Source organism: Capnocytophaga sp. oral taxon 336 str. F0502, from assembly GCF_000411575.1.
Lineage (GTDB): Bacteria > Bacteroidota > Bacteroidia > Flavobacteriales > Flavobacteriaceae > Capnocytophaga > Capnocytophaga ochracea.
The window spans coordinates 247,524-305,194 of the sequence record NZ_KE150489.1; the positions used below are offsets into that span (position 1 = coordinate 247,524).

The 57,671-nt window shown below is 37.9% G+C and carries 59 protein-coding genes (2 of these 59 cut by a window edge); 37 read left to right on the plus strand and 22 right to left on the minus strand.

The window, feature by feature from the left end:
• Nucleotides 1-233, plus strand: the end of a protein-coding gene (locus HMPREF1528_RS04505; protein WP_009418361.1) for a malate dehydrogenase. The gene continues 700 nt to the left of window position 1, outside the view; the window shows 233 of its 933 coding nt (coding positions 701-933); its start codon lies beyond the left edge, outside the window; it ends in the stop codon at nucleotides 231-233.
• 117 nt (nucleotides 234-350) lie between these two features.
• Here HMPREF1528_RS04505 and HMPREF1528_RS04510 read toward each other — a convergent pair whose 3' ends face one another.
• The 4 genes from HMPREF1528_RS04510 to HMPREF1528_RS04525 all read right to left on the minus strand — a co-directional run bounded on the left by HMPREF1528_RS04510 (nucleotide 351) and on the right by HMPREF1528_RS04525 (nucleotide 6,639).
• A complete protein-coding gene (locus HMPREF1528_RS04510; protein WP_009411884.1) occupies nucleotides 351-2,075 on the minus strand; it encodes an MBOAT family O-acyltransferase in 1,725 nt (574 codons plus the stop codon).
• The gene (locus tag HMPREF1528_RS04515) at nucleotides 2,072-3,622 is read right to left on the minus strand and encodes a LysM peptidoglycan-binding domain-containing protein (RefSeq protein WP_016478813.1); all 1,551 of its coding nucleotides are present in this window, start codon (nucleotides 3,620-3,622) and stop codon (nucleotides 2,072-2,074) included. The genes HMPREF1528_RS04510 and HMPREF1528_RS04515 overlap by 4 nt, the downstream gene beginning before the upstream one ends.
• Nucleotides 3,623-3,660: 38 nt before the next feature.
• Nucleotides 3,661-5,430, minus strand: a complete 1,770-nt coding sequence (locus tag HMPREF1528_RS04520; RefSeq protein ID WP_016478814.1) for a GDSL-type esterase/lipase family protein — start codon at nucleotides 5,428-5,430, stop codon at nucleotides 3,661-3,663.
• 72 nt (nucleotides 5,431-5,502) lie between these two features.
• Nucleotides 5,503-6,639 (minus strand): trans-sulfuration enzyme family protein, encoded by a 1,137-nt coding sequence (locus HMPREF1528_RS04525; protein ID WP_016478815.1) that lies wholly within the window; start codon nucleotides 6,637-6,639, stop codon nucleotides 5,503-5,505.
• A 522-nt stretch (nucleotides 6,640-7,161) separates the two neighbouring features.
• Between HMPREF1528_RS04525 and HMPREF1528_RS04530 the strand changes: the two genes are divergently transcribed.
• The 12 genes from HMPREF1528_RS04530 (at nucleotide 7,162) to HMPREF1528_RS04585 (ending at nucleotide 20,129) form a co-directional block, all read left to right on the plus strand.
• A complete protein-coding gene (locus tag HMPREF1528_RS04530) occupies nucleotides 7,162-8,163 on the plus strand; it encodes an AAA family ATPase (protein WP_009411880.1) in 1,002 nt (333 codons plus the stop codon).
• A 51-nt stretch (nucleotides 8,164-8,214) separates the two neighbouring features.
• Nucleotides 8,215-9,393: an aspartyl protease family protein gene (locus HMPREF1528_RS04535; RefSeq protein WP_016478816.1), complete on the plus strand. Its 1,179-nt coding sequence runs from the start codon at nucleotides 8,215-8,217 to the stop codon at nucleotides 9,391-9,393.
• A 126-nt stretch (nucleotides 9,394-9,519) separates the two neighbouring features.
• Complete coding sequence (locus tag HMPREF1528_RS04540; RefSeq protein WP_016478817.1) at nucleotides 9,520-10,383, plus strand: DUF58 domain-containing protein; 864 nt, start codon at nucleotides 9,520-9,522, stop codon at nucleotides 10,381-10,383.
• 197 nt (nucleotides 10,384-10,580) lie between these two features.
• Nucleotides 10,581-12,221, plus strand: coding sequence for a hypothetical protein (locus HMPREF1528_RS04545; RefSeq protein ID WP_016478818.1), 1,641 nt, complete (start codon nucleotides 10,581-10,583; stop codon nucleotides 12,219-12,221).
• A gap of 1 nt (nucleotide 12,222) precedes the next feature.
• Nucleotides 12,223-13,224, plus strand: coding sequence for a vWA domain-containing protein (locus tag HMPREF1528_RS04550; RefSeq protein WP_009422293.1), 1,002 nt, complete (start codon nucleotides 12,223-12,225; stop codon nucleotides 13,222-13,224).
• Nucleotides 13,225-13,250: 26 nt separating this feature from the next.
• Nucleotides 13,251-13,703: an HYC_CC_PP family protein gene (locus HMPREF1528_RS04555; RefSeq protein ID WP_016478819.1), complete on the plus strand. Its 453-nt coding sequence runs from the start codon at nucleotides 13,251-13,253 to the stop codon at nucleotides 13,701-13,703.
• Nucleotides 13,704-13,782: 79 nt separating this feature from the next.
• Complete coding sequence (locus HMPREF1528_RS04560; RefSeq protein WP_016478820.1) at nucleotides 13,783-16,038, plus strand: TonB-dependent receptor; 2,256 nt, start codon at nucleotides 13,783-13,785, stop codon at nucleotides 16,036-16,038.
• A 76-nt stretch (nucleotides 16,039-16,114) separates the two neighbouring features.
• On the plus strand, nucleotides 16,115-16,465 hold the full coding sequence (locus HMPREF1528_RS04565; RefSeq protein ID WP_002671387.1) for a heavy-metal-associated domain-containing protein: 351 nt from the start codon (nucleotides 16,115-16,117) through the stop codon (nucleotides 16,463-16,465).
• 119 nt (nucleotides 16,466-16,584) lie between these two features.
• Entirely contained in the window at nucleotides 16,585-17,484 is a 900-nt protein-coding gene (locus HMPREF1528_RS04570; protein WP_009422336.1) for a DnaJ C-terminal domain-containing protein, read from the plus strand.
• 2 nt (nucleotides 17,485-17,486) lie between these two features.
• Entirely contained in the window at nucleotides 17,487-17,750 is a 264-nt protein-coding gene (locus tag HMPREF1528_RS04575) for a chaperone modulator CbpM (protein WP_016478821.1), read from the plus strand.
• A 333-nt stretch (nucleotides 17,751-18,083) separates the two neighbouring features.
• A complete protein-coding gene (locus HMPREF1528_RS04580; protein ID WP_016478822.1) occupies nucleotides 18,084-18,911 on the plus strand; it encodes an S-adenosyl-l-methionine hydroxide adenosyltransferase family protein in 828 nt (275 codons plus the stop codon).
• A 138-nt stretch (nucleotides 18,912-19,049) separates the two neighbouring features.
• Complete coding sequence (locus HMPREF1528_RS04585) at nucleotides 19,050-20,129, plus strand: efflux RND transporter periplasmic adaptor subunit (protein WP_016478823.1); 1,080 nt, start codon at nucleotides 19,050-19,052, stop codon at nucleotides 20,127-20,129.
• 8 nt (nucleotides 20,130-20,137) lie between these two features.
• On the opposite strand, the gene HMPREF1528_RS04590 is transcribed toward HMPREF1528_RS04585, so the two are convergent.
• Nucleotides 20,138-20,695 (minus strand): L-threonylcarbamoyladenylate synthase, encoded by a 558-nt coding sequence (locus HMPREF1528_RS04590; RefSeq protein ID WP_015782738.1) that lies wholly within the window; start codon nucleotides 20,693-20,695, stop codon nucleotides 20,138-20,140.
• Between the two features lie 36 nt (nucleotides 20,696-20,731).
• On the opposite strand from HMPREF1528_RS04590, the gene HMPREF1528_RS04595 reads away from it, so the two are divergent.
• Nucleotides 20,732-22,924 carry an FUSC family protein gene (locus tag HMPREF1528_RS04595; protein ID WP_016478824.1) on the plus strand — a complete coding sequence of 731 codons (2,193 nt, stop codon included), beginning with the start codon at nucleotides 20,732-20,734 and terminating at the stop codon, nucleotides 22,922-22,924.
• A 173-nt stretch (nucleotides 22,925-23,097) separates the two neighbouring features.
• Here HMPREF1528_RS04595 and HMPREF1528_RS04600 read toward each other — a convergent pair whose 3' ends face one another.
• From HMPREF1528_RS04600 to HMPREF1528_RS04650, 11 genes are all read right to left on the minus strand, one after another.
• Nucleotides 23,098-25,851 (minus strand): hypothetical protein, encoded by a 2,754-nt coding sequence (locus HMPREF1528_RS04600; RefSeq protein WP_016478825.1) that lies wholly within the window; start codon nucleotides 25,849-25,851, stop codon nucleotides 23,098-23,100.
• Nucleotides 25,852-26,007: 156 nt separating this feature from the next.
• A complete protein-coding gene (gene rplI / locus HMPREF1528_RS04605; RefSeq protein ID WP_016478826.1) occupies nucleotides 26,008-26,535 on the minus strand; it encodes a 50S ribosomal protein L9 in 528 nt (175 codons plus the stop codon).
• A 17-nt stretch (nucleotides 26,536-26,552) separates the two neighbouring features.
• Complete coding sequence (gene rpsR / locus HMPREF1528_RS04610) at nucleotides 26,553-26,831, minus strand: 30S ribosomal protein S18 (RefSeq protein WP_002671374.1); 279 nt, start codon at nucleotides 26,829-26,831, stop codon at nucleotides 26,553-26,555.
• Nucleotides 26,832-26,835: 4 nt separating this feature from the next.
• Complete coding sequence (gene rpsF / locus HMPREF1528_RS04615) at nucleotides 26,836-27,177, minus strand: 30S ribosomal protein S6 (RefSeq protein ID WP_002671370.1); 342 nt, start codon at nucleotides 27,175-27,177, stop codon at nucleotides 26,836-26,838.
• A 144-nt stretch (nucleotides 27,178-27,321) separates the two neighbouring features.
• Nucleotides 27,322-28,284, minus strand: coding sequence for an SIS domain-containing protein (locus HMPREF1528_RS04620; RefSeq protein WP_009410800.1), 963 nt, complete (start codon nucleotides 28,282-28,284; stop codon nucleotides 27,322-27,324).
• Between the two features lie 764 nt (nucleotides 28,285-29,048).
• Nucleotides 29,049-29,957 (minus strand): hypothetical protein, encoded by a 909-nt coding sequence (locus tag HMPREF1528_RS04625; protein ID WP_034567849.1) that lies wholly within the window; start codon nucleotides 29,955-29,957, stop codon nucleotides 29,049-29,051.
• Nucleotides 29,954-30,805 carry a hypothetical protein gene (locus tag HMPREF1528_RS04630; protein ID WP_016478828.1) on the minus strand — a complete coding sequence of 284 codons (852 nt, stop codon included), beginning with the start codon at nucleotides 30,803-30,805 and terminating at the stop codon, nucleotides 29,954-29,956. The genes HMPREF1528_RS04625 and HMPREF1528_RS04630 overlap by 4 nt, the downstream gene beginning before the upstream one ends.
• 41 nt (nucleotides 30,806-30,846) lie before the next feature.
• Nucleotides 30,847-31,755: a hypothetical protein gene (locus tag HMPREF1528_RS04635; RefSeq protein WP_016478829.1), complete on the minus strand. Its 909-nt coding sequence runs from the start codon at nucleotides 31,753-31,755 to the stop codon at nucleotides 30,847-30,849.
• Nucleotides 31,756-31,787: 32 nt separating this feature from the next.
• Nucleotides 31,788-32,633, minus strand: coding sequence for a hypothetical protein (locus tag HMPREF1528_RS04640; RefSeq protein WP_016478830.1), 846 nt, complete (start codon nucleotides 32,631-32,633; stop codon nucleotides 31,788-31,790).
• Nucleotides 32,630-33,529: a hypothetical protein gene (locus HMPREF1528_RS04645; RefSeq protein WP_009410203.1), complete on the minus strand. Its 900-nt coding sequence runs from the start codon at nucleotides 33,527-33,529 to the stop codon at nucleotides 32,630-32,632. The genes HMPREF1528_RS04640 and HMPREF1528_RS04645 overlap by 4 nt, the downstream gene beginning before the upstream one ends.
• Nucleotides 33,530-33,542: 13 nt before the next feature.
• Nucleotides 33,543-35,066 (minus strand): hypothetical protein, encoded by a 1,524-nt coding sequence (locus HMPREF1528_RS04650; RefSeq protein ID WP_016478831.1) that lies wholly within the window; start codon nucleotides 35,064-35,066, stop codon nucleotides 33,543-33,545.
• Nucleotides 35,067-35,726: 660 nt separating this feature from the next.
• On the opposite strand from HMPREF1528_RS04650, the gene HMPREF1528_RS04655 reads away from it, so the two are divergent.
• The 7 genes from HMPREF1528_RS04655 (at nucleotide 35,727) to ftsH (ending at nucleotide 42,765) form a co-directional block, all read left to right on the plus strand.
• Nucleotides 35,727-36,410, plus strand: a complete 684-nt coding sequence (locus tag HMPREF1528_RS04655) for a cell division ATP-binding protein FtsE (protein WP_002671339.1) — start codon at nucleotides 35,727-35,729, stop codon at nucleotides 36,408-36,410.
• 50 nt (nucleotides 36,411-36,460) lie between these two features.
• The gene (locus HMPREF1528_RS04660) at nucleotides 36,461-37,420 is read left to right on the plus strand and encodes a D-2-hydroxyacid dehydrogenase (RefSeq protein ID WP_016478832.1); all 960 of its coding nucleotides are present in this window, start codon (nucleotides 36,461-36,463) and stop codon (nucleotides 37,418-37,420) included.
• A gap of 7 nt (nucleotides 37,421-37,427) precedes the next feature.
• Nucleotides 37,428-37,823, plus strand: a complete 396-nt coding sequence (locus HMPREF1528_RS04665) for a DUF937 domain-containing protein (RefSeq protein WP_009409989.1) — start codon at nucleotides 37,428-37,430, stop codon at nucleotides 37,821-37,823.
• 72 nt (nucleotides 37,824-37,895) lie between these two features.
• On the plus strand, nucleotides 37,896-38,330 hold the full coding sequence (locus HMPREF1528_RS04670) for a nucleoside deaminase (RefSeq protein WP_016478833.1): 435 nt from the start codon (nucleotides 37,896-37,898) through the stop codon (nucleotides 38,328-38,330).
• The gene (locus HMPREF1528_RS04675) at nucleotides 38,327-40,192 is read left to right on the plus strand and encodes a hypothetical protein (RefSeq protein ID WP_016478834.1); all 1,866 of its coding nucleotides are present in this window, start codon (nucleotides 38,327-38,329) and stop codon (nucleotides 40,190-40,192) included. Before HMPREF1528_RS04670 ends, HMPREF1528_RS04675 begins: the two co-directional genes overlap by 4 nt.
• 235 nt (nucleotides 40,193-40,427) lie before the next feature.
• Entirely contained in the window at nucleotides 40,428-40,799 is a 372-nt protein-coding gene (gene rsfS / locus HMPREF1528_RS04680) for a ribosome silencing factor (protein WP_002671325.1), read from the plus strand.
• Nucleotides 40,800-40,803: 4 nt separating this feature from the next.
• Nucleotides 40,804-42,765, plus strand: a complete 1,962-nt coding sequence (gene ftsH, locus HMPREF1528_RS04685) for an ATP-dependent zinc metalloprotease FtsH (RefSeq protein WP_009409994.1) — start codon at nucleotides 40,804-40,806, stop codon at nucleotides 42,763-42,765.
• Nucleotides 42,766-42,816: 51 nt separating this feature from the next.
• Here the strand turns inward: ftsH and HMPREF1528_RS04690 are convergent, their stop codons facing one another.
• Nucleotides 42,817-43,536, minus strand: coding sequence for a carboxypeptidase-like regulatory domain-containing protein (locus HMPREF1528_RS04690; protein ID WP_016478835.1), 720 nt, complete (start codon nucleotides 43,534-43,536; stop codon nucleotides 42,817-42,819).
• 18 nt (nucleotides 43,537-43,554) lie between these two features.
• Nucleotides 43,555-44,196 carry an orotate phosphoribosyltransferase gene (gene pyrE / locus HMPREF1528_RS04695; protein WP_016478836.1) on the minus strand — a complete coding sequence of 214 codons (642 nt, stop codon included), beginning with the start codon at nucleotides 44,194-44,196 and terminating at the stop codon, nucleotides 43,555-43,557.
• 5 nt (nucleotides 44,197-44,201) lie between these two features.
• Between pyrE and HMPREF1528_RS04700 the strand changes: the two genes are divergently transcribed.
• From HMPREF1528_RS04700 to HMPREF1528_RS04755, 14 genes are all read left to right on the plus strand, one after another.
• Nucleotides 44,202-44,786, plus strand: a complete 585-nt coding sequence (locus HMPREF1528_RS04700; RefSeq protein WP_016478837.1) for an NUDIX hydrolase — start codon at nucleotides 44,202-44,204, stop codon at nucleotides 44,784-44,786.
• Nucleotides 44,787-45,245: 459 nt separating this feature from the next.
• The gene (locus tag HMPREF1528_RS12595) at nucleotides 45,246-45,389 is read left to right on the plus strand and encodes a hypothetical protein (RefSeq protein WP_016478838.1); all 144 of its coding nucleotides are present in this window, start codon (nucleotides 45,246-45,248) and stop codon (nucleotides 45,387-45,389) included.
• On the plus strand, nucleotides 45,352-45,942 hold the full coding sequence (locus HMPREF1528_RS04705; protein ID WP_016478839.1) for a Crp/Fnr family transcriptional regulator: 591 nt from the start codon (nucleotides 45,352-45,354) through the stop codon (nucleotides 45,940-45,942). The genes HMPREF1528_RS12595 and HMPREF1528_RS04705 overlap by 38 nt, the downstream gene beginning before the upstream one ends.
• Nucleotides 45,943-46,057: 115 nt before the next feature.
• A complete protein-coding gene (locus tag HMPREF1528_RS04710; protein ID WP_016478840.1) occupies nucleotides 46,058-46,705 on the plus strand; it encodes an NADPH-dependent F420 reductase in 648 nt (215 codons plus the stop codon).
• 245 nt (nucleotides 46,706-46,950) lie between these two features.
• On the plus strand, nucleotides 46,951-47,730 hold the full coding sequence (locus HMPREF1528_RS04715; protein ID WP_016478841.1) for a nuclear transport factor 2 family protein: 780 nt from the start codon (nucleotides 46,951-46,953) through the stop codon (nucleotides 47,728-47,730).
• 151 nt (nucleotides 47,731-47,881) lie between these two features.
• Nucleotides 47,882-48,046, plus strand: a complete 165-nt coding sequence (locus tag HMPREF1528_RS12710; protein WP_016478842.1) for a hypothetical protein — start codon at nucleotides 47,882-47,884, stop codon at nucleotides 48,044-48,046.
• A 207-nt stretch (nucleotides 48,047-48,253) separates the two neighbouring features.
• Nucleotides 48,254-49,195 carry a DUF6268 family outer membrane beta-barrel protein gene (locus tag HMPREF1528_RS04720; protein ID WP_016478843.1) on the plus strand — a complete coding sequence of 314 codons (942 nt, stop codon included), beginning with the start codon at nucleotides 48,254-48,256 and terminating at the stop codon, nucleotides 49,193-49,195.
• Between the two features lie 49 nt (nucleotides 49,196-49,244).
• Nucleotides 49,245-50,324, plus strand: coding sequence for a sensor histidine kinase (locus HMPREF1528_RS04725; RefSeq protein WP_016478844.1), 1,080 nt, complete (start codon nucleotides 49,245-49,247; stop codon nucleotides 50,322-50,324).
• Nucleotides 50,321-51,013: a LytR/AlgR family response regulator transcription factor gene (locus HMPREF1528_RS04730; protein WP_016478845.1), complete on the plus strand. Its 693-nt coding sequence runs from the start codon at nucleotides 50,321-50,323 to the stop codon at nucleotides 51,011-51,013. The genes HMPREF1528_RS04725 and HMPREF1528_RS04730 overlap by 4 nt, the downstream gene beginning before the upstream one ends.
• A 66-nt stretch (nucleotides 51,014-51,079) precedes the next feature.
• Complete coding sequence (locus tag HMPREF1528_RS04735; RefSeq protein ID WP_016478846.1) at nucleotides 51,080-51,646, plus strand: sugar O-acetyltransferase; 567 nt, start codon at nucleotides 51,080-51,082, stop codon at nucleotides 51,644-51,646.
• 48 nt (nucleotides 51,647-51,694) lie between these two features.
• A complete protein-coding gene (locus HMPREF1528_RS04740; RefSeq protein WP_016478847.1) occupies nucleotides 51,695-52,507 on the plus strand; it encodes an alpha/beta hydrolase in 813 nt (270 codons plus the stop codon).
• A 455-nt stretch (nucleotides 52,508-52,962) separates the two neighbouring features.
• Complete coding sequence (locus HMPREF1528_RS04745; RefSeq protein WP_016478848.1) at nucleotides 52,963-53,517, plus strand: NAD(P)H-dependent oxidoreductase; 555 nt, start codon at nucleotides 52,963-52,965, stop codon at nucleotides 53,515-53,517.
• 62 nt (nucleotides 53,518-53,579) lie between these two features.
• On the plus strand, nucleotides 53,580-54,032 hold the full coding sequence (locus HMPREF1528_RS04750; protein WP_016478849.1) for an EVE domain-containing protein: 453 nt from the start codon (nucleotides 53,580-53,582) through the stop codon (nucleotides 54,030-54,032).
• On the plus strand, nucleotides 54,007-54,456 hold the full coding sequence (locus HMPREF1528_RS04755; RefSeq protein ID WP_016478850.1) for a MarR family winged helix-turn-helix transcriptional regulator: 450 nt from the start codon (nucleotides 54,007-54,009) through the stop codon (nucleotides 54,454-54,456). The genes HMPREF1528_RS04750 and HMPREF1528_RS04755 overlap by 26 nt, the downstream gene beginning before the upstream one ends.
• A 136-nt stretch (nucleotides 54,457-54,592) precedes the next feature.
• Here HMPREF1528_RS04755 and HMPREF1528_RS04760 read toward each other — a convergent pair whose 3' ends face one another.
• Complete coding sequence (locus HMPREF1528_RS04760) at nucleotides 54,593-54,970, minus strand: winged helix-turn-helix transcriptional regulator (protein ID WP_016478851.1); 378 nt, start codon at nucleotides 54,968-54,970, stop codon at nucleotides 54,593-54,595.
• A gap of 94 nt (nucleotides 54,971-55,064) precedes the next feature.
• Between HMPREF1528_RS04760 and HMPREF1528_RS04765 the strand changes: the two genes are divergently transcribed.
• Nucleotides 55,065-55,610 carry an NAD(P)H-dependent oxidoreductase gene (locus tag HMPREF1528_RS04765; protein WP_016478852.1) on the plus strand — a complete coding sequence of 182 codons (546 nt, stop codon included), beginning with the start codon at nucleotides 55,065-55,067 and terminating at the stop codon, nucleotides 55,608-55,610.
• 68 nt (nucleotides 55,611-55,678) lie between these two features.
• Here the strand turns inward: HMPREF1528_RS04765 and HMPREF1528_RS04770 are convergent, their stop codons facing one another.
• Complete coding sequence (locus HMPREF1528_RS04770; protein ID WP_016478853.1) at nucleotides 55,679-56,002, minus strand: winged helix-turn-helix transcriptional regulator; 324 nt, start codon at nucleotides 56,000-56,002, stop codon at nucleotides 55,679-55,681.
• A 134-nt stretch (nucleotides 56,003-56,136) separates the two neighbouring features.
• On the opposite strand from HMPREF1528_RS04770, the gene HMPREF1528_RS04775 reads away from it, so the two are divergent.
• Nucleotides 56,137-56,553 carry a nuclear transport factor 2 family protein gene (locus HMPREF1528_RS04775; RefSeq protein WP_016478854.1) on the plus strand — a complete coding sequence of 139 codons (417 nt, stop codon included), beginning with the start codon at nucleotides 56,137-56,139 and terminating at the stop codon, nucleotides 56,551-56,553.
• Between the two features lie 56 nt (nucleotides 56,554-56,609).
• Here HMPREF1528_RS04775 and HMPREF1528_RS04780 read toward each other — a convergent pair whose 3' ends face one another.
• Together HMPREF1528_RS04780 and HMPREF1528_RS04785 are read right to left on the minus strand one after the other, a co-directional pair.
• Complete coding sequence (locus tag HMPREF1528_RS04780; protein ID WP_016478855.1) at nucleotides 56,610-56,966, minus strand: hypothetical protein; 357 nt, start codon at nucleotides 56,964-56,966, stop codon at nucleotides 56,610-56,612.
• Nucleotides 56,963-57,671: the 3' portion of a hypothetical protein gene (locus tag HMPREF1528_RS04785; RefSeq protein ID WP_016478856.1), read on the minus strand. Its footprint extends 158 nt past the window's final position; 709 of the gene's 867 nt are visible here — the last part of the coding sequence; its start codon lies off the right edge, out of view; the stop codon is at nucleotides 56,963-56,965. The genes HMPREF1528_RS04780 and HMPREF1528_RS04785 overlap by 4 nt, the downstream gene beginning before the upstream one ends.

Below are 57,671 nucleotides of genomic sequence, written 5' to 3' on the forward strand. Positions count from 1 at the left end.
CAGCTTTAGTACAAGCAATCGCTTGCGACCAAAAGAAACTCTTCCCTTGCTCAGTATTGCTCGAAGGAGAATACGGACAAAAGGATGTGTGTGTAGGAGTGCCTGTAATCATCGGTAAAAATGGTGTAGAAAAAATTGTAGAGGTAAAACTCAACGATGCTGAAAAAGCCAAATTTGCTGAAAGTACCGGAGCAGTACGCGAAGTAAACAAAGCGTTAGCAAGCGTATTATAGTTGGGATAGAACAACTATATAAACACTAAAAAAGTGATTATTTTCAAGAGAAAGTAATCACTTTTTTATTTGTTCTATTTGAGTAAAAAACTAAGTTTTTACTTAGATGTATATCGTCTAAAACTGGAAGTAAATAAAGGGTTGTGCTCCACTTGAAGCAGTGGCATATACCACCCAAAAAGTAAGTGCCAAAATAATTGCTTTAAAGAGAATAGGCATTGCACCAAATACCTTTTTAAGCCATTCGTTTAAACTGGTAGGGAAAAAGTGCCAAACAAAGCCTATTGCCATTAACAAAAATACATTTTGATAGCCTTTGGCAATAACTTGAAATTGATGAAGATCATAAGTTATAGACTGGATATTGTAGATTACACTTAAAGCGATATCGAAATCTTTGGCTCTAAAAAATATCCAGCAAAAAGCTACAAAGTGGAAAGTAATCACTACAAAAATGATATTAGCGATACCTTTAAAAAAAGTTCTTTTCTCAGGATTCTTATTAGGGAAGAACTCCGTAAAGGTTTTATGAACAGCCAAAGCTAACCCGTGTAATGCTCCCCAAATAATGAAACGCAAATTAGCTCCGTGCCATAAACCACCTAGGAGCATTGTCGTCATCTGGTTGAAATGACTACGCACTGATTTTTGTCGGTTTTTAGAGATAAGTATAGCCAATACAAACACAACGATTGCTCCTAAGGTAATGTAAAGAGGCAACATTGTTTTTTCTTGCATATGAAATGCCCATAGCAAAGTGGAAGCAAAAAAGACGGTTGGGAAGAAGTAGCCCCAAAAAGTACCTTTGCGGTTTCCTCCTACTGAAAAGTAAAGATAATCTTTTAGCCAAGTAGATAAGGAAATGTGCCAACGTCTCCAAAACTCAGTGATATTTTTAGACTGATAAGGAGTACGGAAGTTTATGGGGAGAGTGAAGCCCATTAGTAGCGCTAAACCTATAGCCATATCGGAATAGCCTGAGAAATCACAATATATTTGTAAAGAATAGCCATATACTGCCATTAAGTTCTCAAAAGCTGTATAACTGTTAGGAGCATCGAAAACTCTATCTACAAAGTTTAGGGAGATATAATCGGAAATAACCGCTTTTTTAATCAGTCCTCCAATGATAAGGAATAAAGCAAAAGAAGTTTCTTCTTTCGTTAAGCTTATTTTTTTGTATATCTGTGGTATGAAATCCTTGGCACGCACAATAGGCCCTGCCACTAATTGAGGAAAAAAACATACGAAGAAAGTAAAATCTAAGAATGATTTAGCAGGTTCTATCTCTCGGCGATATACATCAATAGTGTAGCTCATTGTTTGGAATGTATAGAACGAGATACCTATAGGCAAGATGATATCTTGTAAGGCAAAATTGCTTTGAAGCAGTGTATTGAGACTATCAATTAAAAAGTTAGTATACTTAAAATAGGCTAAAATACCCAAATCGGCAACCATACTCACTGCCAGGAAGAACTTGCGCAAAGAGGCATTCTGTCTTCTATAGATTTGTCCTGCAAAGAAATAATTTAACAATGAGGAGATTATCAGCAACACAAAGAAGTTACCTCCTGCCTTATAATAGAAGAATAAGGAAAATAAGGTAACATAAACAGTACGGAAATGAGCGTGTTTTTTGGTAATAATATACACCAAATAAAACACCAAAAATAACCCTAAAAACAAACTACTATTAAATAATAGTGGATGATTAGGGTCATAAATGAACCATTGTCTTACTTGTTCGGTTGTGAATGAGAAATTATCAACAAACCATTTAGAGATGTTTTCAGTTGTGAATGTATCAATAAACCATTGCAGTAAGGCATCTATACTCAATTTAGATAGGGTTTTAAAGATAGTTTATATTGTTTTTTATAATTCAAGTAATTGCTCATAAAAGCATCATAAAAGAGAGCGCCTTGCTCAGTATAGCCACTTCTTGTGTAATGTATGCGATCACCAGCAATAAGATTTTGCTGAATAAAGCGTTGAATAGCTTCATTTCCTCCTACAGCTCGATAAAGGTCGAAAACACTGTAATTATCTTTTACTGAATTATCGATGAGGGTATCGGCGTATTCCATACACAAGGGGTTAGGACTTTTCTTTTTGTAAAGAGAAGGCGGAGGTGTAGTAAGCAATATAGGACATTGACCATATTGAGAGCGAATTGCTTTTATGAATTTATTCACCTCTTCGTCATAACGAGTTGCTGACATTCGACAATAAGCTTCATTAGTACCCAAAGATATAATGATTAAATCGGGTTCTAAGGCTTTGATTTGGTCGAAAAAGAGCTGTGATTTGTTATAATCAGAGAAATGAGCACCATTTACCCCTATGCTGTGATATATAACTCCGTTTTTATCATTTTCTAAGACAATTCCATTAAGCGTAAATGAAGAGCTCTCGGTATTGGCTGTGAGATAAACCTTATTGGAAGGGGTTAGATTATCATAAGAATAATAGCTATATAAAGAATTACCGTTTAAAATGGTAGCATTAGATAAATCTACTTTTTGTTTAGGAGTAGAAGCTACCATCTCTTTAGTAGGGATACGCAATACTTGCCCTATTCTTATTTGTGCGCTTTTTAAGTTATTAGCTTGTTGTATTTTTTCTACTGAAGTGTGATATTTCTTTGAAATACCATAAAGTGTTTGCCCTTGCTCTACTTTGTGTGAAAGTGTTTTAGGTACACTAGGTTTCAAACGAGCTACTTTACCTACATTGGTAGCCAATTCGAACAAACGTTCGTTATTAGGGGTAATAATCTTTACCGTATTAAAGGTGTAGTTTTTATTTTTTAAGTCCAGTTCAATAACAAAATTCTTGTTACTGGTAGAAAGAGAATAACCTGTAATACCAACAGTTGCAGAAGAAGTATTCTTTTCACTATTCCAAGAGATATTGGAAGTAAAGCTCACATTATGTCCCCCATTAGTTCTAATAAGTGAATACGGGAATACCAAGCCTAAACCAGCATTTCCGAACTCTTCTTGCAAGCGTTGTCTTACAATATTAGTCATTACATCGGCTTGAATGTGAGAGTCGCCAATATGAACAATATTAATCTTCCTATCTTTCAAGTTCTCCAAAGCAGCAAGCTTTTCGAAAAAAGGGTTCAAGGCTGAGGCATTGTACAGATTATTGTACTCCTTAGGAGAGTCATCATCACCTGCAGCATATGCCAAAGGCTGGGGAATAGCTTCCTTGAAGGCATCTTTATCAATTCCTTCTTTATTCTCTATATTTGCTATCTTTGAAGTAAGTGAAGATAAATTAATAGCTGTAGTATAATTAACATTAAAATAGAGGGCTACTGTAATGATAAACAATACAGGAGCTATTAGTTTCTTTATGAATGGCGTTCGCTTTTTCATTGTTCTATTTTTTTTAGTGTGTTATCTATCTTGTTATGTTATCTATGTAAATTGTCTTTTTTTTCTTTAATAGTATCTTTATGCACTTTATTTGTAATATTCTGTACTGCCTGAATTGTTGATGGTTGTACTCGTTGAGTCGTTGGTGATTGCACTCGCTGAGTAGTCGTACTTTGTACCCGCTGAGTCGTTGTACTTTGCACTCGTTGAGTGGTTGTACTTTGCACTCGTTGAGTCGTTGCACTTTGTACTCGCTGAATAGTTGCACTTTGTACCCGTTGAGTTGTTGTACTTTGTACCCGTTGAGTTGTTGCACTTTGTACTCGTTGAGTAGTTGGTGATTGCACTCGCTGAGTTGTTACAGTTTGTGTTCTTGTTCTATTTACATTAGGTTGAGTAGTAGGAGTAACGGTTCGTACTGTTTGAATTTCTTTTATTCTTTCTTGGAACACATCGGCTTTTTCACTATTACGAGGATCTTTATAGTGCTCATACTCTTCCATAAGTTTATTATAGATGAGGTGGGCTACTTTTTTAGCTCCTCTTGGATTAAAGTGAGTATAGTCTTTACCTGCTAACGGTGGATTTGCCTCTACCCATTGTTTCATAGAGCCTCTACCCCCCATCAGTTCATATAAATTAATAAAACCAGAGCGAGTATCTTGTGCATATTTCCGTTGTGCATTTGCCAAAGGTACTACTGCTTTATCGGTTTGCATCTCCATATCTACTTTAGTAGACTTATCGGCGGTAGAGATAACAAGAATTGAGGTATGAGGGAAGCAAGCTCTTATCTGGTTAATCACCTTTGTCATTCCGCGTTCATACCACGAATAATCGAGTGTGCCGTAATTGAGTACATTAGCACCAAAGTGTAATACTACAAGGTCATATCCGCCTAACGCTCTATCGAAAGCTCTCATTAAATCAGGATTAAAAAGCGATAAGGGTAAGCCTGAGTTACCTCTGCTTGAAAAGTTATCTATATATACGCCTTTGCCTTGCATTGAGCCCACTCCATAAATAGGAATAGAATCGGACTTATAGAAAGTAATACGCACTGATTTAGTGTTTGCCCCTTCGGTTAAAGGCAATACATTCAGCAATTTATCAGTATCTAATGATTTTACTACTCTTACAGTATCGTTATAGGCAATTTCTACTTTTGCTTCTTTATTACCAGAAGCACCATAGAACAATGCTGGTGCATACAACTGATTAATATGAGCTTGGTTTGATGACCTATATTGTACCCACGTACCATTGCCTTGTGTAAAGAACACTTGCCCAGAGACACCAAAAGGACGTTTAGGGCGTTTCACATTCACATAAGATTGGGTTTTCCAAGTATTGGAATAAGAATGAAATACGCTTCCTCTTGATTTAGCCGACTCAGAAGCAATGGGCAAAAAGCCAATTCCTAACCCCCCGAAAGCGTTTTGGAAAAGAGCTCTCAAATCTTGCACTATGAGGTCGCCATCAGTCATCGAATCGCCGTAATAAGCGATTCTTATTTTACCATTTTTAGTTTGTTCTAACTCTTCTAATTTTTTAAAGAAAGAAAAAAGATACTGGTCGGACTTTTTAAGTCGTTGTTCTTGTGCTAAGGAATCATTGGCTTGGCTGAGTACTTTGTCGATTTCTTTACCTGAAATGGCTTCCAACATTAAGCTATCTACTACTACATTGCTTCCTGATGCTTTAGTTTCGGGAAAAATACGTGCGGGCAAACAGTTCTTAAATCCAATGAAAATGAGTGTTGCAAATAAAACAATAAGAAAAGATTGTTTAAAATAGGGTGTCTTCACAAGTTAGCTTCTTTTTCTTCCAGCGGGCAAAGATACAAATAAATAATGAATCAACAGCAAATTTTTTACAAATTATTTTTCTAAGGCTTGTTTAAAATCGGCGATAAGGTCGTCAGCATCTTCAATTCCTACTGCTACGCGGATGAGTGTACGGGTAACGCCTCGTGCTACTTTTTCTTCTTCGGGAAACTCGGTGTGAGTAAGCGAACTGGGGTGGGTTACCAATGTTTCGACTCCTCCTAAGCTCACTGCAAAAAGGGCTACTTTTAGACTCTCGAAAAACTTTTTGGCTTTGGCTTCGGTTTTTACTGTAAAAGAAAATACTGAACCTCCACCAGAAGCTTGGCGTTCTTGTATTGCTTTTCCTTTATTTTGTGTATCAGTAGGATAATACACCTTTTCTACTTCGGGGTGCGTTTTAAGGAAATTTAATAGTTTAAGAGTATTGGCTTGTGCTTTTTCGACTCTTAGTTTTAGGGTTTTCATACTGCGCAAGAGCAACCAGCTATCAAACGGAGAAAGCAATGCCCCTATGGCTACTTGTGCAAAACGTATTTTCTCGGCTAAGGTTTCATCATTTACCACCACAGCTCCTGCGATGATATCGTTATGACCTCCTAAATATTTGGTAGCACTGTGTAATACTATGTCGGCTCCTAACTCTAAAGGGCGTTGTAACACGGGCGACATAAAGGTATTATCGACCATAGTGAGCAGATTATGTTTCTTGGCGATTTCTATTACCCCACATATATCGGTAACGTCTAACAGAGGGTTGGAGGGTGTTTCTATAAAAATGGCTTTTGTATTAGGGCGAATGGCTTTCTCTATTTTGCTTAGGTCGGTCATATCGACAAAAGTAGCTTCAAAACCAAATTTATTGAAAATATCGTGCATAATGCGATAAGTACCTCCGTAGATATCTAAGCCTAACACAAAATGGTCACCTGTTTTAAACATTGTAAAAACAGAAGAAATGGCAGCCATACCCGATGAGAATCCGAATCCGTGTATGCCACTTTCTAATTGAGCTATAAGACTTTCAAAATCCTTACGAGTAGGGTTTGAAACGCGTCCGTATTCAAACTCTTGTTCTACACCGTATTCTTCAATAGGGAAAGTAGAAGCCATATTGATGGTGCTTCCCCAGTTTTCTGTGTTTTTATTGGCAGTTCTTACGCCGTGAATGGCTTTAGTTTCAAACTTCATTTCTTATCTCTTTGCTATTAGAGCGACAAAAGTAGTACTTTTTTATATGCTACGCAAAAAAAGTTAATTATTAATGATGAATGGTTAGCGGTTAATGGTTAGTGATTAATGGTGAATTAGAGGTAGGGAATTATACAAAGATTATAGGAAACTTATAAGATAGATGGATAAAGAGTGGGGTTACAGTGGCTCTACAGTGGGTGAAAAGTGATTAATGAATGAAAGAGAAATGAACAAATTATAAATGTAAGATGAATGTAAGGCGGAGGTAAGGTAAAGAAAAAATAAACTTTGTAAAAGGTCGTAGCACGATGGGCAAGTGAAAACTTTGGCAAAGTATAGGACGTAAAAGCAATGACAAGATGTAAGATAAGGTAAAGGGAGGTTAAACACAGCTTAGAAAATTATTTTACAAAAATATTTGTAAGTTTAGTAAGAAAAAAATACTTTTGTAACCTGTACTAATAACAAGACGGCACAGTATTTGTATTAAAGAAAAACGCTAAAAAAATAATTTGTACTATGGAACAAAGAACATCTGTAGATATCAGTCAGATAAACGAAATGATAGAGCGTGAAAGTGTGTTTATCGATGCGCTCACCAATGAGATGAACAAGGTGATTGTAGGGCAAAAACATATGGTAAATGCCCTGCTTATAGGGTTATTAGGCAAAGGGCATATCCTCTTGGAAGGGGTACCTGGGCTAGCAAAAACGCTATCCATCAACACCCTTGCTAAATCGGTACACGGGTCGTTTAGCCGTATCCAGTTTACACCGGACTTATTGCCTGCCGATGTGATAGGAACAATGACCTACAACATCAAACAAAACGAGTTTTCTATAAAAAAGGGACCTATCTTTGCGAACTTTGTATTGGCTGACGAGATTAACCGTGCGCCTGCCAAAGTACAGTCTGCTCTATTGGAAGCAATGCAAGAGCGACAAGTAACCATTGGTGATTCGACCTTTAAGTTAGACGCTCCTTTTATGGTAATGGCAACTCAGAACCCTGTAGAGCAAGAAGGAACTTACCCACTACCTGAGGCACAAGTAGACCGTTTTATGCTTAAAACGGTTATCGATTATCCTAAATTGGACGAAGAGCAACAGATTATGCGCGACAATCTCAGCAATAGTTACGCAGTGGTGAACCAAACAGTGAGTTTGGAACAAATCCTAAAAGCACAAACAGCCGTGCGCGAGGTGTATATGGACGAAAAGATTGAGAAATACATCTTAGACATTGTTTTTGCGACTCGTTATCCTGAAAAATACAACTTGGCAGAGCTTAAACCACTTATTAGCTTTGGAGCTTCGCCACGTGGTAGTATCAACTTGGCAATGGCGGCAAAATGTTATGCTTTCATCAAACGTCGTGGTTATGTAATTCCTGAGGACGTACGTGCGGTAGTATTTGACGTATTGCGCCATCGTATCGGTATCACCTACGAAGCAGAGGCTGAGAATATTACCTCAGTAGAGATGATTCACAAGATAGTGAATACTATTGAAGTACCATAGCAGGTAAAAGGTAAAAGGTAATTCTGAGATATTAAAATAACTAGTTTTATTATGAAAACAATGAGTACTTTAATACTGACCTTATGCTTGCCGTTGGCTATTAGTGCACAAAGGGCAGTTCTGCCTTTTGAGTTATTAGAGGATAAGTACGTGTTATTAAAGCTATCAGTAAAAGGTGAGGCAATGCCTCTTACCTTTTATTTTGATACAGGAGCCTCCACTACTATTTTAGATAAAAATGTTGCTGAGCAATATGGAATAAAGCCTAATCATACCCAGAAAGTAGAAGGTGCTGGAGGAAGTAAAGAATATCACATAGCATTATCACAAACGATAAATTTAAATCCTGAGTTACAAATTGGGAATGTAAATATTGTTTTAGAAGATTTAAGTAGGTTGAACAATGCTTTTGAGAAAAAGTTCGATGGTATCATCGGGAATGATATTATAAAGAATTATATTACAAAGATTGATTTTCAGAGGCGTGTTATTTCTTTTTATAATCTTAGTGAGACTCTAAACACAGAAGGATATACAGAAGTACCTTTTGAATTTAAGTTAGGAGTTCCTATTCCTCAGTTCCCTATCCGTATTAAATTAGAGAATGGGGAAGTGTTTGACGGAGATGTATTTTTTGACAGTGGAGCAGGACTTTCGTTACTCATCAACACTCCCTATAAAGAGCAACATAAGTTGATTGAAAAAATAGGAAAGACTTTGGTCTCTTCGAGTGATAATCTGAGCAAAAAGAGTACTGTAACAACCGGAATGATAAAGGAACTTACCGTTGCTGGATTTGACTTTAAAGATATTCCCATTAATTTATCGTCAGACAAAGAAGGAGTAAGTTCGTTCCCTAATTATTTAGGAATTTTGGGGAGTGAAATCATTAACAGATTTGATATTATCTTGAACTATGAAACACATAAATTATACCTAAGACCTAATAATTTATTTAGTAAAGAATTTGAAAAACTCATAAGTCCTATTTCTATACAACGGGTAAATAATGAGATTGTAGTTACAAGAATAATTATAAACTCGGAGGCTTACCAAAAAGGGCTACGAGAAGGAAGTAAAATTATGAGTATCAATAAAAACAATACGGGGGACTTAGAACAATACCGACAAATGCTAAAACAAAAAGGTAAAACAGTTAAGATTGGATATAAAGCTCCTAATAGTGATGAAGAGAAGACAATAAAGATAAAATTAAAAGAATTGTTGTAATACTGAACTACGACAACTCACTGAGTACTCTGAGGAGAATGTTGTGACAGAAAAAAAATTATTATGTTATAACTATATTATTTTAAGCTTTAATTTGTATTCATAACTTACAATAAAACAATAAAAGTGGATACCAAAGAACTATTAAAGAAAGTACGCAAAATAGAGATAAAAACGCGCAAGCTCTCCGATAATATTTTCGGAGGGGAGTATCACTCTACCTTCAAAGGTCGGGGTATGACTTTCAGTGAAGTACGTCCGTACCAATTTGGTGATGATATTCGCAATATCGACTGGAACGTAACGGCACGCTACAACGAGCCTTTTGTGAAAGTATTTGAAGAGGAACGCGAACTTACGCTAATGTTGATGATAGACGTGAGCGGTAGTGAGCTTTTTGGCACGAAACAAGAGTTCAAAAGTGAAGTGATTACCGAAATAGCAGCTACCTTGGCGTTCTCAGCTTTACAGAATAACGACAAAACGGGCTTGATACTGTTTTCTGACCAAATAGAACTGTATATTCCCCCTAAAAAAGGGAAATCGCACGTGTTGCGCATCATCAGAGAGCTTATAGAGTTTCAGCCCAAAAGTTTTAAGACTAATATCTCGGAGGCTTTGGAGTTCCTCAGTAGGGTAACGAAGAAAAAGGCGATTGTGTTTATGCTCTCGGACTTTATGGATAAAGGCTATGAGAAACCTATACAGATAGCTGCCAGAAAACACGATATTACCGGTATTCGCATTTATGACAAAAAAGAAACTGAACTACCTAACTTAGGTTATGTGATGGTAAAAGATGCTGAAACGGGAGCGCTGATGCGTGTGAACACCGCTTCATCGGCAGTGCAAAATGAATATGCAAAACAATATCACGAGACGGTGAACTATTTTGAGACGTTTTGGCAAAAATCGGGTGCAGGGGTAGTGAGCTGTAGGAACGATGAGAGTTATACCCAAAAGCTGTTGGGATACTTTAAAAATAGGTAAGAGATAAGAGACTAAATTAAGTATACCAATCAAGAGTTGGATTAACTAATTGATTATAAACATCCCCCTTTACACATACCCAGCTGTCGCTGGCTACCTTCAAAGGGGGAGATGTGATGCAAAAGCGACTATGATATTGTAAATCAGAAATAATCATTTTTTCAAACCTTGATTCACATTAAGTATTAAGCGGTAAAATGAGACGAATATTATATTTCATATTAATATTATTTGTATTTCCTACTCTTTACGCACAAGAGGTGAAGGTAGAGACTAATACAAAGAACATAAAAATAGGAGAACAGATAGAATACAAGATATCGGTAGAAGCCCCTGCTGATGCGGCTGTGGTATTTCCGGAAGGACAGAGTTTTAGTCCGCTAGAAATGGTAAAAGCCGACCCTACTGATACCTTGAAAGAGGGAGGTAAGTTTCGTTTGGAAAAAGCCTACTACCTTACTCAATTTGATGAAGGGAAGTACACCATTCCGCGACAAAGAATACACATCAGTAACAAAGACTACTATACCGATTCGCTACTTGTAGAAGTACATACCGTAGCGGTAGATACGCTCAAACAGCCTTTATACGACATTAAACCTATTACGGAAGTAGCCTCACCTACGGCTTCACGTATGTGGTTATGGATTATTATAGGAATTATAGGACTCCTTTTAGTAGCAGGTGGATTATACTTCTTCGTCTTCCGCAAGAAGAAATTATCAGCCGAAGAAGAACGCAAAAAGTTACCTCCTTTTGAGCGCGCCATACAAGATCTAAAAGACTTACAAAATTCTAAATACCTCATAGAATCACAACACAAAGCCTATTATACTCGGCTTACCGATATTGTAAAAGAATACTTGGAAGACGAGGTGCATATTTTAGCCAAAGAGAGTACCACAGATGAGCTTTTGGCTAAAATTAATATTTTGCAAGAAGCAGGAAAGCTACACTTATCGGAAGAGACTATCAGCAACCTCAAACGGGTATTACAAAATGCCGACTTGGTGAAATTTGCCAAGAGTAAGCCCTCGGACAACAATGCTGAATACGACCGTGAGACCATTGAGAATGTGGTTATCAAAACCAAAGAGGCTATCCCTGTGGTAGTAGCCGAAGGGGAAGTGCCTACACAAGACGCTTTCGCAATGAGCGTACTGAAAATAAGAGAACGCAGAAAAAGACGCAACCGAGTGGCTCTTATCGTCGCGCTTTGTTTTGTAGTATTAGCTCCTGTATTGCTTATGGGATATAATATCTTGTACAACAAATACTTCAATACTTATGCGAGTATCAATCGCAGCGAGTGGGTAACAAGTGATTACGGTTATCCTATTACTGAGCTCACTACCCCAGAGATACTCATTCGCAAGCAAATAGTAGACGTAGCGGAATACAAATCGATTATAGATAAGCAATATACTTTCTATTACGGCAGTCTTAATTCACCTTTATACATAATGACCAATATCATTACCTTTAAGAAAGACGCCCAACATACAGCACCTCAACAAGAGGAACAAGGCGGTGGACTTACCTTAGACCCACAAAAGGTGAATGAAATAGTGCTTTCGCAATTGGATAAAGCTAAGGCGAAGAACATCACTACCTTGCAGGAAGAATACACCTCGCCCAGCGGTGCAAAAGGTATAAAAGTTTTTGGCAAAATGAGTATTCCTAATGAGAAAGGTAAATACTTTAGCGCTTCTTATGAGCTGTACAGTTTTACTGAAAACAATGCGCTCCAACAAGTTCTTATCACCCATATAGACGAACCTAACGCCGATAAGATAGCACAAAGAGTTATCAATTCTATTGTATTTAAAACAGAATAATATGCTTAAAAATATTACTTTCGCCAATCCACAGTTCTTTTGGTTACTATTAGTCTTACCACTAATGGTGGCGTGGTATTGGTATTGGAATAAGAAATCTAAACCGAATGTAACTATATCTTCCACTATCGCTTTTAAGAAGATGAGTTCGTGGAAAGACCATTTATACCATTCTTTGTTTGCCTTGCGCTTATTGGCAGTAGCCTTACTAATTATAGCATTAGCACGCCCACAAACCCATTCAGAAAACGCACACACAAAGATTACTGATGGAATAGATATCGTAATGGCAATAGACGTATCGGCGAGTATGCTTTCAAAAGACTTAAAGCCTAACCGTTTTGAAGCACTAAAAAAGGTAGCTTCACAATTTGTAAAAGACCGTCCTAATGACCGTATTGGACTTGTTATCTACGCAGGAGAAAGCTATACTAAAACTCCTGTGACTACGGATAAAGGTATTATCTTAAACGCTCTTTCGGAACTTACTTATGGACAAATAGAAGACGGTACAGCCATCGGTATGGGACTGGCAACGGCTGTAAACCGACTCAAAGAAAGTAAAGCCAAGAGTAGAGTTATTATCCTCCTTACCGATGGGGTGAACAACACAGGATTTATAGACCCGCAAACCGCAGCTGAGTTGGCTGCTGAGTACGGTATTAGAGTATATACAATAGGGATAGGCTCCAATGGAACGGCGCTCTCACCTTACGCTCTCAATCCTGACGGTAGCATAATGTACCGTATGTTACAAGTGGAAATAGATGAGCCTCTAATGAAAAAGATAGCTGAAGTAACACACGGGAGATACTTTCGTGCCACTGACAACCAGAAGCTCCAACAGATTTACGATGAAATCAACAAGATGGAGACTACCAAGATTGAAGAGTTTAAATACACTGAGGTAGATGAGAAATTCAGACCCTTAGCGATAATTGCTGTTGTTTTATTACTACTCGAATTTCTACTAAAAAATACTATCTTTCGAAACGAGATATAAAAAATTGTCGTATCTTTGCCCCCGTAATGAGAAGAAAACTTATCAACATATTATTATCAGTGCTTGTCCTGTTCTCCAATTCAGGGTGGGCGATTACTTTTCATTATTGCAAAGAAACCTTATCGTCAGTGTCCTTAGAGTACCCTACTTCTGCGAGTGAAGAAGAGGAAGACTGTACTACAATGGACTCTTGCTGTGCTTCGGATGACGATGAGAACGAAACAGAAACTTCACATAAAAAGTGTTGTGACGACACATCTATCACTTCTTCTATTTCTGATAGTACATCGGTAGTAAAGGTATTGGAGTTGCAATTACAACCTTTTGTAATAGCTACCCCTACCCTACCCATATTAGAAGAGGTAAGCATTACTGAGACGGTAAAGAAATCTATCACTACTGATTTCTTTACACAGCTGAATGCTCCGCCTCTGTACGAATTGTACTGCCAGAGAGTGTTTTATTCAGGGAAAAGATAAGAGATAAGAAGTAAAGGAGTTTACCTCTGTTTTCTAATCCTTAAATTCTAATTCCTGAACTGAATAAAACAGAACAATAATGTACAAAAAATATATCTTTTTATTAGGGCTGTTGTTGCCCTTGTCTCTCTTTGCTCAAAATTTTAGCAAAGGGAGTGTAGTCGATGAAAACAACACACCACTTATAGGTGCTGATGTATATTGGGAAGGTACCCAAATAGGTACTTCTACTGATAACGAAGGAGCTTTTACCTTGAAACGACCTGAGGGAAGTTCTACTTTGGTAACAAGCTATGTAGGATATAAAAAGAAAACTGTGAAAGTAAGCGGTAATGCACCCTTACACATTCAGTTAGAGCCTGAAACTACTTTGGAAGAAGTAGTTGTAAGCTACAAACGTGCTAATACAATGAAATCGCAGTGGCAAGTAGCCGATGTTCACACAATGAGCAGTGGGGAACTGCTGAAAGCCGCTTGTTGCAACCTATCGGAGAGTTTCTCTACCAATCCGTCGATTGATGTGAACTTCTCAGACGCTGTTACGGGTAACAAACAGATAAAGATGTTAGGTTTGACCAGTCCGTACATACTAATGGCAGAGGAGAATATCCCTACGATGCGCGGAGCTTCGCAAGCCTACGGACTCTCGTTTGTACCTGGTACGTGGATTGAGAGCATCCAGATTACCAAAGGAGCAGGGAGTGTGATTAACGGGTATGAGAGTATTTCGGGGCAAATCAATTATGAAATAGAGAAGCCTATCAATGTCATTCCTTTTTTCTTGAACTTATACGCATCGGAGGATAACCGCTACGAAATCAATGCACATACCAATAAAAAGCTCTCTGATAAATGGGCTACCACTCTTTTCGCTCACGGCAATGTGCGTCAGCAAAAAGCTGACCACAATCACGATAGTTTTATAGATAACCCCATAGGTAACCAAATCAACTTGTTGAATCGTTGGCAGTACGCCGATGTTCAAAAGGGTTGGGTAGGCTTTTTAAACCTCCATTATATGAAAGATGAGCGCCAGGCAGGTGAATTGCGCTTTAATCCGCTGACTGACAAAGGGACTACCAATGCTTGGGGCAGTGAAGTAAACTCCGAACGCCTTAGCACATCTAACAAAATAGGGTATGTATTCCCTGATACGCCTTATAAAAGCATAGGCTTACAGAACTCTTTCCAATCGCACAAGCAAGATTCCTACTTTGGTTTGAATCGCTATGATATACACCAAAAGAGTTGGTATGGCAACTTGATATACAACTCTATCATCACCAATACCAAGCACAAGTTTGCCACAGGGCTCAACGGTACTTACGACGATTACAACGAGATGCTTAGTACTAGGGCTCTCACAGGGGATTTTTCACGTGTAGACCGCTCGGTGGGTGCCTTCTTTGAATACACTTACGACAATTTGAGCAACTTCAGTTTTGTGGCAGGGGTACGCGCCGACAGTCATAATCACTTAGGAAATTTTATCACTCCACGCTTGCACGTGCGTTACAATCCTTGGAAGCAAGCTACTTTTAGAGTATCGGCAGGACGAGGCAAACGAGCTGCTAATGTGATTGCTGAGAACCAACAGCTCTTGGCTTCTGCACGAGAGTTTACTATCGTAGGAGGTAATGGTGGTAAGCTCTACGGTTTGAACCCTGAAATCGCTTGGAATTACGGCGCGAGCTTTTTGCAAGCGTTTAAAGTATTGGGCAAGAACGCTGAGTTCTCCATAGACTTCTACCGCACTGATTTTGACAATCAAGTAGTAGTAGATTTGGATAACTCACCCCAACAAGCTTTGTTTTATAACCTCAATGGTAATAGCTTTGCTAACTCTTTACAAGCTGAGTTTAGCATCACACCTGCCAAAGGTTTGGACTTTAAAGCAGCCTACAAGTATTACGATGTGCAAACACAGTTTACCAAAGGACAATTGGAGAAGACTCTTACCCCAAAACACCGTTGGTTTGCCAATGTAGCTTACGAGACTCCCGAGCGTCACGAGAACAACCATTCGCAATGGAAGTTTGATATAACCTTCAATTGGTTAGGAGAACAACGCTTACCTACTACGGCTACGAACCCAGTGGCTTATAGGCTTAGCGATTACGCTCCCTCATTTGCTACACTCAATGCCCAAATCACCAAAGTATTCTCTAAGACTTTTGAGATATATGTAGGCGGTGAAAATATCACCAATTATAAGCAAGAGAACGGAATTTTGGCTGCCAACGACCCTTTTGGTGCGTATTTTGATAGTACTATGCAGTACGCTCCTGCTTTCGGACAGATGTATTACGCAGGATTAAGATTTAAAATTCTATAATTAGCAAATAATCGTTAGTGGTTAGAAAGCTAACGACTAATGACTAAGAACTAACAACTAATAAGTATTTTTCAGAATGAAAACACGTATTTTATTATGGGTAGCTTTGAGTTTCTTTGGACTCACTACCGCAAGTGCTCAACAAGCACCTAACAAAAACAAGAAAGTAGAGTTTGCCGTAGGAGGCAATTGTGAACAGTGCAAAGCGCGCATAGAAAAAGCAGCTTACAGTGTAAAAGGCGTAAAGAGCGCTAATTGGAACATCAAGAGTGGGAATATGACCCTTATTTTTGACGAACGCAAATGTAGCGAAAGCGATGTACAAAAAGCCATTGCCAAAGTAGGACACGACGCAGGCAAAGAACGCGCTGACGACGAAGTGTACAATAAGTTACACCACTGTTGCTTGTACCAACGCTTGCCTTAGAACCTAAGCAAAAACACAATCATAGGAAGAGATAAGTCCATCTCTTCCTATTTTTTTATCATTTGTATACAAAATATATCAAATAAAGTAGTATCTTTGCGACTGTTAAATTATTAGAGATGATAGATTACTATAAAACCTTAGGGGTAGAAAAAACTGCTACCCAAGACGATATAAAGAAGGCTTACCGCAAGTTAGCGCGCAAGTATCACCCTGATATGAATCCTAACGATAAGACGGCAGAGCAGAAATTTAAAGAGATTAACGAGGCTAACGAAGTACTTAGCAATCCTGAAAACCGTGCTAAATACGACAAGTATGGCGAACACTGGAAATACGGAGAAGAGTACGAAAAAGCCCAACAACAGCAACGCTCCCAAGGTGGTTTTGGAGGATTTGAAGGCTTTGGCGGAGGTAATTACTCTGAGGGAGACTATTCTGATTTCTTCAGAGATATGTTTGGCGGACGGACTTCGGGATTTGGTAGAGGTTACGGTAGTGCCTCAGGTAAGTTTAAAGGACAGGATATTTTTGCGGATATGTCGCTACCACTGCGAGAAGTGGCAACTGCTCAGCAACGTACTTTTACGGTGAACGGCAAGAATATACGCATCACAGTACCTGCGGGGGTATATGAAGGGTTGCAAATTAAGCTAAAGGGTCACGGATACGAAGGATATAACGGAGGACCTAACGGTGATTTGTATATCACTTTCCATATTGAACCCGACGCTCAGTTTGAACGCAATGGCAACGATTTGAAAACTACTGTAAATATCGACCTATATACAGCTATGTTAGGTGGCGAAGTGCAGATAGATACTCTCAGTGGTAAAGTGAAAATGAAAGTAGCTCCTGAGACACAAAATGGCACTACGGTGCGCTTAAAAGGTAAAGGTTTTCCTGTGTACAAGCAAGAAGGCTCATTTGGCGACCTTTTTGTAACCTATCAAGTACAATTGCCTAAAAATCTTACGGAACAACAAAAAGCATTATTTGAACAACTTAAAAATTCATAATTATGAAAGATAGAATTTCAAGAGAAGACATCGTTCGTTTGTACAATATAGAAATCACATTCTTTGACGATTTAGAATCAAGTGGACTTATAGAAACGGAAGTGATTGACAACACTACTTACCTGCATTACGACCAGCTTTCGGCTTTTGAACGTTTTACTAATTGGCATTACGACCTTGATGTGAATATGGCTGGGTTGGAGATTATTCATAGGCTATTACAACAAATTGAAGAATTAAAGGGAGTGAGAATGATTAATGATTAATGATTAATGGTTAATGGTTAATTTGGGAGAAGCTTATAGAAAGCTTATATAAAAGACGGTGCGAGCCGCACGGGCAGTCGTAGCACGACAGGCAGATAATGAAAAGACGAACAAAAGACGAACAAAAGACGAAGGAAGAACGAACAAATGACGGTGCGAGCCGCACGGGCAGATAAATAAATAACGAAGGAAGGGCAAACAAATGACGAAGAAATGATGAAGGATAATGGGGGGAAGCTTAAGGATTGATTATTGCAGATTTAAAGGAGGTATGTTAACTTCATACTTATATATTTATGCTGTTTTAAACTTGATATCATTATAACAAAAGGAATGAAAATCATTACATTAACTACTGATTTTGGTTTACGAGATTACTCGGTGGGAGCTGTAAAGGGTGCTATTTATAGTAAGTGCCCCGAAGCTTGCGTGGTAGATATCTCGCATTTGATATCACCTTTTGATGTGTTTCAAGCTGCCTTCATCTTAAAGAATGCTTATGTACATTACCCAAAAGGGAGTATACATATCATAGGAGTAGATGCGGAGCGTACTCCTGAGAAAAGACATATGGTAATGAAACTGAACGGGCATTATTTTATCGGGGCTGATAACGGTATTTTTCATCTTTTAGCAGAAGATAAAAAGAACGCTGAACTGTACGAAATAAGAGGCGAACAAAGCACTGAACTTTTCCCTACGCTGTATTCATTCCCTTTGATTGCCCAGAAAATATGCGAAAATATCCCCCTTAACAAAATAGGCAAGAAAACCGATACGTATTTAGAGGCTACTCATTTTAAACCAGAGATATCTGCTGATAAACGTTTCGTTTACGGTACGATTATTTATATTGACCACTATGGCAATGCGGTGAGCAATATCAGTAGGAAATTATTTGAAGAAATAAGGCAGGATAGAGCTTTTGAGGTTATCTTTAATATGTATACCTTCAAAAAGATTTATAACCAATACAGCGAATTTATTGATTTTAGTGTTCCTCTTGACCTTCGCGCTCCCGATGGAAAACGAATGCTTCTGTTTAACGACCTCAACTATTTGCAGTGTAGTGTTTACAAAAGTGATACTCATACAGTGGGGGGAGCTTCTTCTTTATTAGACATCAATTACCTTGATAGAGTGAGCGTTCACTTCATTTAATAGCAAATAAAACAACCCAATGAAGAATGAGAAAAAAGTGAATGAAGATAAAAATATGGAAACTTTTTTTGTTTATTAAGTTTTTTTGTTATACCTTTGCCCCCGATTTAGAACACTTAATACAGTAATTTAAGAAAAATGAAAAAAATAATTACTACAGTTATCATAATAGTCCTTGTAGGATTAATGGGGCTCCGCCTATATTCTAACAAACAGAAAAATGCTGAAGAGGTAGCTATTGTAGCCCAAAAAGAAGCCCAAGTAGCCGTGCGCGCTGCCAAAGTAACAGAAGAAAAAGTAGCCGACCTTTTTACGGCTAACGGTACTTTTGTAGCCGAACAAGACCTGAATGTATCTTCAGAAGTAGGAGGACAAGTCATAAAAATTTACGTAAAAGAGGGTGATTTTGTGAGAGCAGGGCAAGTATTGGCTCAAACAAAAGCCGACAGAACCAATGTGCAGTTAGACAATGCCAAAGCGGTACTCGAAACTGCAAAATCGGATTTAAAGCGCTTTGAAAGTGCTTACCAAACAGGAGGAGTTACCGCACAACAATTGGAACAAGCGCGCTTACAACTCAAAAACGCCCAAGCGAACTACAATTCGGCAGCTATCGTATCGGGTGATACAGCGGTGCGTAGTAAAATCAATGGGATTGTAACTAGCAAAGAGGTAGAGGAAGGAACTCTTGTAAGTGCTGGACAGACGTTATTCAACGTGGTAAATATCGACAATCTGAAATTGAAAATTACCGTAGATGAAAGTCAAGTAGGAGAACTAAAAGTGGGGGATGTTGTTAAAATTAAACCCAGTACTTCCTCAGAATTAGTAGAGGGGAAAATTACTTTTATCGCACCGAAATCTAATGGAGCTCTCAAATTCCCCGTAGAAATATTGGTAGCCAACAAAGATAAAAAGCTAAAAGCGGGAATGTATGCGACTGCACAGTTTGGCAGTGGTAATGATGAGGTTACAGCTCTTGTGGTACCTCATTCTGCTTTCGTGGGTAGTGTGAGCCAAAATAAAATTTTTAAAATAGTAAATAGCAAAAATGCTAAAGGTCAGGAGGTGCTTAAAGCTGAAATGGCAAATGTGAAAAGCGGTCGCAACTTTGGTGATAAGGTAGAAATCATCAGCGGACTTACTGTTGGTGAAGAAGTGATTACCAGTGGACAAATTAATATAGATAACGGAACACCTGTGAAAATAGTAGAGTAACTTACTATTTATCTTAATATTTGAATCTCTCCGTCTGTATCAAACCTAATCAGACGTGAGGGATTTTTTATTTGAGTATCGTCTTGACGGTAAGGTACTACATAATCACATTGCGCAATAATTTGGGGATTAATGAGTTGATAATACAAAGGTGTTGGCTCTCCACTGATATTAGCAGAGGTAGAGACTATGGGTTTACCAAAATCGGCAATCATCTGTTGGCAGAACACATCTTGCACGACCCTAATGGCTACTGTATTATCAGCAGCTATCACGTTCTTAGCCAAATGCAAAGGGTGACTATAAATAATAGTGGTAGGCTCTTGCAAGGTTTGAAGATAGGTAAGCACCTTAGGAGGTATATCTGTTACATAGTGCTGTAACATCTCTGTATCACTCACTAAAATGATGAGGCTTTTGCTCTCACTGCGTTGTTTTATTTGGAAAATCTTAGCTACCGCTTCAGGATTTGTAGCATCACACCCCAAACCCCAAACGGTATCGGTGGGGTATAGAATTACCTTTCCTGCCTTTAATATTTCAGTTATCAGATGGTTATTTGCCATTAGTTTTGTAATTTTGCCCGCAAATATATGTAAAAAATGTATACCTCCATCATATCATTCTTTAAAAGTTTTTCTTTCTTCAAAGGGTGCCTCAAAACCATTGCGGTGCTTATTCCCTTAGGGTTGGGCTATTGGTTTGACCTAATGGATATTGGCTTACCCATAGCTTTGAGTATTGTTGCAATTTCGCCCAGCGATATTCCAGGGAATCAAAAACACCTTTATGGTGGTCTTTTAATAGCAACATTACTAGCAACTATCAGTTCTACTTTGGTAAACCTCACGGCTCCTTACGAATACTTGTTACTGCCTACCATATTTCTACTCACCTTCGGAAACGCTTATATTTCGTTATACGGACATCGCGCTACAATGGTAGCTTTCGCGGGATTATTTGAGATAGCCTCTACTTTAGCCCACTTGCAAACAGGGTGGGGTATTGTTTTGTACAGTGGTTGTGTGTTATTAGGAGGTTTGTGGTACAGTGTATTAGTGTATATATTCCTAAAAATACGTCCGCGTTTGTACAGTGAACAGCTATTAGGGAAGTGCTTTGCTCTTACGGCAGAGTATTTTTCGGTAAGAGCTGATTTACTCATCGCCAAAGACAGAAGCGAGGGACTCAAAAAGCTCATCAACCTGCAAACAAGCCTCAATGAAAAATATGAAAAGCTCCGTGAAGCCGTGCTTGATTCACGGAGCAAATCGGGTAAAACCGATTACCTGCAACGCCAATTTTTGATGTTTATAGAGCTGGTGGATATCTTCGAGCTAGCTTTAGCCAACCCCGTACAATATGAGAAAGTGGACAAGGTTTTTGCCGAGCATCGCGAATATTTACAAACTTATGTAGATTTCCTCAAAGAACTATCGAGACAGCTACAACAAATGTCGGAATACATTGGGTCACGCAAAAAGATACAATTAGACAACTGTTTAAAAGACTTATTAGCGCAAACCAAAGAGAAGAACGAAGTCTTGAAAGCACTTTCAGAAGTATCGGAAGAAGATAAAGAACGTGCTTTGCTGTTGCGAAATTTTTATATTTATATAGAAAGTCAGTATCATTCTATTGAAAATATCCGACATATTTTTGAGAACTATTATAGCAACGATGCAGGGGTACGCGATGAGAGTACTTATCGCAAGTTTGTGAGTTACCAAAACTACTCGTGGCGACGGCTCAAAGACCATATATCTTTAAAATCTACCTTTTTTAGGCACGCAATGCGCCTATCTATAGTGGTATTTTTGGGTTACCTCATAGGTGATATATTCCCTATCAACAATGCCTACTGGATTATCCTTACCATCTTCATTATTATGCGCCCTGGTTTTGGGATTACCCAAGAGCGATCGCTCAGCAGGGTTTATGGCACTATGATTGGTGGGGTAGCTTCGTTTGCTGTGATTTACCTACTCCCCTACCCTAGTTTGTACCTCTATGTCGCTATTTTGTGTATGCCTATTGCTTTTGGGTTGATTCAAGAGAACTATATGTACGCTTCTATATTCATCACTATCAGTGCGATATTTATTTTTGCACTGATTACACCTAATGTTTACAGCCTTATTTATGACCGCCTATTGGATACCGTTATAGGGGTTGGGCTATCGTTTGCAGGGAATTATCTCATTTTGCCCACGTGGGAACACAATACTTATAGGGAAGCGGTTACCAAATCAGTAAAAGCTAATATCGGTTACTTACAGCAAGTAAAAGAGATTTTTAACACCGGAGAAGGGATTACCACTGCCTATAAAGTATCGCGCAAAGAAGCTGTGTTGGCACTCTCAAACCTAAATACCACCTTCCAACGAATGTTACAAGAGCCAAAGTTTATGCAGTACAAAAATCCATCAGTATACGGGATTATTGTGATACAGCAAGCCTTCTTAGCCTCTGTGGCTTCGTTTGGCATTAGGTTGAACAGCAAGAAAGTAACCTTCCCTAAATCGGTATTCAACGAGGCAATTGAGAGTCTTATAGCAGCCTTGCAACATTGTTTGACGTTACTTATTGAACCTACGGCTACTGCTCAAACTGATTATAAAACGCCTATTGAACAATTTAATCAGTCCATTAGAGAAATAATAGACACTCCTCAAAATACAGATACCTCTTCACCTATCTCAATGCGTGAGATACAATTCTATGGAGAACAGTTCAACTATCTGTTTGGATTAGCGAAGAACTTAGAACAAGCTATTCGGTCTATCAATACGTAATAAAAACTAAGACGTCACCAAATTGATGACGCCTTAGTTTTTATTATTTATCTTATAATTATAATTGTTCTACAAATGGAATAGTTACTAACCAAAAGCCTTTAAGTAAAGCTTCGAGGTCGTTGAAAACTTCTAACATAAGTATAGTATTTTAAGATAAAAGGCAATATCTCTTAGCGAATTGTTTTGGGGTCTACCCCCATATTCACAATCGCTTGGCGAATATCAGCAAAAGTTTTGAGATTAGCCTTCCCTTTTACCAATTCGTAATTGGTTCCTTTTTTAAGGTAATTAATCAAGCTAGTCTGTCCTCCAAAGTAAGAAGGTTTAACTTGGTCAATAGAAGTACCATTTTTAAGTGCTGTAAAGAACATACTATATTGGTTCACACGTTCCTCTATCTCTCTTCTACCTTGGTTAAATTCAAACATTACCACACTCCAATCATTGCCTTCCAAACGTTTTAAATTCATTTTCACTCTATCTACAACTTCTTCAGAACAAGCCTGTGAATTAAAGCGTTTCATATCTGTAACAAAGGTTTCTGTGAGCGATACATTTTTAGCGATAGGTCGAGTAGTATTCTCTCCTCGTTTCACTGTTTTAGGATCACGTGGCTCACTTATAGTTACAGGTCTTTCAGTATTGTAAGAAGGGGTAACTGTTTTAGGTGTTTTTCCTACTGTAGTTTCATTTCTATTAACAACAGTTGCTTCAGGTTTGGTAGCAGGTTGCTCTTCTCTCTTAGGTCTTTCTACAGCCACTTCCACTTGGTCACGTGCTTTACTTTCTCTAATTATTCTTTGCAAATCTGTTTGATAAGACTTCAATTCAGAAGAACCTCCTTTTAAATAAGGACGCAAAAGGCTATCTACTTGTTCACTATTATAAGCAGAATAATCAAAATCCTTTAAGAAATTTTCCCATACGGCTTTTTCAAACTCAGGTCGTAATTTATCTGTAAGGAAATTGCGCTTTTGGGCTTCTGCTATAAAAAGACTTCCCTTAGGGTCTGCGTGAGTTTCTTTCCAATTATTCACATCCAAAAGAAATGCCATTGCAGGCGAAATCAAATCTATTTTAAGAGTATCTTTGCTATTTGCTTCCACCATTCGAGCTAACTTATTGAGTTGTTCTTCACTTAATAACAAGGTGTCTTTCCCCTCTTCTTTGAAGCTAACAACCAATTTTGTCTCAGCAATAGGCAAGCTCTTTTTTAACCTAATATAAGAATCCTCAATCTCGTAAGTGCGCTCATCTATATTAGTTAAGAAGTGCATTTCGTCTATTTCACTCTCCGAATTGATTGCCACATAGGCCTTCACAGGATTTTTAAGCATCGGGAAAATAAACCAATAGCCTACACCTACTAATATTAAAACAAAAGCAACAGCCGAAGCAATCTTTATCCAAAACGCACGAGACTTAGTGTTCATCTCTATCGCTTCGCCTCGTTCAGTGGTAGCAACCCCTCTGTTTACTACTGATAAACCATTAGAAAACTCAGGACTCTCTGAGGCAATCATTTGTGGATTGTAAGCACCTTTAGCTCTATCAAAATTAACCTCTCCGCTCTTCGATATACTAATAACTCTTCCTGTATCTTGATTTTCAAACTCAAAATGGTATAAGTTCTCAGGTAAAACAATCTCTATAGGCGAATCACTGCGCAAGTTTTTACTGAATACAATACCATTGATTTTTAGAGATACTGAAGTTATAGTGCTCGAAATAATCGTAAACTGATATTTCTCAAAAGGTACTGATAAGGCTACCCTATCATCTACCATATAGTTACTCTTGAAAACAATACCATTATAACTAAGGTTGAATACATTACGCGCCTCATCTCCTTTTAGTAAAAAGTAATATCCCTTTGTATTAGAGTATAGCTTAGCTTTAAAAGTCGTACTCTCTAATGATAAGAACGAAATGTATTTCTCAAACTCTCGTTGAGGAGTTTCTACGTACACTTTAAACTCTTTTGGGGCAAAAGGAATTAAATCAAAAGTATAATTGTTTTGTACTTTCTTGATATAACCTCTTCTTATCGCTTTCTTAATCGTATCGTGATAAGAGAACATCTCGTGATATCTCGATTTTTCAAGAAGCACTTCAATAGTATCATCGTCCGAAAAGACTTCGTTCATATAGGTAGCTCCCACGTCTTTACCATTCTTCATAAAAGCTAATATCTTAATATTAGCATTAGAAGACACAAACCGAGAAGCTCCACTACTTCCTCCTGCATTGGTTGTTTGGAAAGTAGAGGTACTTGTTCTAGGTATTGCGTATTCTGGAAAGAGAAAGTCAATACTATAAGCTCGAGGGTCTTCCACAAATTCTTTGCGCAAGAACACAAGGTCTTGGTATTTCTCAAACTCAGGACGGTAAGGCATATTGAAGTATTTATCTACCTCATAAATATCCATATAAGGGAAAACCTTAGGCATATAGCTTTGGTCTAATGCGAAAGAAGCCGTTACTGGTTCCTCTACCAACTGCTTTTCATACCCTCTCAGAAGATTAAAATATGGGAATATATCCTCTTTTTCATTGAGTAACGGAATATTGTTCTCGTAATTGATATGCTCTGCAAAGTACATATCCATTAACAAGTTCAATACTTGTCGTACCCCTCTCCATTGTAAAAAATGTGGTATATACAATGAAATGGCTATATACACACCGCTTTGTCCATTCACTTCTTTTGAGGAACGGTATTGTGTGTATATCTTGTAACTATTGCTAAACTGCAATGTGTAAAAATCTACACGCGGGGTGTGTATGCGTATAAAGGCACTGATATCTTTCAATCTGTCCTTTACTTCTTGCAGCTGAAAGTTAACTCCTTGTGAGGCTAACACCTTGCATCCCTGCTTGTAACCCCATATTGTTAGACCTATTGTATTAATTTTGGATTCCATAGTATTTTTTGAGATTCTGCTAAAATTGGTACAAAAGTACACATTATTTTTAATATACAAAAATTTTATTGTAAAAAAAATACCTACAAAGGTAAATTTCCCTTATAGGTATCAAAAATTATAATTGATATGAACTATTTAAATCCTTATAATTTATTAGTTTCCAGCAGGTTGCTCAGTAGCAATTTCCGCTTTGGGCTCTTCAGCCTTTTCTGCAGGTTTTGCCTCTACTTTTGCTACTTCTGCTACAATTTCAAATGGAAAATCAACAATTACTTCACGGTGTAAACGGATAGAAGCATTGTATTTCCCAGCACGTTTGAGGGTGTTACCAGCGATAGAAATAAATTTCTTATCAATATCGTGACCCGCTTTGGCTAATTCTTGTGCTAAATCACCATTATTAATTGACCCAAAAAGCTTATCTCCAGCACCTACTTTGGCAATAATTTTCACCACCAATGACGAAAGTGCTTGAGCTGTTTTCTTAGCCTCATCAATAATGTGTTGCTCTTTGTAAGCTTTCTGTTTTAAATTTTCAGCTAATACCTTTTTTGCTGAGGGAGTAGCCAAAATTGCAAATCCTTGCGGAATGAGGTAATTACGTCCGTAGCCGTTCTTTACTGTAACGACATCGTCCTTAAAACCTAAATTATGTACGTCTTGTTTTAGTATAATTTCCATAGTTTCTACTCCTGTTATTATTTTAATAAATCGGCTACATAAGGCATTAATGCCAAGTGGCGTGCTCTCTTCACAGCGGTAGCCACCTTGCGTTGGAACTTCAATGAAGTACCAGTAAGACGACGAGGTAACAACTTACCTTGCTCGTTTACAAACTTCAAAAGGAAGTCAGCATCTTTGTAATCAATGTATTTAATACCTGATTTTTTAAAACGACAATATTTCTTTTGTTTTGAAGTGTCGATGTTTAGCGGAGTAAGATATTTGATATCTCCTTTTTTTTGTTCTACTGCCATTTTCTTACGCTTTTTTAGTGTTTAACTTTGCTCTTCTCTTTTCAGCCCACTCAATGGCGTGCTTGTCTAATTTCACAGTCAGGTAACGCATCACGCGCTCATCACGACGGAATTCTAATTCAAAAGCATCAATTACTTCACCAGCTACTTTAAACTCGAAGAGGTGATAAAATCCGCTTTTCTTGTTCTGGATTGGGTAAGCTAATTTCTTCAAGCCCCAATTCTCTTTTGCTACAAATTCTGCACCCCTTGAAGTAAGAAAATTCTCAAACTTTTCTACTGCTTCCTTTATCTGTGTATCAGATAAAACGGGATTCAAAATGAAAACAGTTTCGTATTGATTCATAATAAAATGATTAATTTTTAATTCGAGGTGCAAAAGTACTACAATTATTTTACCTGACCAAATAATCTGCAATATTTTTTACAAAATAATACCCAAATACCTGACAATGAATAATTATTATAACTCTCTCACCTTTCTTAAAATCTATATTAAACCTTCTTGTATCAAATTATGCAAGTGTATAATCCCCTCATATTGCCCTTCACGCGTTACCAATAACTGCGTAATTTTATTCTTCTCCATTAGGTGTAACGCATCAATAGCCAAACTCTCCAAGTCAATCGTCTTAGGGTTAGCACTCATTATATCTTTAGCCACCAATCCCTTTATACTATCCGTTTTACTGAGCATTCTGCGGATATCCCCATCAGTCACTACCCCCACAATTCGTCCATTATCAATCACAGCAGCTACCCCCAACATCTTTTCCGATATTTCCACAATCACCTTCTTAATATCAGTATCCGGAGCCACTTCGGGTTTTTGGTTGTGCACTACAATGTCAGCCACTTTCAAGTACAAGCGTTTCCCTAATGCTCCACCGGGGTGATATTTAGCAAAATCACTGCTACCAAAATGCTTCATTTCAAGCAAACACACCGCTAAGGCATCTCCCAAAACCAACTGAGCGGTAGTGCTAGTCGTCGGAGCTAAGTTATTAGGGCAAGCCTCTTTCTCTACGTGAGCGTAAAGCACACTATCAGCCTGTTGGGCTAAAACCGAATTTCTGTTAGAAGTAATCGCTATCAATTTGTTATTACCGCGTTTAAGCAATGGTACCAATACTTTTATTTCGGGCGTATTACCACTTTTTGAAATGCATATCACCACATCGTCCTGTTGTATGATGCCCAAGTCACCGTGAATCGCATCAGCAGCGTGCATAAAGATAGCAGGCGTACCAGTAGAATTCATTGTCGCCACTATTTTATTAGCAATAATAGCACTCTTCCCGATACCCGTAATCACCACACGCCCCTTCGATTGCAATATATACTCCATCGATTTAGTAAAATCGTCATCTATATAGTCTACTAATTTAGCAACTGCCTGAGCTTCTTCACTGATAGTTTGTTTGGCAATGGTTATAATTTCTTCTGTTTTCATTCTCAATAAATTGTTTTGCGTGAGGCAAAAGTAATACTTTTTTTGTTCATATAAAAACACCATTCGCTTTTTTGCTTTCTAACAAACATCTTTTCTATACAATTAAAACGCTTTATTCACTCGCTTTTTGCGACACTCTCTTGGCTAAAAAGAACAGTTTATCGTGCTACACCCTTCTGTATAAAATGAAGTCTTGAATAGCCATTTTACAAGGCACATCCTTGATTTTGTTTTAAATTTGAAATCAATTTTGCTTAATTTCTGAAGCACAGCCTCACTTCTCTACTTCAAACTCACATTATTTACTATCTCCACATACTTTGCCAAAGTTTGAGATTTTGGCAAAGTTGAAATCACCTTCGCCCTCCTATGCTCTTTTCACTTCAAACCTTTCGTTTCTTCACTCTTTACCCTTCGCCTAATTAACATTTTTTAACTCTTCAATCTTCGCTCTTAATCCCTCATTCTTAACCACTTATATACCCTTTCTATACCAATCATCCAAGATTCGTATAAGCTTCCTATAAGCTTTCTATAAGCTAACTATACCATAATCCCATCTCCGATATCTTACGAGTTTATCCGAGATTTTCCGATAACACACCTTTGCAATCCCTACTCTATTGAAAAAAATAAGGCAATAGTTTTTCATACCATTGCCTTATAATAATTATTTTTTGTTCTCTTCTTTGCTCATTCCTTTTTCACTTCTTGTAGCATTACATCACAAGGACAAAATAATAATAAATATAAAATTAACTGCTTTATTTTCCTTTCTTCCAATTTTCAAGTTCTTTCTCCTTGTCTGCCCATTCTTTTTTAAGCTCCTCTGCCCAAAGCAAACGATTTTTAGCGTCGTTAATTACTTTGTCCCAATCACTCCTTTTAGTGCCAGTTCTATCGATCTTTCCTATTGGGTAAAAATAATCGCCATAGGCTCCTGCCACAATTCCTTTATCTTTAATATAAACGAGCTCATCAATACCTCTATTATCATAATAAGAATATTGATAAAAGAAATACATAGTATCCTCCCATTTTTCTTCTATATTAGAGAGGTAAACACCTTCAAGGATATCAGGTATAACAAAAATATCATCTAAATAAAATTGTTGAAAAGGCTTAAAATTCTTATATTTCTGCTTCAATAAGTTAATAGGTACTATAGGTTGATTGGTATTAAGGATAAAATTCTTGGTAGCTAATTGAATCTCACGAGGCACCTCTATACAATAAAAGTCATCTACTCTAATAATTTTGCCTACATAATACTTATCTTTTACCTTTTTTACTAATTTAGTTCTACTAATATCGTATTCTTTCTTGAGGGGAACATTAAATACTTTATGAATTATCCTTCTGAAAATTTCTTTTGTAGGAAACAGATTGTTCTTTATTTTCTCAAAATCTATTTCTTCCCAATCAGTTTTGCTACTTAGGTCAGGAAGTACAGCAATCAAAACAATGTAGTTATAATTTTCATTTAGTCCATAACCTTTTGAAAATACATTGTAGATTTCAATATGTCTTTTAGGTCCATAAGGTGACGTATCAAGTGTATATTGCTTTACTTGATAGTTAGCGGTGAGGCTATCTAATAGTATATATTTTTGTTCTTGTGCCATAATGGCACAAGAACAAAATAATAATAAATATAAAATTAACTGTTTCATTTCCCTTTCTTCCAGTTTTCAAGTTCTTTCTCCTTGTCTGCCCATTCTTTTTTAAGCTCTTCAGCCCAAAGAAGAGGTTTTCTACCATCGTGAATTACTTTCTCCCAATCTCCTCCTAAAATATCTCTTTTTCCTTTTGAGTAAAAGAAATAAACATAAGCTCCTGCTACAATACCTTTATCTTTGATATAAACAAATTTATAAATAAAGTTATCATCACAAAATTGATAAAAATAATACATCATATCTCCCCATTTTTCTTCTATATTCGAAAGATAAGTACCTTCCAAAACATCAGGAATAAGAAAACCTTCGTCTTTACCCAAAGGAAAAGGATGATAAGGAATTACTTTTTTGTAATCTTCCTTTAATATACTTATAGGTTTTATTGGCTGATTGGTGTTGAGAATAAAATCCTTTGTTGCTACTTGCATATCACGAGGAAAATCCATACAATAGAAATCATCTACACGACATATTTTACTTACATAGTACTTATTATTTATTTTCTTAACTAATTTTACCCTATTAATATGTAAACTCTTATCAGAAAAGACTCCAAATATTTTATAAATAATTCTCCTAAAAATATTTTTAGTAGGAAATAGATTGCCCTTTATTTTATTGAAATCTATTAGTTCCCAGTTTGTTTTACTGTTAAGATCTGGAAGTACCGAAAACAACACTATATAATCATCATTTTTGTTTAATCCGTAATAAGATGAAAAAATGTTATATATTTCAATAGTATTTTTAGGACCATAAGGTGAAGTATCAAGTGTATAGTGTTTTACCTTATAGTTGGCAGTGAGGCTATCTAATAGTATATATTTTTGTTCTTGTGCCATTATGACACAAGAACAAAAAAGTAATAGGTATAATAACTGCTTCATTTTCCTTTCTTCCAGTTTTCAAGTTCTTTCTCCTTGTCTGCCCATTCTTTTTTGAGCTCTTCAGCCCAAAGAAGAGGTTTTCTGCCATCGTGAATTACTTTGTCCCAATCACTCCTTTTAGTACCAGTTCTATCAATCTTTCCTCTTGGGTAAAAATAATCGCCATAGGCTCCTGCTACAACTCCTTTATCTTTAATATAAACAAGCTCACCAATACCTCTATTATCATAATCAGAGTGTTGATAAAAGAAATACATCACATCTCCCCATTTCTCCTCTATACTAGAAAGATAAATATTTTCAAAAATATCAGGCATAACAAGGATTATATCATCTAAATAAAATTCCAAAAAAGGTTTTAAGTTTTTGTATTCTCTTCTCAACACATTAATAGGTGTTATGGGTTGATTGGTATTAAGTATAAAATTCTTGGTAGCTAATTGAATCTCACGAGGCACCTCTATACAATAAAAGTCATCTACTCTAATAATTTTGCCTACATAATACTTGTCTTTTACCTTTTTTACTAATCTCACCCCACTAATATCATCTTCTTTCTCAAGAGGAGCATTAAATACTTTGTAAGTAACCCTTCTAAAAATTTCTTTTGTAGGAAATAGATTGTTTTTTATCTTTTCAAAATCTATCACTTCCCAATTCGTTTTACTACTGAGGTCAGGGAGTACAGAAAACAAAATTATATAATCAATCCCTTTATTTGCACCATAATATGGAGAAAATACATTATACATTTCGATAGTATTTTTAGGACCATAAGGAGAAGTATTAAGAGTATACTTCTTTACTTGATAGTTAGCGGTTAAACTATCTAACAATATATATTTTTGTTCTTGGGCTTCTACAGCCCAAGAACAAAATAATAGTAAGTAAAATAAGTTTTTCATAAGCCTTATTTTTTAGCCTTTTCTTTTTCAGTTTATTCTTTTTTAAGCTCTTCAGCCCATATTAACTCTCTACCTACTTCTTTTTTTATAGCAGGTTCACTGTTATGTGAGTGACGCGGACTTTGAGTGTCGAACAAAAAATCATAACTTCCCGCTACAATGCCTTTGCCCTCTATATAAGCAAAGCGTTCAATGCCACGATGATAAGCCTCTAACCCCGAGCGATTATTCCAAGCAGTGAACGTCCAAAACAGATAAACAGTATCTTTGCCCCGTTTTTCTGTACCCGATAGGTAAATACTTTCAAAACAACGATCCAAGAAAGATTCTTTATCTTCCATCGGTGAAGCATATTTAGTAATATGTGTTCCTTTGTTCAATTCTTTTTTTAACTCAGCATAAGTAACAAAATCTTGTTTTGTATTGATGATGTTACTATCGTTCAAGTGTACTTTTGAAGAATAGTTCATCAATTGAAATACTTCTACTAAACAGGATCTTGCTTTATAATACTTGTCGCCTTCTTTTTTTACTAAAGGGAAGGAGTTTAAGAATTTATTTTTATTACTTCTGCGGACTTCTTCTATCTTAACAACAGCTTTTTCGACCTCTTCCTTAGAGACTTCTACCCAAGAGTTAGCATTGTTCATATCAGGTAATACCGAGATGAGGGTTAAATAATTATAACCAAAGGAAACTCCCTGATTATAAACGTTATACATCTCAATCTCTTTCCCTTCATAAAAAGAATGAGGGCGTAATGTATAGTGTTTTACTTGATAATGAGCGGTAAGGCTATCCAAGAATATATATTTCTGTTCTTGGGCGTTGAGGGCACAAGAACAAAATAATAATAAATATAAAATTAACTGTTTCATATCCCCATTCTCTTTCTCTCTTCTTCTTTTTTAGCCCATTCCTTTTTGAGTTCCTCTGCCCAGAGGAGTTCATTTTCGGGAAGACGTTTTAGTTTACGCCAATTACCTGTTTTATCAATAAAAAAAGGGCCTGGCATAAAATGATTAAAATACACACCTGCCACAATTCCTTTCCCTTTAACATAGCCAAAACGACTTATGTTCGTATGTAAATTCTCGTAAAATTGGTAGAAACAATATATCATATCCCCTCCCCTTTCTTCTATGTTTGAAAGATAAGTATTTTTAAGAAAATCGGGGATTCCACAAAAAGAATCGGTATTTTGTTCAAAAGGGAAATCCTGACAAAGAGGAGATAACTTCCTAAAAAAATCTCTTAAAGCACCAATAGGTGTTATAGGCTGATTGACATTGAGAATAAAACTTTTTGTAGCTATTGGTATGGGAAAAGAGTCGTTTATACAATAAAAATCTTCCACCCAACAATACTTACTTGCATAATATTCTCCCTTTATTTTTTTGACTAATTTTACCTTATTAATATATATATTTTCATTAGAAAATACTCCGAATACTTTATGCATAATTCTTCTAAAAATGTTTTTTGTTGGGAAAAAGTTATTTTTAATAGTTTTATAGTCTATTTTTTCCCAATTTGTTTTGCTATCAAGCTCAGGGAGCACCGAAAAAAGCACTATATAGCAATCATCTTTACTATTCCCGTCATAGAATACATTATACATTTCTATTGTATTCTTAGCTCCATAGGGTGAAGTATCAAGTGTATACTGTTTTACCTTATATTTAGCGGTAAGACTATCAAGCAATATATATTTTTGTTCTTGGGCTTCTATAGCCCAAGAACAAAAAAGTAATATAAATAATAAACGTTTCATAACTTATGAGATTTTAAGGGGTACAAGTTGTTCCACTTTTTCCCAATTTTTGTTGCTCATCTAAATATTTTTCTCTTTCAGACAAAGAATAATCTTCTACCACTCCTGCTTTTGCCATTGCAATGGCTTCTTCCATAGAAATTCTAGTGCCAGGAAGAGACATAATACCTTTTGCCAAACGCTCTATAAAAGGCGCAAATCTTTCGTGTTTATCTAAAAAAACATATCTTCTAACTTGTTCGCCTCCTATGGAAAGAAATTGTTGTTTAATAAAAGGATATTTTCTATTAAATGCTTCTTGCTCTAATGAAAATGATTCAGCATTTAAATAGCCGTGAATTACTTCGTGGTAAACAGTAGCTAAAACATATTCTTGTGAAGCTCCTTTTATGATATCATCATTTAAGTAAACATCACATTCAAAAGTATTTGCAGTTGTACTTCCCCAAGATTTAGTATAGGCTACATCACCTTTATGTCGAGAGTCTGTTGCAAAAGATTCATTATGAAATGTTATATTATAATTATCATCTGAACCAAACATTCCAAGAATATTAGAAATCTCATTATTCAGTGTCTTAGCTTGGTCTAAAACAGCTTTAGCACAAGGGTTCGTGAATTTATTAATAATCTTTTCTTCTACTTTAGTTCCGTCTGAGCGCATCAAACTGGCTCCTACACTACTACTCCCTCCTTTATATGAACCTCCACCTGTATAAGAGTGATGATTTTCCTTAGAATCAGGGTCGGGGAAACCATTATTATTAGGTGTATAAGGGGTGTAAGACGGATAAGGAGTGTAAGAATCATTAATACGCTTTTTACGCTTTCCATAAACCGTTACTTCTTCTAATGGAATAGGATTGTCATCTGAACCTAATCCACCACCGTCACTATTAGCACAATCACAGTCGCCCTCTCCATATTCAGTTTCACATTCACATCGAATAGCAAAATGATGGTGACCATCTCCTTTTCTACCTGCCTGTGCTGCCTCCGTATCCACTACAAGTCTATACCTTCCTTTGTATTTAGGTACCAACTCGTGGGTAATAACCCCCTCTTTCATTCGGTAGGCAGAAATAAATTTTCCTTTGGGGGTAAACAAGTAGAAGTCAGCATTTACAATGCGGTTATCGCTCGTAAGGCTATCTACCTTAGTAACAAAAAGGGTTTGTTCGGTAATACCGTCTTTCTTCAAAAAAAGTATTTCGGCACTTAAGTCACTACCTACTATAGTTACCGGTATTTTAGAATAAGCATCGCCTACGAGCGTTTGTGTTTGCACAAAATACCGCCAATCGGTTTCTAATTCAATAAACGGGTACTTCCTACGGCTTACACTGTTAGCAGTGCGTTTCTGGTTTTCCGAAGCCTCAAAAAGACTCTTGGCTTCGTTTAAGCTCACTACCGCTTGTGGGTCTACGGTAGGAACAGGGTCTTGTTGTGGTGCCTCAGAGGCATCTTCACGTTGGCAATAAGTAAGCGCAAAGGCTACCAAAGCCAACATTCCAAATTTGAAAGTTCTTTTTCTCATAGTTTATTTATTTTTATTTTTGCCCCAAAAGTATAATGTATTTCTTTAAAAGTCAATAGGCAAAAGTAAATTTTAACATTTCGTTTCTCCTTCAAACTTTGCTGAAAAATAGGGTAAATCCTTCATTTTAACATTTTTTTCTTAATCATTTTGTCCAAACATTGCTGAAAACTCAAAGTTTAAGTCAAATCATTGTATTTTTTTCAATAACACAAACTATAATATTTAACACATTTTAACCCTCTACAATCTGTAAATTTAACTTATTTCTCTCTCCGAGAATTCCAAATAAACTTACATTTTCTAATTCTCACATTCTCTCATTTTCTAATTCTCCCATTTCCCCTGCCCGTGCGACTCGCATCCCTTTAGCTTCAAATAAACCTTGATTGTCAAACTGATATGTGTTGTCATTTTTTAGAGCTTGTCCTCCTTCGGGGGGTCGGGGGCTTTTGTCACTCGTCATTCTCTCATTTTCTAATTTTCTAATTCTCCCATTTCCCTGCCATCGTGTTACGACCGCCTACTGCGCTACGGCTATTTTCTATATAACCTCCTTTTTTCACTTTTTCTCCAAAAAAATTTCCATCATCCAAATATTTTTTCTACCTTTGCAGGAATTTTGTAAGGTAAAATAGTTGCCTTACTGAACTTATATCAATGGAAGAACCAGTATTAGATTTAAAAGAAGTATCAGTATATCAAAAGAATACCCTCATTCTCTCCAATGTAAATCTCACCATTGGAAAAGGTGAATTAGTGTACCTTATCGGCAAAACAGGGTCAGGAAAGAGTAGCTTAATCAAGTTGCTCTACGGCGATTTACCCCTTACCAAAGGACAAGGAAAAGTCGTAGGTTTCAACCTAAATAAACTCACCGAAGACGAAATCCCTCTGCTCCGCCGTAAACTAGGAGTGGTATTCCAAGATTTCAAACTGCTTACCGATAGAAGCGTGCACGATAATCTCGCTTTTGTGCTGAAAGCTACCGGATGGACTGATAAAGCAAAAATACAACAACGCATAAAAGAGGTACTTGCAAAAGTAAAAATGCAAAATACAGGTTTTAAGTTCCCTCACGAGCTATCAGGAGGCGAACAACAACGCATAGCTATCGCACGTGCCTTGCTCAACAACCCCGAACTCATCTTAGCCGATGAACCCACAGGTAACTTAGACCCCGAGACTAGTGTAGAAGTAATGCAAGTCCTCAAAGAAATCAACGCCTCGGGACGAACCATACTGATGGCAACTCACGACTATGCCCTCATTCTCAAGTTCCCTTCCAAAACCCTAAAATGCGATGGCGAACGCATCTTTGAGGTTGTACAGAGAAGGGTATAATTGTAATTGGCAATTTGCTAATTCACTAATTTACTAATTAAATTAATATAATGGCGATAAAGATACTTGCAAACGATGGAATTTCCGATTCAGGAAAAGAAGCGTTAGAAAAAGAAGGTTTTGAAGTTATCACTACTAAGGTAGCTCAAAACCAATTGATAGACTATATAAACAAACACGCAATCGATGTGCTCTTAGTGCGTTCAGCCACACAAGTGCGAAAAGATATCATCGATAGCTGTCCGTCACTCAAACTCATCGGTAGAGGAGGCGTAGGAATGGACAATATAGATGTGGCACACGCCAAAAGCAAAAAACTACACGTGATTAATACCCCAGCCTCTTCGGCTAATTCGGTAGCCGAGCTCGTTTTTGCTCACCTTTTCAGTGGCGTACGCTTTCTACACGATGCCAACCGCAATATGCCTTTGGAAGGCGACACTCAGTTTAACGAACTCAAAAAAAACTATAACAATGGCGCCGAATTGCGTGGTAAAACCATAGGCATTATAGGTTTCGGACGTAGCGGACAAGCGGTAGCTCGCATTGCTATCGGTTTAGGAATGAACGTAATGGCTTACGACCCCAAAGTAACTGAGGCAGTAATAACCCTCGACTTTTTCGACGGACAAACCTTGCCTTTCACTATCAAAACCGTAGAAAAAGAACACCTACTGGCAAAAGCTGATTTTATCACTCTCAACAACAGCCCAGCAGAAGGAGGTTATATACTCGATGCAAAAGAGTTTGCCTTGATGAAAGATGGTGTAGGAGTCATCAATTTAGCACGTGGAGGTGCTTTAAATGAAGTAGCCCTTATAGAAGCCTTAGATAGTGGCAAAGTAGCTTTTGCAGGTTTAGATGTATTTGAAAACGAACCCAACCCCGCTATACAAGTGTTAATGCACCCTCAGGTATCGCTTACCCCACACATAGGGGCAGCTACTAACGAAGCTCAGAACCGCATAGGTTTTGAGTTAGCCTCACAAATTATAACCTTATTAAAATAATTATTATATGGCAGGAATGTTAGATTTTTTAGGAGGTGATAACCTTCAACAACTCGTAAAAGGATTGAGCGAGAAAACAGGTATCGGTAGCGATAAAGTAAGCTCGGTAATGGATTCACTCAAATCGATGCTAGGCAAAGCCGAAGGTAGTGAGATTTTAAACAAACTCACAGGCGACGGGCAATCGTCTACCTTAAAAGCTATCAGTGAGAAAACAGGTGTTTCATTGGATAATGTAAGCAAGATTTTCCAAAACTTAACCCCAATGATATCCAACTTTTTCTCAGGCAAAGGAGGTAACATCAGTGAAATGATGAACTCTTTCTTTGACAAAAACAAAGACGGAAATGTAATGGATGATATTATGGGAGGTATTGGCAACCTCTTTGGCGGTAATAAATAATTACCTTATAACCGTATTTTTAACATTACTTTGGCAAAGTTTTTGTACTTTGCCAAAGTAATTTTTATTTCAATGAATACTGACGAATACTTTATGCAAAAGGCTTTAGAAGAAGCACAATTAGCTTTCGAGGAAGACGAGATTCCCGTAGGAGCCATTATCACCATTGATAACAGAATTATCGCCAAAGCCCATAACCTTACCGAGCGCCTCAACGATGTGACAGCGCACGCCGAAATGCAAGCCATTACTATGGCTGCTCACTATCTAGGAGGTAAATACCTCACAGGTTGCACTATGTACCTCACGTTAGAGCCTTGTGCAATGTGTGCAGGTGCTTTGTATTGGAGTCAGTTATCGCGTTTAGTCTATGCTGCCCCCGATACCCATAGAGGTTACAGCGTAATGGGGGGCAAACTGCACCCAAAAACCGAAGTAGTTACTGGTATTTTAAGCCAGGAAGCTACAACCTTGTTAAAACAGTTCTTTCAGCAAAAAAGGAAATGAGAAAAACCTTTACTCTTATAGCACTCTTTCTCTTGGGAATGAATTATCTTCTTTCTCAAGAAATAGATACTTTAAAGGTAAAAGACTCGCTATTAGAAGGCATTTCACCTGAAAGAGAAGCTAAAAACAGAGTATTTTATGAGAGAATCAGAAACTTCTTTAGCAAATATAAGCTCACTAAAAATCTCAATAACTTTATTATAATTGAGGAAAAGACATCCGAAGGTACAAGCACCTCTACCGTTACTCCTAAAAAAGCCCCTTCTTATCAAGGGAAAATCATTAGAAATATCGTTATTACTACCTTAGACCCTTTTGGGTTTGACGAAAGAGATTTAAACAAAGTACCAAACACTCGTTTGGAGCGTTTTGGCAATGCACTTCACGTGAAAACCCGCGAAAGCACGGTACGCAAGTTTCTCCTGTTTAAAAAAGACAAGCCCTTAGATACCCTTTTGCTGAGTGAAACTGAGCGCGTATTGCGCAATCAGCGGTATATCCGTAGGGCACAAGTGCGTGCTATCCCTGTGAGTCAAACCTCCGATTCAGTAGATGTGCAAGTGAATGTGCTCGATAGCTGGTCTATATACGTCGACGGCGACTTGGCAGGCAGTAGAGGCTGGACACGACTTACCGAGCAAAATCTCTTTGGGATAGGACACGAACTCTCGCTCACCTATCAACAATACTTTTCAGGAATCGGGAACAATGGTAAAGGTTTTAACTATGTGGTGAGAAACATCAAAAACACTTACATCAATGTGCGAACCGGTTATTATTCCGATTACGAGAACTATTTTTCAAAGAGCATACAGGTAGAGCGACCATTGTATTCACCTTTGGCACGCTGGTCGGGGCGCTTAGGTTATTACGAATACCGATATGAAGACGAAGGTATTAGTTATTGCGACTCTATCTATATTCCTATCTTAATGACACGCACCTTCGATGCTTTTGGTAGTTGGGTAAAGCCCCTCAGAAAAGTAGAAAATAAGCGCATCAATAACTTTATCATAGCTGGGCGTTTTCGCAATATAAATTATTACAAGAAACCTTCTCCCGAGATAGACCCCGAGCAATATTACGGCAACGAGAACCTATATCTCACTCAATTCAGTCTCAATAGTACAGGCTTTGTGAAAGACCGTTATATCTTTCGCAATGGCGATATCGAGGACGTAGGAATAGGGCGTTCTTTGTTTCTCACCTCAGGGATACTGCGGAAGAACTACGCTACTTTGCCCTATCTCGGTATAGGCTTTGCTGAAGCAAACTATACCAAGCGTGGTTACCATTCTATCAACTTTGAGGTAGGCACATTCTTTAAGGATGGCACGAACAAAGAAACTGTGTTAAGAGGTGAAGGTACCTATTTCAGTAAATTGTTCGACATAGGCGATTGGCATTTTCGTCAGTTTTTGCGCTCCTCTTTTGTAGTAGGTTTTAACCGAAATGTATACCAGCGAGACAGGATCAACTTAAATGAATCTAATGGTATCTTAGGCTTCAGTAGTCGTGAAGTATACGGCACACGCAAACTTATTCTCACCTCACAAACGCAAGTATATGCTCCTTTTCAGCTGATAGGCTTTAGGTTTAGCCCGTTTCTCTCAGCCGATATAGGTTTTATAGGCAGAGAAAATACTGCCTTTCTAAAAACAGAAGTATACTCTAAGGTTTCCATAGGTTTTTATATCTCCAACGACTATTTTCCCTTTGGAGCCATACAATTCTCCTTTGGGTATTATCCTAATATTCCAGGTACAGGTAACAATATCTTCAAATTCACAGGCGTTACCAACGACGATTTCAGGCTACACAGCTTTTCCCAACGCTTGCCTAATATCGTATCGTTTAGGTAACTTCGCCTTACCTTCGTTCTTTCTTCGTTCATCGTTCGTCATTCCTTCATCTGACCGTGCGACTCGCACCTGCTCGTGTGGCTCATACCTCCGCATTTTTAACTACGTGACAAAATGTCTGAAACTAACTGACAGAAGAATAATGGCAATGTTTTTGCTTTTCTAAAAGGAATGTTTTATCTTTGCGCGCTTTCAAGAGAGATACAACAAGTTTAAACTGTAAAAATAAAGAACATTGAATAAGGAAATATCATCAAATCAGCTTATTAGTAATATTATAGCTGGTATAGAAAAAGTAAAAGGAACCGATATTACCATTATGGATTTGCGCGAGGTAGAGAATACCGTGTGCGATTATTTTATTTTGTGCAATGGGTCTTCTAATACCCAAGTGTCGGCTATCTCTGGTGCTATTCAAAAGGTAGTGAGTCAAGCCGAAGGTCATCAACACCCGTGGCACGTAGAAGGTGAAGCTAATGCCGAGTGGGTACTCATCGATTATGTGGATGTAGTGGTGCATATCTTCCAAACAAAAATACGTGAGCATTACGACCTCGAAGGACTTTGGGGAGACGCTAAAATTATCAACTTAGAAACTAACTATTAAAAATATGTCGGACAATAAAAGCAACGGGTCTCGTTTTTCAGCCTATTGGTTATATGCCATATTACTGCTGATACTCATAGGTTTTAATTATTATTCAGGAGCCAGTTTTTGGTCACAACCCAAAGAGATTCCGCAATCTAAATTTGAGGAATACCTTAGCAATGGTGATGTATCCAAAATCATCATCTTAAACCATAAAGAAGCTAATGTATATCTCACCCCCGATGCTCTTAAAAAAGAAGAGCACAAAGAGGTAAAACCTACGGGAAATACCTTTATGCAAGGTGCTAACGCAGGTGACGTACCCCAATACCGTTTTGAATTAGGCGATTTGAGTAATTTCGAAAACCGATTCGACCAAATTGTAAAAGATAACAATCTCAGCACTACTCGTGAGAACAAGACCCAGCAAAACATCTTCGGCGATTTGCTGTTCTCTATTTTGCCTTTTATAGTTATCATAGGCTTATGGATTTACGTAATGCGTCGTATGGCAGGAGGCGGAGGAGCTGGTGGTATCTTCAGCATTGGTAAATCTAAGGCGCGTGTATTCGATGAAAAGAAAGAAACGCGTGTAACTTTTCAAGATGTAGCAGGCTTAGAGGGAGCAAAAGAAGAAGTACAAGAGATTGTAGACTTCCTCAAAAACCCCGATAAATACACTTCATTAGGAGGTAAAATACCGCGTGGAGCCCTATTAGTAGGTCCTCCTGGTACAGGTAAAACTCTTCTTGCGAAAGCTGTAGCAGGTGAAGCCCAAGTACCTTTCTTCTCACTCTCTGGTTCTGACTTTGTAGAGATGTTCGTAGGGGTAGGAGCCTCTCGTGTGCGCGACCTTTTCAAGCAAGCTAAAGAAAAGTCTCCTTGCATTATCTTTATTGATGAAATTGATGCTATAGGTCGTGCTCGTGGTAAAAATGTAATGACGGGAGCTAATGATGAGCGTGAGAATACTCTCAATCAACTCCTTACCGAGATGGACGGTTTTGGTTCACATACTAATGTTATCGTATTGGCAGCTACTAACCGCGCTGATATCCTCGATAAAGCGCTAATGCGCGCAGGACGTTTCGACCGTCAGATTTATGTGGAGCTTCCTAACTTAAATGAGCGCAAACAGATATTTGAAGTACATTTGCGACCTATCAAAACAGCAGAAACATTAGATATAGACTTCTTAGCAAAACAAACCCCAGGATTCTCTGGTGCTGATATTGCTAACGTATGTAATGAAGCTGCTCTTATTGCAGCACGCAAAGGGAAAACAGCGGTAAGCAAACAAGAATTCCTTGATGCAGTGGATAGAATTGTAGGTGGTTTGGAGAAGAAAACTAAAATCCTTACTCCCGAAGAACGCAAGACTATAGCCTTCCACGAAGCAGGTCACGCTACTGTAAGTTGGCTCTTAGAACACGCCGCACCACTTGTAAAAGTAACTATCGTGCCTCGCGGACAGTCGTTAGGCGCAGCTTGGTATTTACCAGAAGAACGCCAAATAGTGCGTACTGAACAGATACTCGATGAGATGTGCGCTGCCCTTGGCGGTAGAGCTGCAGAAAAAGTGATATTCGATAAGATTTCTACAGGTGCTCTCAGCGACCTTGAGAAGGTAACCAAACAAGCGCGTGCAATGGTAACCATTTATGGGCTTAATGACAAGATAGGTAACCTTACTTATTACGATTCAGCCCAAGCCGATTATAGTTTTACCAAACCTTATAGTGAGAAAACAGCGCACCTAATAGATGAAGAGATTTCTAAGATTATAGAAGAACAATATCAGCGTGCTATTGATATTCTCACCGAGAATAAGGATAAGCTTACTACTTTGGCAAACTTGCTCTTAGAACGTGAAGTAATCTTCCGTGAAGATCTTGAAAATATCTTTGGTAAGCGCAAATTTAAAGACCCACACGATATTATTGAGGAGGAAGAAGAAGATAAATCCTCAGAAGTTGTATCGTAATTACAATAAAAAAAGATGTATCAATTCTCTTTGATACATCTTTTTTATTCTTTATTTTTCTGCTTTTGCTAATCTTTGGTACTCACCCCACGCCTCTATAAGCATAAACTCCATTTGCTTATTTTCCTTCTTCCTTACAAGATCGTGGAACTCGGTTCTCTCCATTACATAATAGGCTAAAACGTCTATTTCCTCTTCGTTTAGTTTGAGTTCTTTTTGTAGAAAGACTTTCATATTTTCACGTATATAGCTAGCGACAGCTAAGTTCTGTTCATTGGCTACAATTTTCTTTAAGAGCTTCTTTCGTCCACTTATAGTATTAATGAGTAAATCAATGCTTAATAAATTTCCTCCTGCACTATGAGTAGCGCTATACAACCGTTTTTCAGCAAAAGTACGCTCTACAGGAGTATGCTGTAAAATACCTAACCTTTGAGCAGAAACCCCTTGATATTTTGATACTTCAACTTCATCAAGCTGATTGACCTGTTCTTTCATCTGTATTAAAACTCCTCCGAAACCAAAATCAGCTTTTGTAAGAGTGCGATAAACAGTTTGCATCCCTACAAAAGTAATTTGCAAAGTATTACGTTCACTTGCTTTCAGTGTAAAATAACCATTAGCATCAGTAGTAGTAACAGCATTGGTATAAAGATTCATCACGTGAGCTCCTGACAAAGGTATTGTATCACGCATCACTCTACCACGCACTTGTTTTTGTGCAAAGACTCCTACACTAAAAAACAACCATATAATTGTTAGATATTTCATAAAATTACTATGAATATTTTACTGTTTCCAAGTATCCGGACTTTTGCGCCATTGCTGGAGCATCTCTAAATCTTCTTTTTTGATACGACCAAAAAACAAGGCTTTTTCTAATAGACTGTCGTAATCGCCGGCAGTGTAAAGCGGTACCTTTTCCTCGGTAAAACGCTCATTGGCTACATCAAAATTGTAAGAGAAAAGAGCTATCATTCCCAACACCTCAGCACCACTATCGCGTAGGGCTTTTACCGCATTAAGGCTACTCATTCCGGTACTTATCAGGTCTTCTACCACTACTACCTTTTGTTCAGAGCGCAAAAAACCTTCAATTTGGTTTTGTCTGCCGTGTTTTTTAGGTTCAGGACGCACATACACGAAAGGCAATTGGAGTGCATTAGCTACCAACATACCAATGCCAATAGCCCCCGTAGCTACCCCTGCAATAACTTGTACTTCGGGAAATTTCTCTTTTACACCTCTTGTCAATACACTTGCAAAGTACGAACGAACCTCTGGAAATGAGAGAATTATACGGTTATCGCAATAAATTGGTGACTTCCAACCGCTCGCCCAAGTAAAATAATTTTCAGAATTCAATTTAATTGCGTTAATTTGCAATAAAAATTCAGCGGTATTTTGTGCCGTAATACTATCTAAAATCATAGGTTATGTATGAAATATTTTTAGACGAAAAGTCGATTATTTTGACAAATGTACGAGAAAATATTGAGAACGTCAAATGTTTTCCAATAAAAGATGTTACTCTTGATGTTATCTTGGAGGAACTCAAGCAAAAAGAGGTAGAAAAAATCTACTTATATCACCCTAAGGAAGAAAAACTTATGAAGAAATTTAAGCAACTTCTTCCTACCATAAAAGCAGGGGGTGGCATTGTGTATAATCAAGATGGAAAAGTACTGATGATTAAGCGTCACGGCAAGTGGGATTTGCCCAAAGGAAAGAAAGAAAAGGGAGAAAATATCGCTACTTGTGCTTTGCGTGAGGTAGAGGAAGAAACAGGTGTTAAAAAACTGCTTATCCAGCGCTTCCGAATGATTACTTATCACATATTCAAACGCGATGGGCAATATTTTTTGAAAGAGACCTATTGGTATGATATGACTACTACCTTTAAGAAGAAATTGGTACCTCAAACCGAAGAAGATATAGAAAAAGCGTGTTGGAAAGACGAGGCAGAGGTACACGAGTTGGTGAAGGATTCGTATAAAAATATTCAGAAGCTATTCAATTAGCAAAGAATCTCTCTCACAAGCTGATGCGAACAAAACGCTCGTGTCCTTTTTATTACGACCTACACCGAAGCTACACCGAATCTTCAGTGGCTCTACAGTGGCTCTACAGTGGCTCTACCCAGAACACTATGCGAAGTTATAGCGAATACCACTGGAATACAATCACTATATCAAACGGTTAATTGTTAATGGTTAATTGAAAATTTATCCTTACTTTTGTATCACTAATCTAATTCCTAAAACCTGACCTCTAAACTCTAAGTAAACTATGGCGAAAACAAAGAACGACTCCCTAACAAAAGGGTTTTCGGGAAAAGTCGGTAACCAATTCTTCTTCCGTAAAGTGCGGAATAAGACTATTAACAGCTAAGAGTAAAAGACAATTTCTATATGGTATAATAATAACATCACACACAATTTTGGTATCTTTGCGTCATTTAATTCTATTAATCAATTTTTATGACTTTACAACAACACTTTGCTAAATACATTTTTGGAGAAACCGAACAAATAGAAGCCCTCTGTGCGCTTTTTAGTGAGCGTACTCTTAAAAAGAAAGAATGCTATGGAACCCTATATCACCCCAATTATCAATCATTTTGAGAAGATTATTCTGCTTAACGCCGAAGAGAAAGCCTATGTAACTGAGGTATTTCAGCCTCGCTTGTATCGCAAGAAGCAATACATCTTGCAGGAAGGCGATGTGTGCCACGTGCTCAATTTTGTAGTGAGCGGTTGCCTGCGGATGTACACCATCAACGAGAAAGGCACCCAGCATATTGTACATTTCGCTGCTGAAAACGAGTGGATATCCAACCTAATGAGCCTCTATAAAGAAACACCTTCAGAGTTTAGTATCGATGCCCTCGAAAATACTACTGTACTACAGATAAAACAAGAGGATTTATTTCAACTCTACGGCTATTCGCCTAAGTTTAACCGCATCTTCCGTGTGCTGATAGAGGAAGCCTATGCCCAACTTCAACAACGCTTCCTATTGATTATCAGCGCTTCGGCACAAGAAAAATACCGATACTTCACCCAAGCCTATCCTCACCTACTACAACGATTACCACAGACGCAAATCGCTGCTTTTCTAGGAATCACTCCCGTATCGCTTAGCAACGTAAAAGCCGAATTGCTAAGAAATGGATAATTACCTGTCGTGCTACGACCTTAAAGTATTTTAAGCGTATTTCTTAAAATACTTTATTGCTTTCGCCTGCCGTATCGCCGTACCTTTGCACCAGAATTTTAAACGTATTATCACAATGAAAACAGAACAAAAAATTGCCGTTATAGGCTTAGGAAACATTGGTAAGGCAGTAGCCGAAAACCTTAACAAATCAGGTCGCAAATTTATAGTAGCAGGTAGAGATACTGCTAAAGTACAAGAAGTAGCTAAAGCTTGGCAAAACGCACAAGTAGCCGACATCGCTACTGCGGTAAAAGAAGCCGACATCGTAATCCCCGCTATTTATTTTCCACTTGTAAGCGAGTTTTTAAAAGAACACGCTGAGGCACTCAAAGGAAAAGTAATTGTAGATGTATCTAACCCTATCGCTCCCGATGAAAACGGAGGCTTTAAGAAAGTAATCGCTGCTGAAGCCTCAGCAGGTGAAATCAACGCCTCACACTTGCCACAAGGAGCGCACTTAGCAAAAGCCTTAGGTACGCTAATGGCAGGATCGCTCAGTGCTGAAGCCTTTACCACTCCACGCAAGGTGCTCTTCTATGCTACCGATGAGGTAAGTATCAACCCAGTGGTAGAGCAACTTATCAAAGATACAGGTTTTGAACCCGTACGTGTAGGAGGTCTCAATCAGTCTATCCGTTTAGAGGTATTCGGCGACCTAAACGAAGCAGGAGCTGTAGGCAAAACCGTTACCTTAGAAGAAGCAAGGCAATTGGTTAAATAATCAACTTATCGATGAGTAAAGAGAATAGATTTTTTTTTCAACCATTATTAATTAGCCAATGGGCATATTTGCTCATTGGCTAATTTATTGAACTACTTCAATGTTTTTCGCCCCCAACCCGCCGTACCTTTGCACCCGAAAATAATTAGCAAATTTGTAAATGTGCTAATTAGCAAATTGTTAGTGCGACTCGCACCAACAACACTCAAAACAGTAATAATCAAGAAAATCAAAAAACAGAAGAAATGATGACACAGAAATCTCAAAAACAACAAGTAACCGAGCTTTTAAAAGCTATTGAAACAGGTGCCGCTGAGCCCGTAGGCTATATCAATGCCGAGCATTACAAACAACACAACCTCGCCATTGCCGATGGGTTGGCTGGCTTCGGGGCTGCCTTACAAGCACTACCTGCTGGCTCTGCCCGCGTGAATACCGTGCGTGTATTTGAAGATGGCGACTATGTATTCGCCCACACCGATTACAACTTCTTTGGCGATAAGATAGGCTTTGATATTTTCCGCTTTGAGAATGGCAAAATCGTAGAGCACTGGGACAACCTACAAGAAAAACCTACCCAACCTAACCCCAGCGATAGGACAATGACTGACGGTACTACTGAGGTGAAAGATTTGGATAAGACGGAAGCTAATAAAACCCTTGTCCGCAACTTTGTAGAGGATATTTTGGTAAATGGCAAAATGGAAAAGCTCGCAGGGTATTTCGATGGAGACAATTATTTGCAACACAACCCGCAAATACCTGATAACCTTTCAGGTTTAGGCAGTGCGTTAGAGGCTATGGCTAAACAAGGTATCACGATGAAGTACGACACCATTCACAAAGTATTGGGTGAAGGCAACTTTGTGCTTGTAGTAAGCGAAGGACATTTAGGTGGTGTGCATTCTTCATTCTACGACCTTTTCCGCGTAGAGAACGGCAAAATAGCAGAACATTGGGATACTATCGAGCCTATTGCTAAAAAAGAAACGTGGCAAAACCAAAACGGCAAGTTTGGGTTTTAATATTATAGAGGCGAATAGCAATTCGCCCATATAGTTTCATCAGTCATTAGTAAAAGTGAATAGTAATTTGCCTCTACTAATGACTTTTTGTATCTTTGCACCCTATACAGCACAACAAATTACCTCTTAACTCTTATCTCTTACCTAAAAAATGAAAGCCCTTATCATCCGCTCTGATAGTGATAGAGGTGTTGAGAATTTCACAGTAAAAGCCTTCAATTTTTTAAACAAATTAGGCATTTTAAAACGTTACCGCCCTATGCCTACCGAAATATTAGCCAAAAAAAATGTTATCAACTGTACACAAGTCCCCTAAAGGAACTTTCACCTTTGCTTTAAATAAAATTTTTGAGATATAATAGGCACGGGCAACAATCATACACTTTGTCAAAGCCTAAGGACTTTGACAAAGTGTATGATTAGTATAGTAAATTCTGCTTTTGGTATAGAAAAACAACTTTTTTTCTTCTAACAATCCGTTTTTCTGTACTTTTGCCACTGTAATACTTAAATCTTTATTATAGTGAAAGAAATAATAACTTTTATAGCATTGCTCTTTGTAGCAAGTGTTTCAGCGCAAATCAGTGTAAAAGCAGAGTATATGAGCAATTCCAAGTTCTACGATGCAGTAAGCGATAGCAATATAGGCGATGGCTCGGCTATGATTTACTCTGTGGGGGCTTTAGTACCCCTCTCGATGAAAGTCCGTGAGGAAGAAGACCCTTACCAGCGAACTACTGTATGGGGTGTAGGGCTTAACGGCACTTTTGTAAAGATGAACAACCACAATTTTCCTATCGGGAAAGAACTACCTTCAGAGGTGATGAACCTCGGCGTGAGCACTATTCATCTCCGCCCTTTAAAAACACGTTGGTCTATGCTTATGGTGCTCGGAGCAGGAAGCTATACCCCCGAAAATCGTCTTTCGTCTATTCATATAGGTGAAAATGTAGTAGCAAATGGTGCTGTAGTGTTTATATGGCACTGGAAACCCAACTTCGAAATAGGGGGAGGTGCTGCCCTTAATAATACCTTTGGCTACCCTATGCTATTCCCTGCCCTTTATGTTAAATACAAAGGCGGTTTTTCCGACAAATTCACCATAGAAGCTGCTTCTATCGATGGTGCAAAAATTGCTTTTGGGTATAACTTTAGCGAGCACTTCAATCTGAAATTAGTTGCTAATGTGGGAGGTTATGCCGCTTACTTAAAACGTAACGGACGAAAGGAAACTTTCACCCAACAGAATATCATCACAGGCTTGCAACCTGAATTTAAAATTGGTAAATACTTAAGTATTCCTATTATAGTAGGGGCTAACTTTTTGCGTTCGGGTGTATATCAAGAGCGCAAACTCTCTGCGATGTTCAAGTCTGAAGCCAAAAATGAAGATGGCACCCCTCGTTCCAGTCAGTTCAATCCTGCTTTTTACCTTTCGGCGGGGATTACAATTGGAGGAAACTAATAACAGGATTCAAAAATCTAAAAAGGTATGACTTTACCCAATAGAAACTATGGACGAAAATCCCTATATATTTCTAAAAAACAATCTCTTCTTGCAGTTTCTTATTGCCGATAGATATCGCATCTATAGGCATATAACTGCTTGTGTATCATTGCTATTGTTTTTCCTAACCACTAAAGAATGGGGAGCGTACAAAGGCTTTGTTGACCACTTGGATTGGATAGAGAGATGTATAATTATCACAGCAGCTTTTTACTTAAATATCTATGTGCTTATTCCGCGCTTTTTGTTTAGAGGAAAACTTGTTACTTACACCTTTAGCCTTATAGGGATACTTTTCATCTGTCAAGTGATTACCTACTACCTAAATGCCGTTATATGGAGAGAGTATATTATCAGTGAAGACCTAAAAAAAGCGATGGCTTTGCCTATCCCTACCCTATTTATCTTTTCATTATTGAGTTTATTGCCTTTTATAATGCTATCCACACTCATAAAAATATTCCAATTGTGGATAAAAAGCACCGAAAAGATGCAAGAATTAGAGCAACAAGCTGCCAAAAGTGAGCTACAAGCTCTCCGTAGCCAAATACAACCGCACTTTTTGTTCAATATGCTCAATAGTATCAACACATTGTTGTACATCGACCCCGAAAAAGCCTCGTATAGCATCGCAAAACTATCCGATTTCTTGCGACATTTGCTCTACCAATCACACGAAGAACGAGTTTTTCTCTCTTCTGAATTGCGTTTTCTCTCCGATTTTCTCTCTTTGGAAGCAATGCGCCGTGATGATTTTACTTATGAGATTACCTACAACGAAAAGAATATACAAGGCATACAACTGCCTCCTAACATATTGCTTATCTTAGCCGAAAACGCTGTAAAACACAGTATTGATGCCCTTGCACCTACTTATATCTATATGAAATGCGAACAAAAAGAGGGATGGTTACACTTTTCTGTATACAATTCCGTACCTTTGCAACCTAATCCTCAACAAAAATTCAGTGGTATAGGATTAACTAACCTCCGCCGGCGGTTAGAACTGCTCTATGGCGACCGTTTTAAGCTGTCGCAAGAAGCTCTACCACAAGAATATATAGTAACCTTAGCGCTACAACTATGAATTGTTTGATAATAGACGATGAACCCTTAGCATGTATCGGTATGGAGCGCCTCATAAGGCAATACAGCCATTTGAATGTATTAGGCACCTTCAAAAACACTGTAGGCATTGCCGACTTTCTGAAAAAGAACGAAGTACACTTACTCTTTTTGGATATAGAGATGCCTGGGGTAAACGGCTTGGAGTTCGCTAGAACTTTACCTGAACATACTTTGGTTATCTTTACCACCGCCTACAGCCAATATGCCTTAGAAAGCTATGAAGTAGATGCCCTCGACTATTTAGTAAAGCCTATTACCCCCGAACGCTTTAAAAAAGCCGTTGCCAAAGCCGAAAGTTATCTCCAACTGCTCTCGCAGCAGAAAACCGACTTTGAAGCTACTGATACACAATACATCAGTATCCGCGCCAATAGACGCAATTACCGCATTCCTCATAACGATATCCTATATATAGAAGCATTGAAAGATTACGTGATTATCCACACCTTCACCGACCGCTACATCACGTGGATTAATCTCAAAAACATCCATAGCCAGCTCTCTGAGTCGGTATTTGTACGTGTCAATAAGAGTTATGTAGTGAATATACAACACATTACTTCCTACACCCACCAGTTTGTGTATATAGGTGAGACAGAAATTCCTATAGGCAGGGCGTATGAAGTAATTAGCAAATTTGGAAATTAGCAAATTTGTTAATTGGAGAATTAGTTGTATTTTTGTCCTCTTAAAATTTCAATTTATCAAATAAAAATGTCTCAATCAGAAAAAGAAAAAATGCTTTTAGGGCAACTTTATGATCCCAACGATCATATTTTAGTACAAGAAAGATTAAAAGCAAGCGACCTCTTGCTACAAATCAACCAGCTTCCTGAAACATCAGAAGAGCGACAAAAACTATTGCAACAACTATTAGGAAAATATAATGGCGATTTTGTAATTCGCACTCCTTTCTATTGCGATTATGGTTATAATATCAGTATAGGAAAGAATTTTTTTGCTAATTTTCATTGTGTAATGCTCGATGCAGCTAAAATAGTGATAGGCAACAATGTGCTTTTTGCTCCTAATGTATCACTTTTTACAGCTACACATCCTTTGGAGGTTACACAACGCGTACAAGGTTTAGAATATGCCCACCCTATTACCATTGGCGATAACGTATGGATAGGTGGTAATGTAGTGATTAACCCTGGGGTTACTATCGGAAATAATGTAGTAATAGGTTCAGGAAGCGTGGTAACCAAAGACATTCCTTCAGATAGTATTGCATACGGAAATCCTTGTAGAGTACAACAAAATAAAACTACCATTAACTAATTGACTAATCGGCAAATCGACTAATTAACAAGTTTACAAATAAAAAAAATGAAAAAGATTTTAATTTTATTACTCATTATGGCAACAACAGCAATCAATGCCCAAACAGAGCCTGTAGAAATACAAGGGGCTAAAGGTAAATTAGCAGCTACCCTGCAAATGCCTAAGATAGAGAAGGGCAAAAAGGTGCGAATGGTGATTATCTGTCACGGTTTTGGTGGCGATAAAGACCGTCCCCTATTGCGCACTATCGCCGACAGGCTGCAAGAGGCGGGTATCGCGAGCATCCGTTTTGATTTCAACGGTTGTGGCAAAAGCGAAGGACGTTTTCAAGATATGACCGTACTCAACGAAATTGAAGACGCCAAAAAGGTGATAGATTATGCTCAGAAACTCCCTTGGGTGAGCGGCATCAGTATTGTAGGGCATTCTCAGGGAGGTGTAGTAGCCTCGATGGTAGCCGGTGAGCTGAAGAAAAGCATCAAGAGTGTGGCTCTTTGTGCCCCTGCGGCTGTTTTGCGCGATGACGCCCTGCGCGGCAGCACACAAGGCGCTACTTACGACCCACATCATATTCCTGAATATGTAGACCTCCCCAGAGGAATGCGTATGGGACGGGACTATGTTGTAACAGCCCAAACGCTTCCTATTTACGAAACTGCCAAAGAGTACAAAGGCGCAGTACTCGTTATTCACGGCACTTGGGATGTGATAGTCCCCTACACCTATGGCGAGCGCTACCACCAAGGGTATAAAAATAGTCGATTAATACTTCTCCCCCAAGTAGACCACGTTTTTTCTACTGAAGAAGCCCGAACCAAAACCGCCGCTGAAATTACGGAATTTATAAAGAAACATTAGAAACAAATCCCCGCTGATAGTATTCTCTACGAGCGGGGATTTTTTAATTCGCTAATTATTCACTACTTTTGCACTCATCAAGAGCACAGATACCCTATCGACTCTAGGCTCAAATTAGCACTCAATAATGTAAAAAATTTACTTATTTTTTCTATGTCAAGGACAATTCATCTGTAGAGATTCTAAGATATGATAGCGAAAAAAAGGAATGGTTCGTGGGTGGCTATAATGCCTCTCCTTCACTAACATATGAAAAGCCATAAAACCTTTAGAAAACATACACCCCCCTCCCCGCTGGTAGAGAAAGCTACCGGCGGGGAGTTTTTATATCCCCCAACTCATAGTAATACCTACACCTTAAAAAAATATTTATAAAATAATATATAGTAAGTTTGCTTATTATATAAAAACATATTACCTTTGCGCCCGAATAAAGAAGTAAATTTAAATTATATATGAAAGTTTTAATTATCAACGGGCATCCTACTATGGAGACGTCTAACGCCAATAAGGCTATTTTAGAAGAAGTAAAACGCTTGCTCCCTGAGGCTGAAGTAAGTAACTTGCAAGCTCTCTATCCTAACTATCAAATTGATGTAACTGCCGAACAAGCTAAACTTGTAAAAGCAGATGTAATTGTATGGCAATTCCCTGTGAATTGGTATTCGCTTCCTGCCTTGCTGAAAAAATGGTTAGACAACGTGTTTTCACACGGCTTTGCTTATGGCGACAACAAGCTGATGGGCAAGAAACTTATCCTTTCTTTCACCACTGGAGCACCTGAAGAGGCTTACCAACACGGTGGCGCACAGAACTATCCGTTTACCGATTTTCTCAATATTCACCGCCAAACTGCCAATCACTGCAAACTGCTTTTCCAAGAGCCTGTAATCTCTTACGGAATGAAGTACATCCCAGAAGTAATGCCCGAAGAAGCGCTTACAACCCTACAACAAAGAGCCAAAGATCACGCCGCTCGATTGGTTGCGCAAATCAAAGAATTAAGCTAATTTTGCAATTGATAAAAATCGCCGTGTGGCAGTGTATCACACGGTTTTTATTCCATTTATAAATGAAAAAGAGACCTATCAAATATTGGATTATCGTGGCGAGCAAAGACCACGTACAAATGGGCGTTGCGGGAGGATTTGCCCAAGCCTGCCACGGCAAAGCACAGCCTTTGAAACGTATGCAGGAGGGTGACGGTATTCTCTATTACTCTTCCAAATGCTATTTTGGAAAAGAAGACAAATGCCAAGCCTTCACGGCTATTGGCAGAGTGAAAGACGAGGAAGTCTATGCCTTTCAGATGAGTGAAAATTTCTGTCCGTTTAGGAGAAATATTAGTTTTGTAGACTGCGAAGAAGCGCCCATAGCCGACCTTATCGAGCTATTGGACTTTATCCCCAACAAAAAAGCGTGGGGATATCCTTTTCGTTTTGGTATTTTGGAAATATCCGAGAACGATTTTAAACTTATAGCCTCTAAAATGTTACATAATGACCTCTCAGCCCTCAATTTTTAATTTGAAAGCCGAAGAAAGCTCAGGGCTTTTACTTTGGCAGGTAAGTATGTTATGGCAACGCGGAATCAAAAAAGTGTTGCAACCTTTCGACCTCACACACCCCCAGTTTGTACTCTTGGCGAGTGCCCAGTGGTTTGCCCAACAAGGAAAGGAAATCACGCAGGTATCTTTGGCAAATTTCACCAAGATAGACCCAATGACTACCTCGCAAGTGGTGCGCACTTTACAGAGCAAAGACCTCATCACAAGGGAAGAACACAAAACCGACACCCGCGCCAAAGTAGTTGCCATCACCGATAAAGGTGCCGAACTCATCGCGCGAGCTGTCGCTAAGGTCGAGGCTTTCGACGATGAATTTTTCAGTATTTTGGCAACCGAACAGCCCTCGTTCAACGTTCAACTGCACAAACTTTTAACGAATTAGCAGAATCGTTTTGCTACTTGCTATCCTTAATATAGATTTTTGTTTGGGTATTAATAGAGTGAATGCTTTGAAGAAGGAAGCGGAGAATAATTGAGCAATTAGCAAATTAGAAAATTTGGAAATTAATAATTGTGTTTTATTCTGTTAGGAAAGTTCCTTTTTCAAGCACAATTTTATTTCCCCATTGGGTAAGGGCATCGAGTATGGGCAAAAAAGATTTCCCTAAGTCGGTGAGTGAATAGATAGCCACCAAAGGAGGTTTTTCGCCATAGACAACTTTAGAAATAAGCCCGTCGTTTTCCAATTGTTTTAGCTGGATACTCAGCGTAGTTTCGGTTACCGAATAGAGGTCTTTTCTCAGTTCGCTAAATCGCTTTTCACCTTCTTTAAGATGATACAAAATCACGGCTTTCCATTTTCCTCCTATCAAATCCATCGCTACGGCAATGGTGCAAGGATAGTTTTTTTCTCCTAAGCGAACGCTAGGGGCAGTACACTCTAATTTTGTTTCCATAATAGTTGAAATTATAAAGTATCTATTTAGATAGTTATTGCCAGATTGAAAGTTGTACTATAATTTTGCGCCAAAATTAAAAAATAATTTCAATATGGCATTAGTAATTTTAGCACACCCCCATTTTGACCAATCGATAGCCAATAAGGCTATCATAGAGGAGCTTTCTTGTAGCGATATAGATTTTGAAATCAGAAATTTATCAGCGCTATACCCTACCTTTCAAATAGATGTAAAAGCGGAGCAAGAAGCCTTACTCAAGCATCAAGAGGTTATCTTTCAATATCCTTTTTATTGGTATAATATGCCAGCGATACTCAAGCATTGGTTTGATGAGGTTTTCACGTATCAGTTTGCTTATGGTTCACAAGGAGATAAGCTCAAAGGGAAATATTTTATCCCAAGTTTTACCGTTGGGGCACCCGAAAGTGAATATCACACTTTGGGAGAACACCATTTCAAAGTATACGAGTTTTGTAAGAACTTAGCGCAAACGGCTTATTATGCGCAGATGAAGTATGTAGAGCCTCTATATTTTTATGGAACATCAGTAAATGCAGGTTATACCAGAGAGGATATAGAAGCAAAAGCCAAAGCGCAAGCCCAGCGATTGTTAACATTTCTTTCTTCACTGAAATAACACACAAATTAGGATTAAAAAACACCCTCCCCACTGGTAGGAAATACTACGAATGGGGAGGGTTTTTATTAGTTATTCTTCAAGTGGTCATTTCCAAAACGGATAATCGCTTCTATGATAGGTAAGGCTTCTTTACCTAAATCGGTAAGGGAATACTCCACTCGTGGGGGTACTTCTGGATAACTTACTTTTGCTACCAATTGATGAGTGCAGAGCGTTTTTAGTTCTTCATTAAGTACTTTTTCACTCACTTGTGGAATGGCACGCTTTAATTCTCCATAACGATGTGTGCGCTGACTGAGATGAAACAGTATAAGCATTGCCCATTTGCTTCCCATTATTTGCATTGTTCGCCATACAGGACAGTCTTTGTTAATATTTTTTTCGTTCATCGCAATATTTTTTCTATTTGATACTGAGTAATTCTAACTTTTTTGTAAGGTGCTTACTTTCTCGTAAGTACTTGTGTGCTTGGATACAAAGGTATAATTTTGCGGTGAAATAACAAAAAAAAATTCATATAAAAATGACAAAAACAGAAATTGTACATCAGTTTTATATCTCCTTAGCTAAAGGAGATTTTGAGAAAGTAGGCAGTTTATTAGCCGATGACTTAGTATGGCATCAACCAGGGAAAGGGGCTCTTTCAGGTAGTTACAAAGGTAAAGAGGCTGTATTCTCTCATTTGGGAAGAATGTCTGAGCTCAGTGGAGGCACTTTTGCTATTGACCAAATCGATTATATCACCGAAAACGACCCTTTGGTAGCTGCTGCCGTCGCTTTTGAGGTCTTTGCTTTTGACAAAAGTATGCGAATGAGAGGTATTGATCTCTATCGGGTAGAGAACGACAAAATACAAGAGGTTTGGTTATTCTCTGAACACATAGATGAAGAAGACGCCTTCTGGACAGAAGTTCTCAGGTTATCTAACCAACAGAAATAATATTTCCCCGCTCGTAGAGAATACTATGAGCGGGGAGGGTTTTATTCTTCGTTTTCTTAATCCAAACACCATTCAAAATATAAATAGGGGTGCGACTTAATTGTTTCATACCAATCACTATCGTGCGTTACAATAAATTCATTGTTAGTTTTATAACTTGAGATAAGAACGTGATTATCTATTTCTTTCCAAACAAGTATTCCATCTTCTGCACCTACAATACCTTTCCTATATTCTCCTAAGTAACATCTCCACTTTCTAAATGGCAACATCTTGTCCATAATTAGTATAAATTCGTCTATAGTATCGGGTAGATAAAACGTAGCTGGATTGGGACAGTTTACATCATCGGCTGCGCATACACTATCTCTACTTAGGTATACCTTTACTTGTTTATTTTCTACATCTTTCATTTTTTTACTTTCTCTATGGTTTCCGTATAAAACGTAGTAATATTAAGTCCGTATTGGGTATATTCACCTTTTTCTATAAACTTTTCGCCTGAGAAATAGATTTCTTGGGTATAAGTGGCGTTGTTTTTGGGAGTTTGTTCCTCTATTTCAAAAATGAGTTTATCAGCATCTATATATTTTCTTTTCTTGTCAAGTGAAAAAGGTAATTGGGGTTCGTTAGTATCTACTCTTCCTAACATTTGAAGACCTTTATCATCGTATGCTGCATATAAAGTACTATAAACAGTGGTATCTGCTTCGTTGAGGACAGTGCCTCCATTCATCTTTAAGTTCTTTTTGTATTTGTCCTTAGTGCTTATCATAAATACTTCCGTATCTATAAAATAATCCCCGAATTGGTCGTCTAAAAAATCTAAAATAGTCGCAATATCCCTTTTTTTGAATATTTTCTTCTTTAGAAAGTGGTTGTATTCATCACTGAGTACATAACTATCTCTATTTACACGTATGATATTGGGGTTTTCAACGTAAAATAAAAGTGTATGGGTGTAATTTCTATCGCCTATAAGTAGTTGTAGCTTATCGGCATCTATTTTTTTCGTAGTGAGGAAGTAAGAAAAGGCATCTTTTTGCGCTATATCCTTTGGGGTATCTTTTTTATGGACAAATAAAGTATCCTTTCTACGGTTGAAGTGCAAAAAGGTA

Coding starts and splice junctions, on each gene's coding strand:
- HMPREF1528_RS04765 (WP_016478852.1), top strand. CDS start 55,065: ATGGCATTAGTAATTTTAGCACACCCCCATTTTGACCAATCGATAGCC.
- HMPREF1528_RS04595 (WP_016478824.1), top strand. CDS start 20,732: ATGTATACCTCCATCATATCATTCTTTAAAAGTTTTTCTTTCTTCAAA.
- HMPREF1528_RS04585 (WP_016478823.1), top strand. CDS start 19,050: ATGAAAAAAATAATTACTACAGTTATCATAATAGTCCTTGTAGGATTA.
- HMPREF1528_RS04530 (WP_009411880.1), top strand. CDS start 7,162: ATGGAACAAAGAACATCTGTAGATATCAGTCAGATAAACGAAATGATA.
- HMPREF1528_RS04535 (WP_016478816.1), top strand. CDS start 8,215: ATGAAAACAATGAGTACTTTAATACTGACCTTATGCTTGCCGTTGGCT.
- rplI (WP_016478826.1), bottom strand. CDS start 26,535: ATGGAAATTATACTAAAACAAGACGTACATAATTTAGGTTTTAAGGAC.
- HMPREF1528_RS04665 (WP_009409989.1), top strand. CDS start 37,428: ATGGCAGGAATGTTAGATTTTTTAGGAGGTGATAACCTTCAACAACTC.
- HMPREF1528_RS04740 (WP_016478847.1), top strand. CDS start 51,695: ATGAAAAAGATTTTAATTTTATTACTCATTATGGCAACAACAGCAATC.
- HMPREF1528_RS04580 (WP_016478822.1), top strand. CDS start 18,084: ATGAAAATCATTACATTAACTACTGATTTTGGTTTACGAGATTACTCG.
- HMPREF1528_RS04675 (WP_016478834.1), top strand. CDS start 38,327: ATGAGAAAAACCTTTACTCTTATAGCACTCTTTCTCTTGGGAATGAAT.
- HMPREF1528_RS12595 (WP_016478838.1), top strand. CDS start 45,246: ATGACTTTACAACAACACTTTGCTAAATACATTTTTGGAGAAACCGAA.
- HMPREF1528_RS04705 (WP_016478839.1), top strand. CDS start 45,352: ATGGAACCCTATATCACCCCAATTATCAATCATTTTGAGAAGATTATT.
- HMPREF1528_RS04645 (WP_009410203.1), bottom strand. CDS start 33,529: ATGAAACGTTTATTATTTATATTACTTTTTTGTTCTTGGGCTATAGAA.
- HMPREF1528_RS04735 (WP_016478846.1), top strand. CDS start 51,080: ATGTCTCAATCAGAAAAAGAAAAAATGCTTTTAGGGCAACTTTATGAT.
- HMPREF1528_RS12710 (WP_016478842.1), top strand. CDS start 47,882: ATGAAAGCCCTTATCATCCGCTCTGATAGTGATAGAGGTGTTGAGAAT.
- HMPREF1528_RS04650 (WP_016478831.1), bottom strand. CDS start 35,066: ATGAGAAAAAGAACTTTCAAATTTGGAATGTTGGCTTTGGTAGCCTTT.
- HMPREF1528_RS04620 (WP_009410800.1), bottom strand. CDS start 28,284: ATGAAAACAGAAGAAATTATAACCATTGCCAAACAAACTATCAGTGAA.
- HMPREF1528_RS04780 (WP_016478855.1), bottom strand. CDS start 56,966: ATGAAAGATGTAGAAAATAAACAAGTAAAGGTATACCTAAGTAGAGAT.
- HMPREF1528_RS04660 (WP_016478832.1), top strand. CDS start 36,461: ATGGCGATAAAGATACTTGCAAACGATGGAATTTCCGATTCAGGAAAA.
- HMPREF1528_RS04730 (WP_016478845.1), top strand. CDS start 50,321: ATGAATTGTTTGATAATAGACGATGAACCCTTAGCATGTATCGGTATG.
- HMPREF1528_RS04630 (WP_016478828.1), bottom strand. CDS start 30,805: ATGGCACAAGAACAAAAATATATACTATTAGATAGCCTCACTGCCAAC.
- rpsR (WP_002671374.1), bottom strand. CDS start 26,831: ATGGCAGTAGAACAAAAAAAAGGAGATATCAAATATCTTACTCCGCTA.
- HMPREF1528_RS04625 (WP_034567849.1), bottom strand. CDS start 29,957: ATGAAACAGTTAATTTTATATTTATTATTATTTTGTTCTTGTGCCATT.
- HMPREF1528_RS04560 (WP_016478820.1), top strand. CDS start 13,783: ATGTACAAAAAATATATCTTTTTATTAGGGCTGTTGTTGCCCTTGTCT.
- HMPREF1528_RS04590 (WP_015782738.1), bottom strand. CDS start 20,695: ATGGCAAATAACCATCTGATAACTGAAATATTAAAGGCAGGAAAGGTA.
- HMPREF1528_RS04710 (WP_016478840.1), top strand. CDS start 46,058: ATGAAAACAGAACAAAAAATTGCCGTTATAGGCTTAGGAAACATTGGT.
- rpsF (WP_002671370.1), bottom strand. CDS start 27,177: ATGAATCAATACGAAACTGTTTTCATTTTGAATCCCGTTTTATCTGAT.
- HMPREF1528_RS04760 (WP_016478851.1), bottom strand. CDS start 54,970: ATGGAAACAAAATTAGAGTGTACTGCCCCTAGCGTTCGCTTAGGAGAA.
- HMPREF1528_RS04525 (WP_016478815.1), bottom strand. CDS start 6,639: ATGAAGTTTGAAACTAAAGCCATTCACGGCGTAAGAACTGCCAATAAA.
- HMPREF1528_RS04715 (WP_016478841.1), top strand. CDS start 46,951: ATGATGACACAGAAATCTCAAAAACAACAAGTAACCGAGCTTTTAAAA.
- HMPREF1528_RS04635 (WP_016478829.1), bottom strand. CDS start 31,755: ATGAAAAACTTATTTTACTTACTATTATTTTGTTCTTGGGCTGTAGAA.
- HMPREF1528_RS04690 (WP_016478835.1), bottom strand. CDS start 43,536: ATGAAATATCTAACAATTATATGGTTGTTTTTTAGTGTAGGAGTCTTT.
- HMPREF1528_RS04655 (WP_002671339.1), top strand. CDS start 35,727: ATGGAAGAACCAGTATTAGATTTAAAAGAAGTATCAGTATATCAAAAG.
- HMPREF1528_RS04545 (WP_016478818.1), top strand. CDS start 10,581: ATGAGACGAATATTATATTTCATATTAATATTATTTGTATTTCCTACT.
- HMPREF1528_RS04565 (WP_002671387.1), top strand. CDS start 16,115: ATGAAAACACGTATTTTATTATGGGTAGCTTTGAGTTTCTTTGGACTC.
- HMPREF1528_RS04515 (WP_016478813.1), bottom strand. CDS start 3,622: ATGAAAAAGCGAACGCCATTCATAAAGAAACTAATAGCTCCTGTATTG.
- HMPREF1528_RS04555 (WP_016478819.1), top strand. CDS start 13,251: ATGAGAAGAAAACTTATCAACATATTATTATCAGTGCTTGTCCTGTTC.
- HMPREF1528_RS04770 (WP_016478853.1), bottom strand. CDS start 56,002: ATGAACGAAAAAAATATTAACAAAGACTGTCCTGTATGGCGAACAATG.
- HMPREF1528_RS04570 (WP_009422336.1), top strand. CDS start 16,585: ATGATAGATTACTATAAAACCTTAGGGGTAGAAAAAACTGCTACCCAA.
- HMPREF1528_RS04750 (WP_016478849.1), top strand. CDS start 53,580: ATGAAAAAGAGACCTATCAAATATTGGATTATCGTGGCGAGCAAAGAC.
- ftsH (WP_009409994.1), top strand. CDS start 40,804: ATGTCGGACAATAAAAGCAACGGGTCTCGTTTTTCAGCCTATTGGTTA.
- HMPREF1528_RS04575 (WP_016478821.1), top strand. CDS start 17,487: ATGAAAGATAGAATTTCAAGAGAAGACATCGTTCGTTTGTACAATATA.
- HMPREF1528_RS04775 (WP_016478854.1), top strand. CDS start 56,137: ATGACAAAAACAGAAATTGTACATCAGTTTTATATCTCCTTAGCTAAA.
- HMPREF1528_RS04725 (WP_016478844.1), top strand. CDS start 49,245: ATGGACGAAAATCCCTATATATTTCTAAAAAACAATCTCTTCTTGCAG.
- pyrE (WP_016478836.1), bottom strand. CDS start 44,196: ATGATTTTAGATAGTATTACGGCACAAAATACCGCTGAATTTTTATTG.
- HMPREF1528_RS04550 (WP_009422293.1), top strand. CDS start 12,223: ATGCTTAAAAATATTACTTTCGCCAATCCACAGTTCTTTTGGTTACTA.
- HMPREF1528_RS04755 (WP_016478850.1), top strand. CDS start 54,007: ATGACCTCTCAGCCCTCAATTTTTAATTTGAAAGCCGAAGAAAGCTCA.
- HMPREF1528_RS04670 (WP_016478833.1), top strand. CDS start 37,896: ATGAATACTGACGAATACTTTATGCAAAAGGCTTTAGAAGAAGCACAA.
- HMPREF1528_RS04700 (WP_016478837.1), top strand. CDS start 44,202: ATGTATGAAATATTTTTAGACGAAAAGTCGATTATTTTGACAAATGTA.
- HMPREF1528_RS04640 (WP_016478830.1), bottom strand. CDS start 32,633: ATGAAACAGTTAATTTTATATTTATTATTATTTTGTTCTTGTGCCCTC.
- HMPREF1528_RS04600 (WP_016478825.1), bottom strand. CDS start 25,851: ATGGAATCCAAAATTAATACAATAGGTCTAACAATATGGGGTTACAAG.
- HMPREF1528_RS04745 (WP_016478848.1), top strand. CDS start 52,963: ATGAAAGTTTTAATTATCAACGGGCATCCTACTATGGAGACGTCTAAC.